A 56,482-nucleotide genomic window follows, 5' to 3' on the forward strand; every position below is an offset into this window, starting at 1 on the left:
TGATCGGTTACCAGGCAATCGATCAGGCTGATCGGCCCCAGGCGAATCATTGCGTTACGGCCGAACTTGCTGGAGTCCGCCGCCAGGATTACCTGACGTGCGTTGGCGATGATCGCCTGGGACACCCGCACTTCCTGATAATCGAAGTCGAGCAGGCTGCCGTCCTCGTCAATGCCGCTGATGCCAACCAAGGCAAAGTCGACCTTGAACTGATTGATGAAGTCCACACTCGCCTGACCCACCACGCCACCGTCGCGGCGCACGTTGCCGCCGGTCAGCAGCACATCGAAATCATCCTTGGCGCTGAGCATCGAGGCGACGTGCAGGTTGTTGGTGATGATTTTCAGATGGCTGTGATTGAGCAGGGCGCGGGCAATCGATTCGGTGGTGGTGCCGATGTTGATGAACAGCGAGGCGTGATCGGGAATCTGCGCGGCGATGGCTTCGCCGATGCGTTGCTTTTCATCGCGCATCTGATCGGCGCGCATCGCATAGGCAGTGTTTTCGACGCTGGAATCGTAAGCCGCGCCGCCATGGTAGCGGCGCAGCAGATTGGCTTCCGCAAGCTGATTGATATCGCGGCGGATGGTCTGCGGGGTAACAACGAACAGCGTGGCCATTTCCTCGATGCTGACGTAGCCGCGTTCGCGGACCAGCTCGAGGATTTGCTGCTGACGGGGAGGCAGATTCATGGGGCTTCCTTTGGGCTGCCGTGCAAAATTTGCCCATGATGCCGCAGGAATCACCTCCCGACCAGTTTCCGACCTTAGTCTGTCTTCAGTCTGGCTTATTCAGCGTCTTCGCGCGCCCAGTCACGGGTACGGCTGACGGCTTTTTTCCAGCCTTTGTAGAGCTTCTCCTTCTCGACTTCTTCCAGGCCTGGTTCGAACTCGCGCTCGATCACGGCCTTGTCGCGCAGTTCTTCCAGGCTGCCCCAGAAACCGCACGCCAGGCCGGCCAGGTAGGCGGCGCCGAGGGCGGTGGTTTCGCGCATTTTCGGACGCTCCACCTGAGTGCCGAGGATGTCGGCCTGGAACTGCATGAGGAAGTTGTTCGCCACCGCACCGCCGTCCACGCGCAGGGCCTTGAGGCGTTCGCCGGAATCCTGCTGCATGGCGTCGAGCACGTCGCGGGTCTGGTAGGCGATCGACTCCAGCGCGGCGCGAATGATGTGATCCACGCGCACGCCACGCGTCAGGCCGAACAGCGCGCCACGGGCGTACGGGTCCCAGTACGGAGCGCCCAGGCCGGTGAAGGCCGGCACCAGGTACACGCCGTTGCTGTCCTTGACCTTGTTGGCGAAGTATTCGGTGTCGTGGGCGTCGTTGATGATCTTCAGTTCATCACGCAGCCATTGCACGGTGGAGCCGCCGTTGAACACTGCGCCTTCCAGGGCGTAGGCCACTTCGCCGCGCGGGCCGCACGCGATGGTGGTGAGCATGCCGTGTCGGGATTTCACCGCTTTGTCGCCGGTGTTCATCAGCAGGAAGCAACCGGTGCCGTAGGTGTTTTTTGCCTGACCCGGCTCGACGCACATCTGGCCGAACAGCGCTGCCTGCTGGTCGCCGGCGATACCGCCGATGGCGATGCCGCTCTTGGTACGGCCGTAGATTTCCGAGGAGGCTTTGACTTCTGGAAGCATTTCGCGCGGGATGTCCAGCAGCTCCAGCATCTTCGCGTCCCACTCCAGCGTGTGGATGTTGAAGAGCATGGTGCGCGAGGCGTTGGTGTAGTCGGTGACGTGAACCTTGCCGCCGGTGAATTTCCAGATCAGCCAGCTATCCACGGTGCCGAACAGCAGTTCGCCGTTGCGTGCACGCTCGCGGCTGCCTTCGACGTTGTCCAGGATCCACTTCAGTTTGGTGCCGGAGAAGTACGGGTCGGTGACCAGGCCGGTGGTGTCGCTGATGTATTGCTCGTGGCCATCACGCTTGAGTTGCTGGCAGATCTCGGTGCTGCGGCGGCACTGCCAGACGATGGCGTTGTACACCGGGCGGCCGGTGGTCTTGTCCCAGACCACGGTGGTTTCGCGCTGGTTGGTGATGCCGATGGCGGCGACCTGATCGTGATGCAGGCCAGCCTGGGCCAGGGCTTCGACCATCACCGCGCTCTGGGTGGCGAAGATTTCCATCGGGTCGTGTTCGACCCAACCGGCCTGTGGGTAATGCTGGGCGAATTCGCGTTGTGCGGTGCAGACCACGTTCGCGTCGCGGTCGAAAATGATCGCGCGGGAGCTGGTCGTACCCTGATCGAGGGCAATGATGTAGTTCTTGTTCTGAGTGTCGGTCATGTCGATTGCCTTGGACGAAAAAAGGGAGAGTGGGCCGGGGCGCAGGCTCGATAAGGGCAGGAGCCAGCGCCGACTGTTTCAAGAGGTTCTTGGTTTGCCGTCAATGGCCGGTTCTGCATCCTTTGTAGCAGGTGTGGCGCCGGTCAGGTGACGGGCAATCAGCCCGCGATACCCGGCAGCGCCGAGGCAGGCACCGACAATCGGTGCAAAAATCGGAATCAGGAAGTAGGGAATGTCCCGTGCGCCAGTGAGGGAAATTTCACCCCAGCCGGCGAAGAAAGTCATCAGTTTCGGGCCGAAGTCCCGGGCCGGGTTCATCGCGAAACCGGTCAGCGGACCCATCGAGCTGCCGATCACCGCGATCAGCAGGCCGATCAGCAGCGGTGCCAGCGGGCCTTTCGGCAGACCGTTGTTGTCATCGGTCAGGGACATGATCACGCCCATCAGGATCGCGGTGATGATGACTTCAACCAGAAACGCTTGCTCGGTCGACAGCGCAGGGTTCGGGAAGGTGGAGAACACCGACGCCAGTTCGAGGCTGGCTTGGGTGCCGCGAATCATGTGGTGAGCCTGTTCGAAATCGAAGAACAGATTGCTGTACAGCGTGTAGACCAGCAGCGCGCCGCAGAAGGCGCCAGCCACCTGGGCGAGGATGTAGAACGGCAGTTTGCGCTTTTCGAAGTCGGCGAAAATGCTCAGGGCGATGCTGACGGCAGGGTTCAGGTGCGCGCCGGAAACTCCGGCGGTGAGGTAGATCGCCATGCTCACGCCGACACCCCAGATGATGCTGATTTCCCACAGACCGAAACTGGCCCCCGCGACCTTGAGCGCGGCGACGCAGCCAGTACCGAAAAAGATCAGGAGTGCAGTACCCAGAAACTCGGCCAGGCACTGGCTCGAGAGCGATGGTTGCTGTAACGCAGTTGTCATTGAAAACCTCGGTTTTTTTTCTTGTCTGGCGCATTTGCCGAGAGGGCAAGGCGCGATTTTCCCCGGGGCAGGATCCCCATCCTGTTCCCGGTCTGCTGCTGGGTGTTGCGGTGACGATGATTCTTGCATTATTCAGATTCGAAAAAATATAGACAAGAAACAAAGCTGTCAAAGGTCGAAAGTGAACCATTGGTCACAATTAAACTATCAGTCATGTGAATGATCGTGCCGGCCATCGGCGCCCGTGCCGCGCTTTTTGCCTGCAGGCCACGGGAAACGTGGCGCGCAGTAGAGCCTTTTGCTCGGCGATGACCTAGAATCCGGCGCAGGATTTTTCCGCCATTGCCGAGCCTGGAGCTGCCATGACCCCTGCGTTGGACTTGTTGAAAAAAGTTCGTGCCGAACATCGCGTGCACAGTTACGAACATGACCCGAAGGCCGCGTCGTATGGGCTGGAGGCGGCGGAGAAGCTCGGACTGGATCCGTCGCAGGTGTTCAAGACCCTGCTGGCGGCCAGTGAAAAAGGCGAGTTGCTGGTGGCGGTGGTGCCGGTCGTCGGAACGCTCGACCTCAAGGGGCTGGCCCACGCCGCCGGGGTGAAAAAAGTGGAAATGGCCGACCCGGCCGCCGCTCAGCGTTCTACCGGTTATCTGCTGGGCGGCATCAGCCCGTTGGGGCAGAAGAAGCGTCTGCGCACCTTCATCGACAATTCCGCGCAACCCTTTGCGACCATTTATGTCAGCGCCGGTCGCCGGGGGCTGGAGGTAGAGCTGGCGCCCGGGGTGCTGGCCGAACATACCCAGGCGAAGTTCGCCGACATCGGCCGGGTCTGAGATCCACCTGATCTGTATGAAGAAAATTGCCCGGCACTGTCACTGGCGCTGAGCCGGTCGGCGCTGCATGCTCTGTCGACTGACACAGGGAGATGTTTATGCAGCTCGAATTTCATCAGGTCGATGCTTTCAGCGATCGGCCGTTCAGTGGTAATCCGGCAATGGTTTATCGGCTCGACGCCTGGCTGGCGGATGAGCTGATGCAGAAAATCGCCGCCGAGCACAATCTGGCGGAAACCGCGTTTCTGGTGCGCGAAGGGCAGGCCTGGCATATCCGCTGGTTCACCCCGACCACCGAAGTGCCGTTGTGCGGTCACGCGACGCTGGCCAGCGCCTATGTGTTGTTCGAGGTCTACAAGGAAACCGCTGAGCGTCTGGACTTCACCTGCAAGTCCGGGCCGTTGAGCGTCACTCGTGAGGGCAATCTGTTGTGGCTGGACTTCCCGGCCATCGAAGCGGTGGAAAAAGGCGTCACCGTGGAAATCGAGCGGGCGTTGAACGTTCAGGCGGTGGACGTTCTCAGCTCCAACGAACTGTTCGTGGTGCTGGAGTCGGAGCAGGCCGTGCTCGATTGCCAGCCGGACATGGTTGCGCTGGCAAAATTGCCGTGGCTGGGCGCCATCGTCACCGCGCGCGGAAATCAGCATGATTTCGTCTCACGCTATTTCGCTCCGGCAATTGGCATCAATGAAGACCCGGTCACCGGCTCGACCCATTGCAGCCTGATCCCTTACTGGTCGAAGCGCCTGGATAAAACCACTCTGACCGCCTGCCAGCGTTCGGCGCGGGGCGGAGAGTTGTTCTGTCGGCTGGAGGGTGATCGGGTGAAGATCGGCGGTAACGCGACGCTCGTGGCGAGCGGCACGCTGAATCTGGCTTGAGGCAAACAAACCTGTGGGAGCGGGCCCGCTCCTACAGGTTGTATCTGTTTCAAAGGGCTGCGCTGTAGCGGCGCACGCCATTCTCCACCGCCGGGATCTGCGCCGCCGTGCTGCCGGATGCCTGGAACAGCACCAGATGTTCCGCCGCAACACGAATGCCTACATCTGCCCCGACCTGATGATCGGCATGGCTCGGGAAGATCGATTCCAGCTGTGCACCGGTCGGCAGTTGCAGGCGATACAGGGTCGATGCGCCGAGGAAGGTCTTGCCGACGATCCGCGCCTTGAGTGCACTGTCCGGCGCGTAGACGATGTCGTCCGGGCGCAGCAGCACATCCACCGCGCCACCGATGGGCCAGGTGTAGGCACGGTTGCCGCGCAGTTCGCCGAGCTCGGTCTGCACCGATTCCGGGCTGCCGAGCTGGCCGCGAATGAAATAACCCTGACCAATGAAACTGGCGACAAAAGGCGTCGCCGGTTCGTGATAGAGGTTGTACGGCGTATCCCACTGCTCCAGCCGACCCTCCTTGAACACGCCAACGTGATCGCTGACGGCGAAGGCTTCTTCCTGGTCGTGGGTCACCAGAATCGCACTGGTGCCACGGGCCTTGAGGATGTCGCGCACTTCATGGCTGAGCTTGCGCCGCAGTTCGCCATCGAGGTTGGAGAAAGGTTCGTCGAGCAGCAGCAATTGCGGCTCCGGCGCCAGGGCGCGGGCGAGGGCGACACGTTGCTGCTGGCCACCGGACAACTCGTGGGGGAAGCGCTTGCCGAGGTTTTTCAGGTTGACCAGTTCCAGCAGCTCTTCGGTGACGCGATCCTTGTCCGGATGCTTGCGAATGCCGAAGGCGATGTTGTCCGCGACGCTCAGGTGCGGGAACAGTGCGTAGTCCTGGAACACCATGCCGATCCGGCGTTTTTCCGGTGCCAGGGTGAAGCCGGCGCTGGAGATGGTTTCACCGCCGAGCTGGATTTCCCCTTCATGCACCGGTTCGAAACCGGCGATGGCGCGCAGGGTGGTGGTCTTGCCGCAACCGGATGAGCCGAGCAGGCAGCCGATGTCGCCGGCGTTGAGGTGCAGATTGAGGTTCTGCACCACACGTTGATCCTGATAGCCGCAAGCGAGGTTGCGCAGGTTAAGCAGTAATTCGTGACTCATGCGTGGTGATACGCCGGCTCGACGAGAAATTCGAGCAGGGCCTTTTGTGCGTGGAGACGGTTTTCTGCCTGATCCCAGGCGACGGAGCGCGGGTCATCGAGCAGGTCGAGGCTGATTTCTTCGCCACGGTGGGCGGGCAGGCAGTGCATGAACAGCACGTCCTCGGCGGCCAGGTCGAGCAGGGCGCGGTTGACCTGGAACGGGGCGAACAGCTTGAGACGCTTGGCGGTTTCCTCTTCCTGGCCCATGGAGGTCCAGACATCGGTGCTCACCAGATGCGCGCCGCGCACGGCGTCCTGCGGATCGCGGACGATGGTCACGCGATCGCCGGCCTTGGCGACGAATTCAGGGTTTGGCTCGTAGCCTTCCGGACAGGCGACGCGCAACTGGAAGTCGAACTGGATCGCCGCTTCTATATAGCTGTTGCACATGTTGTTGCCGTCGCCGATCCAGGCCACGGTCTTGCCCTGGATCGAGCCGCGATGCTCAAGGAATGTCTGCATGTCGGCCAGCAACTGGCACGGGTGCAGATCGTCGGACAGGCCGTTGATGACCGGCACGCGGGAGTTGGCGGCAAATTCGGTGAGGGTGCTGTGGGCAAAGGTACGGATCATCACCGCATCGAGCATGCTCGACATGACGATGGCGCAGTCGCCGATCGGCTCGCCACGGCCCAGTTGGGTGTCACGCGGCGAAAGGAAGATCGCCTGGCCGCCGAGCTGGATCATGCCCGCCTCGAAAGAAATCCGGGTACGGGTCGAGGATTTCTCGAAGATCATCCCCAGGACGCGGTTTTTCAGAGGCTCGAACAGTACGCCGCGGTTACGCAGGTCCTTGAGCTCAACGCCTCGACGGATCACGCTGACCAGCTCTTCGGGCGTGCAATCCATCAGGGAGAGAAAGTGCCTTGCGCTCATCATTGACTACCTTTTTGCTACAAACCGCAGATGCTCAAAGCCTTGTTTTTCGGAACAACGGGCGAGACCTGCGGCGTAAGCCGCACGGGGCGACGAAATAGGGGGAGGCGCGATATTGACACTAAATGTCGCGTTTTTCCAATAGGCTACGGTTCTTGCGGTATCCGGAGGGGTGACTGAAGATTGCAAACCCGCCTTTGAAGCCGGTTTTGCGGCAGTCGCGAACCATTTGTACACCGCTGTCGCGGGGCTTGGCAATCCGTGGCGACGGGTATGGAGCAGGGTGCGTCGGTTTGCGACCACCCGGACGTGAACCCGCTTGGTCGGATGTCCCGGCTGAAACATTTGCTAATGCAAAGTGCTGGGTTATAACTAACGCACGAGCGACGCAGGAAGCCTCCGCATGGAATCGAAAGAAAAACTACTCATGGAACTGCTGGGCCACACGGCACGCTCACTGACCCATCTCACCGCCTCGGTCACCTCGATGTCGTTCGAGCTGTTGCGCAGCAACGACGACGTGGTCAAGGCCGCGAGCCGCCAGATGATCGATCGCATGGCGACCATCAGCGCCGGGCTCGACGAGCACTGGCGACTGATCGGCGAGCTCACCGGTGTCGATATCGCCCATGAGCAGGTCGAAACCATCCAGGAAATCCAGTTGCAGGCACCCCCGCCACTGCTGCCGCCGAACTGATCGCGGCGGGTTATCGGCGTGCCTGATGGACGCCGATTCACAAGACGAACGTGGCTGGCGCGCTACCCGGACTCGGGCCATAGTTTTGTTCCCGCAGGCGTCATTGCCTGCCCAGAACAAGACAGAGACTGGCCATGACCAAGACTCTCCACCACCGTGCCTGCCACCTGTGTGAAGCCATCTGCGGCTTGACCATCGAAACCACCGACACCGACGGCGTTGTTGCGATCACCTCGATCAAGGGCGATGCCCAGGACAGTTTCAGTCGCGGGCACATTTGCCCCAAGGCCGTGGCCCTGCAAGACATCCAGAACGATCCGGATCGCCTGCGCCAGCCGATGCGCCGGGTCGGCGGCGAATGGTTGCCCATCGAGTGGGACGAAGCGTTTGCCCTGGTGGCCGAGCGGCTGGCGGCGATTCAGGAGCGGCATGGGCAGAACGCGGTCGCCGTGTATCAGGGCAACCCGAGCGTGCATAACTACGGGCTGATGACCCACAGCAACTACTTTCTCGGCCTGTTGAAAACCCGCAATCGCTACTCGGCGACGTCGGTCGATCAGTTGCCCCATCACCTGACCAGTCACTTGATGTACGGCCACGGCTTGCTGCTGCCGATCCCGGACATCGACCACACCGACTTCATGCTGATTCTCGGCGGCAATCCGCTGGCGTCCAACGGCAGCATCATGACCGTGCCGGATGTCGAGAAGCGCCTGAAGGCGATTCAGGCCCGGGGCGGCAAAGTGGTGGTGGTCGATCCACGACGCAGCGAGACGGCGGCGATGGCCGACCAGCATCTGTTCGTGCGCCCCGGTGGCGACGCCGCGTTGTTGTTCGGGGTGCTCAACACGTTGTTCAGCGAAGGCCTGACCCGTGACAGCCACCTGCCGGTGGATGGCCTGGACGAGGTGCGCGCAGCGGTGGCGAACTTCACCGCCGAGGCCATGAGCCCGTTGTGTGCGGTGCCCGCCGAGCAGATCCGCCAGCTGGCCCGGGACTTCGCCGCCGCGCCGAGCGCCGTGTGTTACGGACGTATGGGGGTTTCGACCCAGGCTTTCGGCACCTTGTGTCATTGGGTGGTGCAATTGATCAACCTGGTGACCGGCAACCTCGACCGCGTCGGCGGTGCGCTGTGTACCGAGCCTGCGGTGGATCTGGTGGCGACCACTTCCGGCGGCCATTTCAACAAATGGCAAAGCCGTGTCTCCGGGCGCCCTGAATACGGCGGCGAACTGCCGGTTTCGGCGCTGGCTGAAGAGATGCTCACCGAAGGCGAAGGGCAGATTCGCGCGCTGATCACCGTCGCCGGCAATCCGGTGCTGTCCACACCCAATGGCCGCCAGTTGGAGCAGGCGCTGGACGGTCTGGAGTTCATGGTCAGCATCGATCTGTACATCAATGAAACCACCCGTTATGCCGACCTGATCCTGCCGTCCACCTCGGCTTTGGAAAACGATCACTACGACACCACGTTCAATCTGTTCGCGGTGCGTAACGTCACCCGTTTCAACCGCGCGATTCTTGCCAAGCCGCAAGGCGCGCTGCATGACTGGGAGATTTTTGTCGGCCTGGCCAAGGCCTTTGCCGAAAAAACCGGCAAGGAGCTGAAACCGACCCTGCCGCCGGCCAAAATGATCGACATGGGGCTGCGCATGGGCCGCTATGGCGATGCATCCGAGCAGAAGTTGTCGCTGGCGACACTGTTCGATCATCCCCACGGGATCGATCTGGGCGCGCTCAAGCCTAATCTCGCACCACGCCTGAAGACCGACAATCAACGGGTGCAGGCGGCTCCCGCCGCGATTCTCGCTGACCTGGCGCGCTTTGCTGCGTTGCAGGCGCCGGCCGCCGATGAGCTGCTGATGATCGGTCGCCGGCATGTGCGCAGCAACAATTCGTGGATGCACAACTATCATCGGCTGGTGAAGGGCAAGCCGCGCCATCAGTTGCTGATGCACCCGGATGACCTTGCCAGTCGCGGGCTCAGCGATGGTCAGTTGGTGCGCGTCAGTTCGCGGGTCGGGCAGATTGAAGTGGAAGTGCTGGGCAGTGCGGACATGATGAAAGGCGTGGTCAGTCTGCCGCATGGTTGGGGCCACGCGCGGCCCGGGGTGCAGATGGCGATTGCCAGTGGCCAGCCCGGCTCCAGCGCCAACGATCTGACTGACGATTGTCAGCTCGATGAGCTGTCGGGCAACGCGGCGTTGAATGGCGTGCCGGTCACGGTGGCGGCGGCTTGAACAAGTCCGTCGGGGAGACCGAGCAGGGCGCTCGGGATTCCGTTACAATGCGCCACCGTGCCGACCCATGAGTCGGAAAGTTCAGCCGAGGTGCTCCATGGATATCATCGAAACGATTAAAGAGCAGATTGCCAACAACACCATTCTGCTTTACATGAAAGGCTCGCCGAATGCCCCGCAGTGTGGCTTCTCCGCGAAAGCTGCGCAGGCCGTGATGGGCTGTGGCGAGAAGTTCGCCTACGTCGACATCCTGCAGAACCCGGAAATCCGCGCCAACCTGCCGAAGTACGCCAACTGGCCGACTTTCCCGCAACTGTGGGTCGGCGGTGAACTGGTCGGTGGCAGCGACATCATGGCTGAAATGTTTGCCAACGGTGAGCTGCAGACCCTGGTCAAGGAAGCATCCGCCAAGGCTGCTGCGGCCAAGACCGACGCCTGATGCCAAAAGTGCGGAGCGGGCAAGCCCGTTCCCGCACTGGATTTCGCTGAATGCTGAAATCCGGGCAATAAAAAGCCCCGCCTCTCACAAGAGGGCGGGGCTTTTTAGTGTCTGGAGTCTCGGGCGCTAACTTACTCTTCGCCCATCTGCGATTGCAGATAATTCTCAAGACCGACTTTATCGATCAGGCCCAGCTGGGTTTCCAGCCAGTCGATATGTTCTTCTTCGGATTCGAGAATGTCTTCGAGCAGTTCACGGCTGCCGAAGTCGCCAACGGATTCGCAATGCGCGATCGCGGCTTTCAGGTCAGCGTGGCCGGTCTTCTCGATACGCAGGTCGCACTCCAGCATTTCCTTGGTGTGTTCGCCGATGTGCAGCTTGCCCAGATCCTGCACGTTCGGCAGGCCCTCGAGGAACAGGATGCGCTTGATCAGCTTGTCCGCGTGTTTCATCTCGTCGATGGACTCGTGGTACTCGTGCTTGCCCAGCTTGTTCAGGCCCCAGTCTTCATACATGCGCGCATGCAGGAAGTACTGATTGATCGCGACCAGCTCATTGGCAAGGATCTTGTTGAGATGCTGGATGACTGTAACGTCGCCTTTCATGATGGGAGTCCTGCCCTAAGTAGCCGTATATAAGGCAGAGTTTGAGCTTCGTATTTATAAGTGTCAAACCTAAGTTATTGAATAATATATGAAAATTAATCGGAATAAGAATGTTTGTGTTCTGCGTCTAGACGCTAAGCGATTGATTTAAAGGCATAAAAAAACCGGACATAAGTCCGGTTCTTTGAAATGGGGGCTAGTTACGCGGCAGTAAATTCTGCCGGGTAAGGGATCGCGGCCTGGGCGGTTTGCAGCTTGGTCAGGGTTTCGCGAACCACTTCCTTCGCCAGGCAGGCACATTTGCCGCATTGGCTGGCTACGCCGGTGGCCTGACGGACTTCTTTGTAGCTGCAGCAACCTTCATAGATCGCATCGCGGATTTGTCCGTCGGTGACGCCAGTGCAGAGGCAAACATACATAAGGAAGAACCGTCGCTGGTTGTGGCTCAATTGCGATGGATCTTAATGTTAACGAGAATGATTGTCAAAGTGCTTTCCCGGCCCTTTTTGAATGAGTGACCGGTGACTGACGAACGGTGATTAATGGCGATTTGCCCGGCCCCGTAAATGCAGGGGCATGATCCGGGTCGGGCAAAAAACCTTTGAGGACAGGCCAAACGCGCAGTGTATGATGGTCGCCCCTTGCGAAGAGGGTTCGTGTCACAGGGCTGTCGCCTGAGGGTGGCAGGCTGGCCCGAACCTTGAACTTCAAGTTTTTACACCAGGAGATATCAATGAGCGTACTCGTAGGCAAACAAGCCCCTGACTTCACCGTCCCGGCCGTACTCGGCAATGGCGAGATCGTTGACAGCTTCACCCTGTCCTCGGCCATCAAAGGCAAATACGGCCTGGTGTTCTTCTACCCGCTGGACTTCACCTTCGTCTGCCCGTCCGAGCTGATCGCTCTGGACAACCGCATGGCTGACTTCAAGGCTCGCAACGTTGAAGTGGTCGCTGTGTCGATCGACTCGCACTTCACCCACAACGCCTGGCGCAACACCCCGGTCAACAACGGCGGCATCGGCCAGGTGAAATACACCATGGCTGCTGACATGAAGCACGAAATCGCCAAGGCCTACGACGTTGAGTCCGAAGGCGGCGTGGCTTTCCGTGGCGCGTTCCTGATCGACGACAAGGGTGTTGTCCGCTCGCAGATCATCAACGACCTGCCGCTGGGCCGTAACATGGAAGAGCTGATCCGTCTGGTCGACGCTCTGCAATTCCACGAAGAGCACGGCGAAGTCTGCCCTGCCAACTGGAAAAAAGGCGACAAAGGCATGAACGCTTCGCCAGAAGGCGTTGCGGCTTACCTGACCGAGAACGCCGCTGCCCTGTAAGGCATGCGCTTCAAGGCATAAAAAAACCGGCCCATGTGGCCGGTTTTTTTATGCGCGCGGGAAATCAGTCGTCGAAATCTTCCCAGCCGCCCATCTGTTTCCAGCGGTTGACGATGCCGCAGAACAGCTCGGCGGTCTTTTCGGTGTCGTAACGCGCGGAGTGCGCTTCCCGACCGTCGAAATCGATGCCCGCTGCCTGACAGGCTTTCGCCAGTACCGTCTGGCCGTACGCCAGGCCGGCGAGGGTCGCGGTGTCGAAGCTGGAGAACGGATGGAACGGGTTGCGCTTCATGTCCAGCCGCGCGACGGCGGCATTGAGGAAGCCCAGATCGAAACTGCTGTTGTGCCCGACCAGGATCGCCCGCTTGCAGCCGTTGGCCTTCAGAGCCTTGCGCACGCCACGGAAGATGTCGGTCAGCGCCGTTTCTTCACTGACCGCCATGCGCAGCGGGTGATCGAGTTTGATCCCGGTGAACTCCAGCGCGGCGGCTTCGATGTTGGCGCCTTCGAACGGCTCGACACGGAAGAAGTAGGTGTGATCCGGGTAGACGAAACCCTTTTCATCCATGGCGATGGTGGTCGCGGCAATCTCCAGCAACGCGTCGGTGGCCGAATTGAAGCCACCGGTTTCTACGTCGACGACGACCGGCAGGTAACCGCGAAAGCGCGCTGCCATCGGGTGACGGGAACCGCCGCCACCCCCTTGACCGTCCAGTTCATCGTCGAAATGGTCTTCACTCACGCGTGTTCCTCCAGCAGGCGCCAGCGCAGTTTTTCACCGGCGCGCAGCGGGATGACGGTCAGCTCGCCGAAGGGCAGGCTGCTCGGGGCGGTCCATTCGTCACGAACCAGGGTGATGCGGTCGGTGTTGGCCGGCAGGCCGTAGAAACGCGGGCCGTTGAGGCTGGCGAACGCTTCGAGTTTGTCCAGCGCATTGCGCTGTTCGAACGCTTCGGCATATAGCTCGATGGCAGCGTACGCGGTGTAGCAGCCGGCACAGCCGCAGGCGGCTTCCTTGGCGTGCTGGGCGTGCGGTGCCGAATCGGTGCCCAGGAAGAACTTCGCGCTGCCACTGGTGGCGGCATCGAGCAGGGCTTCCTGATGGGTGTTGCGCTTGAGGATCGGCAGGCAATAGAAGTGCGGGCGGATCCCGCCAACCAGCATGTGGTTGCGGTTGTAGAGCAGATGATGCGCGGTGATGGTCGCGCCGACGTTGGCCGAAGCCTCGTTGACGAACTGCACGGCGTCGCCGGTGGTGATGTGTTCGAACACCACCTTGAGCGTCGGGAAGCGCTCGACGACACGGCGCATGTGTTCGTCGATGAAGATTTTCTCGCGGTCGAACACGTCGACGTCGCCACGGGTGACTTCACCGTGGATCAACAGCGGCATGCCGACTTCGGCCATGGCTTCCAGCGCCGGGAAAATCTTGTCGATGCTGGTGACCCCGGAATCGGAGTTGGTGGTGGCGCCGGCCGGATACAGCTTGGCCGCGTGGACAAAACCGCTGGCCTTGGCTTCACGAATTTCTTCGGGCTGGGTACGGTCGGTGAGGTACAGCACCATCAGCGGTTCGAAACGACTGCCGGCCGGGCGGGCAGCGAGAATCCGCTGGCGATAGCCGTCGGCTTCAGCGGCGTTGCGCACTGGCGGAACCAGGTTGGGCATGATGATTGCGCGACCAAAGGTGCGCGCGACATCCGCAACGGTATTGGTCAACACGGCACCATCGCGAAGATGAATGTGCCAGTCGTCGGGACGCAGCAGGGTCAGGCGGTCGGACATGAGGGGATTCCAGGCGGGTCAAACTGAGGCGAATCCTACCGGAAAAGACTCTTGCAGGCACTCGCTATCAAGTTTTGCGACGAGCGTCCGATATCCCATAGGTATGCCGTAAATGTATGTATCGGTCTTTTTGTTGTAGAAGCCAATGGAGCCTCCCGTGCGCCAGCGTTATTTAGCCTTGCTCAGTGTGTTTGCCAGCCTTCCCGCGATGGCACTGACCTACCAGACCCGTCTGGAGAACATTGAGTGGACGGTCGAAGGCGATAAGTTCGAATGCCGCCTGACGCAGCCGATCACTGATTTCGGCTCGGGCCAGTTCGTGCGTAAGGCCGGTGAACAGGCGACATTCCGCCTGAACGCTTACAACGCGATGCTCGGCGGCGGTTCGGCGACCTTGCTGGCGGCGGCCGCGCCGTGGCAGCCGGGACGCGGTGACCTCAATCTGGGCACGGTTCGGCTGGGTAGCGGCAATGTGCTGTTCAACAGCTCGCAAGCCCAGGCCGGCCAGCTTATCAGCGGTCTGATGGATGGTCGCAGCCCGGTGGTGCGTCACGCGGCGGGCGATGGCCGGGTGTCGGAAGTGCGCCTGTTGCCGGTCAAGTTCAGCAAGGCGTTCAACGACTATCAGACCTGCGTGGCGAAACTGTTGCCGCAGAATTTCGATCAGGTCAAACAGTCGCAGATCGGTTTCCCCGGCGAGGGCATCGAGCTGGATGCCGCCGCACGAGCCAAGTTGCAGGTGATGCTCGAATACATGAAGGCCGATCCGACGGTCAATCACATCGAACTCGACGGTCACTCGGACAACAGCGGCAATCGCCTGACCAACCGTGAGCTGTCGCGCCGTCGCGCGCTGGCGGTGGTCGACTTCTTCAAGGCCAACGGCATTCAGGAATCGCAGATCACCGTGCGTTTCCACGGTGAGCGCTATCCGCTGGTGCCGAACACCAATGCCGCGAACCGGGCGAAGAACCGCCGGGTCAACGTGCATCTGACGCGGGTGGCGCCGGCCGCGGCTCCGGCGCCTCAGGCCAGTACGCCGGCCACGGCGGCGACGACTTCCTGACCCGGCGGTCATCGTCGCGCCCTCGACAGATTCTGTCGCTTTGTCGTCTTAAGCTGTCGCCCCTCTGTAAATTATCGCGTCGGAGCGGTAGACTCCTCGGCTTTCCGTAGAACCCCGTGGAGTGATGGCATGGCGGACGTAAACAAGGTCGTTCTGGCGTATTCCGGCGGCCTGGACACTTCGGTGATCCTCAAGTGGCTGCAGGATACTTATAACTGTGAAGTGGTGACCTTCACCGCTGACCTGGGTCAGGGCGAAGAGGTCGAGCCGGCTCGCGCCAAGGCTCAGGCCATGGGCGTCAAAGAAATCTACATCGACGACCTGCGCGAAGAATTCGTGCGTGACTTCGTGTTCCCGATGTTTCGCGCCAACACCGTTTACGAAGGCGAGTACCTGCTGGGCACTTCCATCGCGCGTCCGCTGATCGCCAAGCGTCTGATCGAAATCGCCAACGAAACCGGCGCCGACGCCATTTCCCACGGCGCCACCGGCAAGGGCAACGACCAGGTGCGTTTCGAGCTGGGTGCCTACGCGCTCAAGCCAGGCGTGAAAGTGATTGCTCCATGGCGCGAGTGGGACCTGCTGTCCCGCGAGAAGCTGATGGACTACGCCGAGAAGCACGCGATCCCGATCGAGCGTCACGGCAAGAAAAAGTCCCCGTACTCGATGGATGCCAACCTGCTGCACATCTCCTATGAAGGCGGCGTGCTGGAAGACACCTGGACCGAGCACGAAGAAGACATGTGGCGCTGGACCGTCTCCCCGGAGAACGCTCCCGACACTGCGCAGTACCTGGAACTGACCTACCGCAACGGCGACATCGTTGCGCTGGACGGCGTCGAGATGACACCGGCCACCGTACTGGCGACCCTGAACAAGATCGGCGGCGCCCACGGTATCGGCCGTCTGGACATCGTTGAAAACCGTTACGTCGGCATGAAGTCCCGTGGCTGCTACGAAACCCCGGGCGGCACCATCATGCTGCGCGCTCACCGCGCCATCGAATCGATCACTCTGGACCGCGAAGTCGCTCACCTCAAAGACGAGTTGATGGCCAAGTACGCCAGCCTGATCTACACCGGCTACTGGTGGAGCCCTGAGCGTCTGATGCTGCAACAGATGATCGACGCTTCCCAGGTCAACGTGAACGGTGTCGTGCGCCTGAAGCTGTACAAGGGCAACGTGATCGTGACCGGCCGCAAGTCCGACGATTCGCTGTTCGACGCCAACATCGCGACCTTCGAAGAAGACGGCGGCGCCTACAACCAGGCCGACGCGGCGGGCTTCATCAAGCTCAACGCGCTGCGCATGCGCATTGCTGCCAACAAGGGCCGCAAGCTGTTCTGATTCCTCGGAACGGGTAGTGAAAAAACGGCCATGTCTTCGGACATGGCCGTTTTTTTATGAATGTCTGTCTGCCGCCGGTTTGGCCGCTCGTTATATCTGCCCGACAATCGTTACTCCGTATGAACGTGTGTTGTAAATAATACAGTGAGTTGTATTGTTGCTCTTCTTTGCGTCTTTGGCGTGTCGTATCAGGTTTTCCTTGAGTAAATTATCTGACATGTCATTGGAAATAATGACCACCAGTCGGGAGTTTCTCCTTGTCGGGTGTCGGATTTTTTCCAGAATGCTTGCAAGGTCGAATTTAAAGTCCAGTTGACGAATATCTATTATTTGCAGGTTGTGCATTGATTCAGGCAAATGAATATGGTGCTGGACGATCAGGTTGATTGCTGCTGCAAGTCTGTCCGGTGGATCCGTTGCAGTGTAAGTTTCATGCCCCATACGAGCGTTCGACGGTCCACTTCGTTTGTTGTCGCGTTCCTGGCGCTCTCTGGCCTTTAGAAAGTTCTTGTCCTTTTCAAAGTCGGAAGGTGAATACAGGGATCGATAGTTGAAATTCAGGGTGATAAAGAAAAGGAACAACAAATAGAACGGAAAGCTGATCAGGAACCAGACGTATATTTCCCTCTCCTTATTCTCCAGGAACGGCAGGGAAACGGCGGCCGAGGTTTCGGAGATGACGGCGAATATGGCGATGACAGTCATCGGGTTGGAAATTTTCTTTTTGATCTTCAGCATGGGCGTGGCTCATCGATAGGGTTATCTCGTTAGTTGTCGGCTGATGGTCGGGGAAGCGTCTATGCAGTTGGGTTCAGTGTTTATCGCAAATACTGTGTTCTGAATAGCGGTGCGTTGTTTCATATCGTTGTGGAAGGAGCGCGGGATTTACAGACAAGGCTTTTAGTTGCCGGGCTGGAAGTCTCATCGCAGACAAGGCGTTATTTCGTCGCTGACAGTTGCCCGAAGTATGGGTATGTCGGATGCGTATGGCGGAAAAAAGACCGGAAATTCTCGTCCAGACCGCAGACTTTTTTGTCGGTGTTATGCACAGGTGCGTTTTTTTGTAGGAATAGTCTTTGTTGGCTGTAGGGAATGTCTCTTGCTGCAAGTCGATCGAAGCAGCGGCATGCCATGGGCGAAATGACTACGTTATTGTGCTGGCTCTAAAAATTCGAACAGCGAAACTGGACTTGCCCATGAATAAAGTGCTGATCGTGGATGATCACCCCGTCATTCGTCTTGCGGTACGTATGCTGATGGAACGTCATGGCTATGAAGTCATTGCCGAAACCGATAACGGAGTGGATGCACTGCAACTTGCCCGGGAACAAATGCCGGATATCGTCATTCTGGATATCGGAATTCCGAAACTTGACGGTCTGGAAGTTATTGCGCGCCTGACCACGACGGCGATGCCATTGAAAGTGCTGGTGTTGACTTCCCAGGCGCCGGGGCATTTTTCCATGCGCTGCATGCAGTCGGGGGCGGCAGGCTATGTGTGCAAGCAACAGGACCTGACCGAGTTGCTCAGTGCGATCAAGGCCGTATTGTCGGGTTACAGCTATTTCCCGAACCAGGCGTTGCATACGGTGCGCACCAGTTTGGGGAATGCCAGTGAAGCGGATATGGTCGATCGGCTTTCCGGGCGCGAAATGATGGTGTTGCAGCAACTGGCCCGGGGCAAGACCAACAAGGAAATCGCCGATGGCATGTTTCTCAGCAACAAAACCGTCAGCACCTACAAGACCCGACTGCTGTTGAAGCTCAATGCACGGTCGCTGGTGGATCTGATCGAACTGGCGCAACGCAACGGGTTGGTCTGAGGGGGACGTGACAGGCACATGGGCTGATCGGATTCAGTTCACGCTGAAAAGTAAAAAGCCTCCGTTTCGGGAGGCTTTCAAATATCAAAGATCAAAATCGTAATCGGCCAATTGCTTTTGCAGTCGGCGCTCCTCCAGCAGGTTGTCGATGGTGCGGCGCTTGCTCAGGTTGGTCTTGGCGACTTCGACCACGGGTTCGGCGTCATCGGCATCCGTGGTGGTGAAGTCATCATCTGCTTCCAATTGCTCTTTGCTGGTACTCATAAAGTCAACTCCAGGCTGAGACTGCCTTTGGCGCTTCTTATATCGATATTCCAGCGAGTGGTAAAAAAGATTTTTTCAATCGAACAATCAATAAAGGTAATAACCGATCAATCGTCCGAGGTTTTGTGTTTGTACTCGCACAAGTCCTCGATCCGACAGCTACCGCAGCGTGGCTTGCGCGCCAGGCACACGTAGCGGCCGTGAAGAATCAGCCAGTGATGGGAATCGAGCAGGTATTCCTTGGGCACAAACTTCATCAGCTTGTTTTCCACCTCGACCACGTTTTTCCCCGGCGCGATGCCGGTGCGATTGCTGACCCGAAAAATATGCGTGTCGACCGCCATGGTCAGTTGTCGGAAAGCGGTGTTGAGCACCACGTTGGCGGTTTTTCGGCCGACGCCCGGCAGCGCTTCGAGTTCTTCGCGGGTCTGCGGGACTTCGCTGTCATGACGCTCGACCAGCAAGCGGCAAGTCTCGATGACATTCTTGGCTTTGCTGTTATAGAGGCCGATGGTCTTGATGTACTCCGACAAACCCTCGACACCCAATGCGTGAATCGCCGACGGCGTGTTGGCCACCGGAAACAGTTTGGCCGTCGCCTTGTTGACTCCGACGTCGGTCGATTGCGCCGAAAGAATCACCGCAATCAACAGTTCGAAAGGCGAGGAATACGCCAGCTCGGTCTTCGGTTCCGGGTTGTCTTCATGGAGCCTGCGGAAAATTTCCAGACGTTTTGCGGCATTCATGGGTGAGGCGATTCCTTGGAGGGAGCGGTAGGGCGAGTCCAGGCCTGGCAAGCGGCGAGCAGCAATCCCAGCAGAATGAAACCACCGGCAGTTATCGTCGCCAGCGGCAAGCCTGCGCTGAACAACACCAGGCCCTGCCAGTGTTCGGAGAGATGACGACCGATGCTGCCGTGACCGATCGATTCGCGCAACAAGGCCAGTAGCACCAGCAAGCCGGCAAATTGTACGCAGCGCTTCAGTCGTGTGCTCAGCGCTTGGCGGAAGAATCCGTTATGTTCCAGCACGACGCATTGCAACGCGAGCAGGCCGATATAGAGCTCGACGCTCTGCTGCCATGGCAAGGACCAGCGCTGCAAGAGGATAGCGAAGCAACTGCTCAGAGTGGCGGCCAAAATCACACTGGCCAGCAACAGGCTCTGAGGCGTCAGTCGCAAGCGTAACGGCCGCATGCTCACGCCGTAGGCGCCGATCACGGCGGTAAACATCAACAGCGTTGCCAATGCATCCCGCAGCGATCCCGTGGCACCGAGCAGCAAGACCAGCATCAGTGAGTTGACCAGCGTCGCCGGGTTTTTCATGTGCCGCTCCCCAGCAATATCGACCGGTGTTCGTCGAAATAGCGCAGCGCGTCGTGGATGGCATGGATGGCTGCTCGCGAAGTGATGGTCGCGCCAGCCATCTGATCGAATTGTCCTTGATCCTTTTTCAGCGCCCAGCCCGCATCGGCGGGATCTGTGCGCGACTTGCCGGTAAACCGTTGCAGCCAGGCATTCGGCCAGTCACCGAGATGACCGCCCAGCGCCGGCGTCTCGGATTGCGCGAGGGTTTTCACCCCAAGCAACCGGCCGTTGGGGTCGATGGCAATCAACAGCTCGATGGTGCCGGAGTAACCTTGCGTCTGGCTGCGCAACAAGACTGCGACGCTCTGCCCGTTGCGAGTCGCCCGATAGCCGCCCAGCAACCGGCTGTGGTCGAGATCGACAGCGGCCAGTGGCAGCGGTTGTTCCAGCGGCTGATTGTCATAGCTGTCGGAGGCCAGGACGTCGAGCAGCTTGCGGCTGTCGATCAGGCGTTGTTCGGCGGCTATCTGCGGTGCGCTGCTGCGTTGCACGAACCAGGTCAGACCAAGGCCTGCCGCCGCCAACAGCAAAATGGCCAGTGCGCTCGCCGTTCGGTTCATGGTGTCACCTGCTGCTGGCGACGGTTGGCGAAGCGCTCGAGGGCGGGTACGCAGAGGTTCATCAACAGCACCGCGAACGCCACACCGTCAGGGTAGCCGCCCCAGGTGCGAATCAGGTACGTCAGGCAACCCACGCCGACGCCGAACAACAGGCGCGCGAGGGGGCTTTTGGCGCCGGACACCGGTTCGGTGATGATGAAAAATGCACCGAGCATGGTCGCGCCGCTCAGCAGGTGAAACAGGGGTGAGCCGTGGGAGTCGGACCCCGAGCCGTTCCAGCACAGCAGACTGACGACGAACAGGCTGGCGAGCATGCCGACCGGTGCCTGCCAGCCGAACACCCGACGCTGCAGAAGCAGCAGCCCGCCGGCAAGAAAGGCGAGGTTCACCCATTCAACCCCGTGACCGCCGAAGCGGCCGAACGCCGGGTTGCCGGCAAACAACTCGTCGATGGTCAGGCTCTTGTTGATCCGCAGGCTGTCCAGCGCTGTGGCCTGAACCCAGGCATCCGGTGCCTGGCCCAGGTTGAAAACCTGCTGCACGGCGCTGGTCAAATCCATGCTGTGGGCCGGCCATTGAGTCATCGGCTGTGGGAACAACACCATCGCCAGGGCGAAGCCGAGCATCGCCGGATTGAACGGGTTTTTGCCGACGCCGCCATACAGATGCTTGCCGAGCAGCAAGCCCGAAGCGATCGCGGTGACCGTCAGCCACCACGGGCAATACGGTGGCAGGGCCACCGCCAGAAGCGTGGCGCTGACCACGGCACTGCCATCGGTCAGCGTCGGGCGCAGCGGCTGGCGACGCAGATGAATCACAGCGGCCTCGACCGCCAGCGCGGTGGCGACCGATAGCAACAAGTTGATCAACACTCCCCAGCCGTAAAACCAGAAAAGGGCCAGCAACCCCGGCAGCGTCGCCAGCAAAACCAGCTTCATTGCCTGTTGCAGACGCTCGTCCCGGCTTTCAAGGGGTGACATGAGCTTGTACCTGGCGTTCGGCCTCTTGCAGGCGTGCGCGGGCTTTTTCCAGTGCTTCGGTGGCCGAGTCGGCGTGTCGCTCGAGTTTGTTGAGGTCGGCGCGGGCGTAGGCCAATTCGGTTTTCAACTGACGAAGACGCGCGTCGATCGGGCGTTTTTCGACACGTACCAGGTCGGGTTGCGGTTGATCGCTGGCCGCCTCCGCGTCGTGCAGGGCTTGTTCAGCGTCGCGCAAGGCCTGTTCGAGGCCGGCGAGTTGCTCCGCTGGAGCTTGTGCCGTCTGCGCCTTTTTCAATTCGGCACGGCGCATCGCCAACTGGATTTTTGCCCGTTTCAGCTCGGCGTCTTTTATCGGCGCCGGAGCCGCCGCAGTGGGGCCGGGAACAGCCTGGCTTTCCAGTTTTTCCAGGGCCTGCTCGGCGGCGTCGAATTGCTGTTGCAGCACAATCAATTGCGCTTGCTGGTCGAACGTCGGCGGATGACCGAAGGCTTTCAGCGATTTGTGCAGCTGCGCGCGGCTCATCGCGACATCGATTTTGGCTTTTTTCAATGCCGCGTCGGCGGTCGCGGCTTTCTGTGCGCGCACCCGTTCCAGCGCGGCCTGTACCGGGTCGAGTGTGGCGGTTTCGACCTGTACGGTTTTCTTGGCTCGAGCCTCGCGCTCGGCCTGTTTCTGCTGTTCTTCCCGTTGCAGCCGGGTATTGCGCCGTTCGAAGCGTTGCCGGGCGTGATTGCGTTTGGCGGTGCGGGCCTGTTGGTCTTCGAGGCTGCCGAGCAGGCCGCCGATCACCGGCAATGTGCCCGGCGGCAGCGGGTGCATCTCGATGCAATCGACCGGGCAGGGCGCCACGCACAGATCGCAACCGGTGCATTCGTCGATGAGTACGGTGTGCATCAGTTTGGCCGCGCCCACAATGGCGTCGATCGGGCAGGCCTGGATGCACTTGGTACAGCCGATGCACTCGGCCTCGCGGATGTAGGCGACCTGGGGCGGTGCCGAACCGCGACTGATGTCCAGTTCCAGCACCGGAATTTTCAGCAGCTCGGCCAGAGCATCGATGGTTTCGTCACCACCCGGCGGGCATTTGTTGATCGGTTCCCCGGCAGCGATCCCTTCGGCGTACGGCTTGCACCCGGGATGGCCGCATTTGCCGCATTGGGTCTGCGGCAGCAGGGCGTCGATATGTTGAATCAGACTCATGTTTTGATCAGTCCACTGAATCCGAGAAAAGCCACGGCCAGCAATCCGGCGCCGATCAATTGGATCGGCAGGCCGCGAAAGGGCAGGGGAATATCGTTGTCGGCGGTGCGTTCACGCAAGTCGCTGAACAGACTCAACACCAGCCAGAAACCCAGGCCGGCACCAAGGCTCAGCGCCAGTGCGTGCGGCAGCCCCTTGTCAGCCTGCGCATTCATCAGCGTCAGCCCGAGCACGCCGGCATTGCCCAGCAACAGCGGCCACAAACCGTCGAAGGGCAGGTTCGGCAGCCAGCGCGCCAGCTGTTTCAGCAACGGCGCAATCAGCAGCACGCTGAGCGGCAGGAACACGAACAGACGCAACGCCTCCAGTTGCAGCGGCACCAGCAGCCAGTGCCAGAGCGCGTAGCCGATCACGCCGACGACCAGCATCAGGCAGGCAGTCGCCAGGCCCAGCGCATGCACTTTGCTTCGCTCGCCCGCCAGCAGCGGATCGACGCCCAGCGGCCAGTGCAACACGAAGTTGTTGATCAGTGCAGCACTGAACAGCGTTAGCACGAATTCGGTCATGGTTCTGCCGGCAGGAACGGGCGTGTGTCACTTAAGGTTAGGCATTATCCGGCACGCGCGGAGGGTCGGCCAGATATGAAAAATCCCACAGGCGCACGGGGCGCGCCTGTGGGATCGATCGGCAACCTGGCGTTACTTGATGCGCTGACCCGGCTTGGCGCCGCTGTCCGGGCTCAGCAGGTAGATTTCTTCACCGCCAGGGCCGGCCGCCATCACCATGCCTTCGGAAATGCCGAACTTCATTTTCCGTGGCTTGAGGTTGGCGATCATCATGGTCAGGCGACCATCGAGCTTGGACGGGTCCGGGTAAGCGCTCTTGATCCCGGAGAACACGTTGCGTTGCTCGTCACCGATATCGAGGGTCAGGCGCAGCAGCTTGTCGGCGCCCTCCACGGCTTCGGCCTTGACGATCAGCGCCACGCGCAGGTCGACGGCGGCGAAGGTGTCGAAGTCGATTTCCGGCGACAGCGGATCCTTGGCCAGTTCGCCGTTGCCCGCCGGTGCGGCGCCGGTGTCGGTCTGGCTGGCGGTCAGGTCTTCCTTCGAGGCGTCGGTCATGGCTTGCACTTTTACCGGGTCGATGCGGGTCATCAGTGGCTTGAACTCGTTCAGCTGATGATTGGCCAGCAGGGTGGTGTGGTCGTTCCAGGTCAGCGGGGCGACGTTGAGGAACGCCTCGGCATCGGCGGCCAGCAGCGGCAGCACCGGTTTGAGGAAGATCACCAGTTGGCGGAACAGGTTGATGCCGGTGGCGCAGATCGCCTGGACTTCATCCTGCTTGCCTTCCTGCTTGTTCAGCGACCACGGCGCCTTGTCGGCGATCCAGGCGTTGGCGCGGTCGGCCAGGGCCATGGTTTCGCGCATCGCGCGGGCAAAGTCACGGGCTTCATAGGCGTCGGCGATGCTCGGCGCGGCGGCCAGGAACGCTTCGGTCAGCTCGGGCGCGGCGTTGTTGTCGACCAGCAGGCCGGCGTTGCCCTTGTGGATGAACCCGGCGCAACGGCTGGCGATGTTGACCACTTTGCCGACCAGGTCGGAGTTGACCTTCTGCACGAAGTCTTCGAGGTTCAGGTCGAGGTCATCGACGCCACGGCCCAGCTTGGACGCGTAGTAATAGCGCAGGTATTCCGGCGACAGGTGATCCAGGTAGGTGCGCGCCTTGATGAAGGTGCCACGGGACTTGGACATCTTCTGGCCGTTGACGGTCAGGTAGCCGTGTACGTTGATCCCGGTCGGCTTGCGGTAGCCGGCGCCTTCGAGCATGGCTGGCCAGAACAGGGCGTGGAAGTTGACGATGTCCTTGCCGATGAAGTGGTACAGCTCGGCGGTGGAGTCCTTGCCCCAGAACGCGTCGAAGTCCAGTTCCGGCGTGCGGTTGCACAGGTTCTTGAAGCTGGCCATGTAGCCGATCGGCGCATCCAGCCACACGTAGAAGTACTTGCCCGGCTCGTCGGGGATCTCGAAGCCGAAGTACGGCGCATCGCGGGAGATGTCCCACTGTTGCAGGCCGGCGTCCAGCCACTCGGCGATCTTGTTGGCGACGGCGTCCTGCAAGGTGCCGCTGCGGGTCCAGGTCTGCAGCATCTGCTGGAAGTCCGGGAGCTTGAAGAAGAAGTGCTGGGAATCCTTGAGCACCGGGGTGGCGCCGGAGATTGCCGACTTCGGATCCTTCAGGTCGGTCGGCGCGTAGGTCGCGCCGCACTTTTCGCAGTTGTCGCCGTACTGGTCTTCGGTGCCACATTTCGGGCAGGTGCCCTTGATGAAGCGGTCGGCCAGGAACATTTTCTTTTCCGGGTCGAAATACTGGGTGATCGAGCGCGTGGCGATGTGCCCGGCGTCACGCAGCTTGAGGTAGATCTGGCTCGACAGCTCACGGTTTTCTTCGGCGTGAGTGGAGTGGAAGTTGTCGAAGTCCACCAGGAAGTCGGCGAAGTCGCCGCTGTGTTCGGCCTGGACGTTGGCGATCAGCTGTTCCGGGGTGATGCCTTCCTTTTCCGCGCGCAGCATGATCGCCGAACCATGGGCGTCGTCGGCGCAGACGTAGATGCATTGATTGCCGCGATGCTTCTGGAAGCGCACCCACATATCGGTCTGGATGTATTCCAGCATATGGCCAAGGTGGATCGAACCGTTGGCGTAGGGCAGGGCGCTGGTGACGAGGATCTTGCGTGGCTCGGACATGGGGCTTCGCTACTTGATGAAACGGAGGTCGGCCACTATAAAGCGCCGGGAAAGATATTTCACCCCTGCAAATCGTTGCCGGACATGCCGTCCGCCGGGCAGAAGGGGTAGGATAGCCGCCATCTTTTCCCAGTCTTGTTATCGGAGTTGCCCATGAGCGCCGTCACTCGCGCAGCGGTGGAAGCCGTCCTCAGCCAATACACCGACCCTTACCTGAACCAGGATCCGGTCAGCGCCGGTTGCGTGCGCCAGATCGAGATCCAGGGCGACCGCGTCAGCGTGCAACTGGAAATCGGCTATGCCGCCGGTCTGTTCAAGAGCGGTTGGGCGCAACTGCTGCAACTGGCGATCGAAAATCTCGAGGGCGTGGTCAGCGCCAAAGTTGAAGTCAACAGCGTGATCGCCGCGCACAAGGCCCAGGCGCAGATTCCGGGCCTGGCAAACGTCAAGAACGTCGTGGCCGTGGCCTCCGGCAAGGGCGGCGTGGGCAAATCGACCACCGCCGCCAACCTCGCTCTGGCACTGGCTCGCGAGGGCGCCAGGGTGGGGATTCTCGATGCCGACATCTATGGCCCGAGCCAGGGCATCATGTTCGGCATTCCCGAGCGCACCCGCCCCGAGGTCAAGGACCAGAAGTGGTTCGTGCCGATCAAGGCCCACGGCGTGGAAGTCATGTCGATGGCGTTCCTGACCGACGACAACACGCCGATGGTCTGGCGCGGGCCGATGGTCTCCGGCGCACTGTTGCAACTGGTCACGCAGACGGCCTGGGGCGACCTGGACTATCTGGTGATCGACATGCCGCCAGGCACTGGCGACATCCAGTTGACCCTGGCGCAGAAAGTCCCGGTGGCCGGTGCGGTGATCGTCACCACGCCGCAGGACCTGGCGCTGCTCGATGCCCGCAAAGGCGTGGAAATGTTCCGCAAGGTCAACATTCCGGTGCTGGGCGTGGTGGAGAACATGGCCGTGCACATCTGCTCGAACTGCGGGCATGCCGAGCATCTGTTCGGTGAGGGCGGCGGTGAGAAACTGGCGACCCAGTACGGCGTCGAACTGCTGGCCTCGCTGCCGCTGTCGATGCTGATCCGCGAGCAGGCCGATGGTGGCAAGCCGACGGTGATTTCCGAGCCGGATAGCCAGATTGCGATGGTCTACCAGGAACTGGCCCGCCACGTCGGCGCGCGCATCGTGTTGCAGGAAGCGGCGAGCCCGGCGATGCCGAACATCACCATCAGCGACGATTGATGCCTGTGGTTTAAACAAAAACGCCCCGGTGCCTGTGCACCGGGGCGTTTTTCATTGCGCGACAGAAGTCAGATCCGCAACCCGCCATCCATCTCCAGAATCCGGCCGGTGTAGTAGTCATTCTCGAAGATGTACGCCGCCGAATGGGCGATCTCTTCCGGTTTGCCCATGCGCTTGAGCGGGATGCCGGAGGTCATCTTCTCCAGCGCTTCCGGTTTCATGCCCAGGGTCATTTCGGTTTCGATGAAGCCTGGCGCGATGCCGGCCACGCGAATCCCGTAGCGCGCCAGTTCCTTGGCCCAGGTCACGGTCGCTGCGGCGACGCCGGCCTTGGCGGCGGAGTAGTTGGTCTGGCCGACGTTGCCCGCACGGGAAATCGACGAGATATTGATGATCGCGCCGCTGTTCTTCAGCTCGACCATTTTTGCCGCCACCTCACGGGTGCAGAGGAACACGCCAGTCAGGTTGACGTCGATCACCGCCTGCCACTGGGCCAGGCTCATCTTGGTCATTTCGCCGTCCTTGACCTTGAGCAGCAGGCCATCGCGCAGAATCCCGGCGTTGTTGATCAGGCCGTGGATCGCGCCGAAGTCTTCGGCGACCTGGGCGACCATGTGGGTCACCTGCTCTTCATTGGCGACGTTGCACAGATAGCTGCGTGCCTCGACACCCTTGGCCTTGCAGGCGGCCACGGCGGCGTCGAGCTTTTCCTGATTCAGATCGACCAGCGCCAGCTTCGCGCCCTTGCCGGCGAAATACTCCGCCATGGAGCGGCCCAAACCCTGGCAACCGCCGGTGATAATGATTACTTTGTCGTTGAGTTGCATTCGCATGCCCCGATAGCAGGTCAGAGTGGTGTCCTTCGCGGAGCCTCTCGATCTGCGCCTGGCCTGGCCGGTTGCACATGAGAATTGCCCCGATGGCGTGATCGGTACTTATCCCGGGCGCCTGTCCGTTTTTTCGACGGATTCTATTCAAGGAGTCATAAATTGAGCGTTGAAGCGGCTAAGCATGCACGAGAATTGCTCCTCAAGGAATACCGTGGAGTGCTCTCGACCCACTCCAAATCGATGCCCGGTTTTCCGTTCGGCTCCGTGGTTCCGTACTGCCTGGATGACCTGGGCCGACCGCTGATCCTGATCAGCCGCATCGCCCAGCACACCCACAACCTGCAAAAGGATCCCAAGTGCTCGCTGCTGGTCGGCGAGCGCGAGGCTGAAGACGTGCAGGCCGTGGGTCGCCTCACCTATCTGGCCGAGGCGCAGAAGCTCGAAGATGCCGCCGCCATCGAAGCCGCCGCCGAGCGCTACTACCGTTATTTCCCCGATTCGCAGAATTATCACAAGGCCCACGATTTCGATTTCTGGGTGCTCAACCCGGTACGCCACCGCTACATCGGCGGCTTCGGGGCGATCCACTGGATCGAACACCTGACCCTGGCCAACCCGTTCGCCGGCAAGGCCGAGATCAGCATGGTCGAACACATGAACAGCGATCACGCCAAGGCCATCGCCCATTACGTCGACCTCGCCGGGTTGCCGAAGACCGTGCCGGCACAACTGGCCGGAATCGACACCGAAGGCATGCATCTGCGCATCGGCCAGGGGTTGTACTGGTTGCCGTTTCAAACGCCTTGTAATACGCCGACACAAGTCCGGGAGGCCTTGGTTTCTCTGGCTCACGCCGAACATTGGCCAAAAAATGAGGTGGCCGGCGCTTGAATTCACGAAAGGGCGACGTCATCTAAGGCTTACTGCAAGGCATTTCTTGCGTTGAGGAAATTTTGATGCGCCCTTTTTTGTTGCTCTTTCTGCTGTTTCCAGTGCTGGAGCTGTTCGTATTCGTCAAAGTCGCAGGTTCCATCGGGTTTTTCCCGGCCCTGCTGCTGATCATTCTCGGCTCGATGTTCGGTGTCTTCGTACTCCGCGTCGCCGGACTGGCAACCGCGCTGCGTGCCCGTGAAAGCCTGAACCGTGGCGAGTTGCCCGCGCAGACCATGCTCGAAGGTCTGATGCTGGCGTTGGCCGGCGGTCTGTTGATCCTGCCGGGTTTCATCAGCGATGTGGTCGGCCTGGTGATGCTGTTGCCGTTCAGCCGTCGTTTGCTGGCGAACAAAATGCGTCAGCGTGCCGAGGAACAAGCCATGCGTCAGCGCGCATTCGCCGACGACCTGCAACCCCGTGGCGGACCTGCACCGCGCGAGCCGCTGGGCCGCGAACCGACGGTGATCGAAGGCGAGTTCGAACACCGCGACAACAAATGACACTGGCATCGACACGGCACCTTCGGGTGCCGTGATCGTTTCCGGCTGGTGCTTGTGAAACGTCGCGATGAAATTTTTTCTGCCCCGCCCTTGTAATAAGCTTATGCGCCCTTATGTATCGGTCACCGAAAGGTTTCCGGTATTCAGACCGGACAGACTTCCGCGTCTCGCTCGACGAGGCGCAACCGGCGAAGGCCGGATTCGATAAACCCGCCGGGACTACACCGGCCGATGAAAACCACAATTAGGAGAGATCGACAATGAAGCTTCGTCCTCTGCATGACCGCGTCGTCATCCGTCGCAGCGAAGAAGAAAAGAAAACCGCTGGCGGTATCGTCCTGCCAGGTTCGGCTGCCGAAAAAGCCAACCACGGTGAAATTCTCGCTGTAGGCCCGGGCAAGACCCTGGAAAACGGTGAAGTGCGTGCACTGTCCGTGAAGGTCGGCGACAAGGTTGTGTTCGGTCCTTACTCCGGCAGCAACACTGTGAAAGTCGACGGCGAAGACCTGCTGGTAATGGGCGAGAACGAAATCCTCGCTGTTATCGAAGGCTGATACCCCGTTCAGTTTCCCGCTACTACAAAGTATTCAAGGAATATCGATCATGGCTGCTAAAGAAGTTAAATTCGGCGATTCCGCCCGCAAGAAAATGCTCGTTGGTGTCAACGTCCTGGCTGACGCGGTAAAAGCGACCCTCGGCCCGAAAGGCCGTAACGTGATCCTCGAGAAGAGCTTCGGCGCTCCGACCATCACCAAGGACGGCGTTTCCGTCGCCAAAGAAATCGAACTGGAAGACCGTTTCGAAAACATGGGCGCGCAGCTGGTCAAAGACGTTGCCTCCCGTGCCAACGACGACGCCGGTGACGGCACCACCACCGCGACCGTTCTGGCTCAGGCCATCGTCAACGAAGGCCTGAAAGCCGTCGCTGCCGGCATGAACCCGATGGACCTCAAGCGCGGCATCGACAAGGCGACCATCGCTGTCGTCAAAGAGCTGAAAGCGCTGTCCAAGCCATGCGCTGACACCAAGGCTATCGCTCAGGTAGGCACCATCTCCGCCAACTCCGACAACTCCATCGGCGATATCATTGCCGAAGCCATGGAAAAAGTCGGTAAAGAAGGCGTGATCACCGTTGAAGAAGGCTCGGGCCTGGAAAACGAACTGTCGGTTGTAGAAGGCATGCAGTTCGACCGTGGCTACCTGTCCCCGTACTTCGTCAACAAGCCGGACACCATGGTTGCCGAGCTCGACGGCCCGCTGATCCTGCTGGTCGACAAGAAGATCTCGAACATCCGCGAAATGCTGCCAGTGCTGGAAGCCGTTGCCAAAGCCGGCCGCCCACTGCTGATCGTGGCCGAAGACGTTGAAGGCGAAGCCCTGGCGACTCTGGTTGTGAACAACATGCGTGGCATCGTCAAAGTCGCAGCCGTCAAGGCTCCGGGCTTCGGCGACCGTCGCAAGGCCATGCTGCAGGACATCGCCGTTCTGACCGGCGGTACCGTAATCTCCGAAGAGATCGGCCTGAGCCTGGAAAGCACCACCCTGGAGCACCTGGGCAACGCCAAGCGCGTCACCCTGTCCAAGGAAAACACCATCATCGTTGACGGCGCTGGCGTTCAGGCTGACATCGAAGCGCGTATCGCTCAGATCCGTGCCCAGGTTGCCGAGACTTCCTCGGACTACGACCGTGAAAAACTGCAAGAGCGTCTGGCCAAGCTGTCCGGCGGCGTTGCAGTGATCAAGGTTGGCGCTGGTTCCGAAGTTGAAATGAAAGAGAAGAAAGCCCGCGTTGAAGACGCCCTGCACGCTACCCGTGCAGCCGTTGAAGAAGGCGTGGTGCCTGGCGGTGGCGTTGCACTGATCCGTGCTTTGCAAACCCTGTCGGATCTGAAAGGCGACAACGCCGATCAGAACGTCGGTATCGCTGTACTGCGTCGCGCTATCGAAGCGCCGCTGCGCCAGATCGTTGCCAACTCCGGCGACGAGCCAAGCGTGGTTGTCGACAAGGTCAAGAACGGCCAGGGCAGCTTCGGCTACAACGCCGCCACCGGCGAATACGGCGACATGATCGAAATGGGCATCCTGGACCCAACCAAGGTCACCCGTTCGGCTCTGCAAGCTGCATCGTCGATCGGCGGTCTGATCCTGACCACCGAAGCTGCTGTTGCTGATGCACCGAAGAAAGAAGGTGCAGCTGGCGGCGGCATGCCAGACATGGGCGGCATGGGTGGCATGGGCGGCATGATGTAAGCCAGCCTTACCCCTGTACGAAAAACCCCGCCTGCGTTAGCAGGCGGGGTTTTTTATTGCCCGCATTTCAGGTTTGTATCCACCCCTTTGGGAGCAAGCCTGCTCCCAAAGGTTTCCAGTGTTCAGGCATTGACCGGTTGTGCATTGACCGCCGCTTCAGCCCTGGTCGCCGGTCGATACAGAACCCAGTAATACGACCCCAGGCAAATCAGCCAGCAGAAGATCGCCGTCCACACGTTGTGCGAAAAGAAGTGCGCGCCCTGCATCATCCGGCTGATCGAAAATATCGAACCCAAAGCGAAGGCGAAGATAAACGCCTGTCGTGCCAGCCGAGGGCGACGGTCGCGCAGTACGAAGAACAGCGCGAACAGGGTGAAACCGGTTGCCGCATGGCCGCCGGGCCAGCAACGGCCGGGCTTGTCGGTCGGCGGGCGATGATCCAGCAGTTTGCTGTAGGTTTCATGGCCGCCGAATTGCTCCAGGCTCCACGGACATTGCACGGCGGTCACGGCTTTCATCGGCGTCACAAATGACGTGGCCAGGCCCAGCGACAGCACCAGGCAGCCCAGTTCACGCTTGAACGGTTTCACCCGCTGGATGAAAAACGCAGCGATGAAACCGATGACCGCGAAGGCCGAAAAGCCGATCACCACCTGTTTGGCGCGGTCGTGAAGGATGTTTTCCAGGAAGTAACTGTGACGGCCGATGAAGTCTCCGGCGGCCGGGTCATAGAACAACCGGGCCAGGTCCATATCCAGATCGGTCAGTTCGAGCAAGACCAGAATCAACGCCGCCACGGCGGGTATTCCCAGGCACAACCAGAAGTTCAACGGGCGAGGGGCAGGACGTACAACGCTTGATGACATGAGGTTTCCACTGCAAATGAAAACGCCCCGGGGCATCAGCCCGGGGCGGTTCGATTAACGGTCGCTGACTTGGTCGACGCCCTCCTTGGGCGGTCTCCAGCCAAGCAGCTGTTGCTTGAAGCCATAACTGGCGGATTGGTAATAGGTGATGGCGCGACGGATCAGCGGGTCGTCGCTGTTGACCCGGGATTCGCGGCTTTCGGTCAGCGCGTCGTCATGCCGGCGCAGGCCCTGACGGGGGCTGAGGATCGCCAGATCCTTACCGTCGAACAGTCCCAGGTGCTGATAGTTGCCGACCACGACCCGTGGCGGCAGCGGATTGTCCTGGAGCAGATTGCGGCCGAAAAACGTCGATTGGTAATCCAGGTTCAGCAGCCCCAGCAGGGTTGGCGCCAGGTCGATCTGGCTGGCCAGTTGTGCGTTTTCACGCGGCTCGATCAGCTTCGGCGCGTAGACGAACAGCGGGATCTGATAGTTGGTGATCGGCAGGTCTTCCTTGCCCGCGCTGCCGGCGGTGTGGTCGGCGACGAAGATGAAGATCGTATTATCGAACCACGGTTTCTGCCGCGCCTGCTCCAGGAACTGGCCGATGGCGTAATCGGTGTACTTCACCGCGCCGTCACGCCCGTTGCCGGACTTGATGTCGATCCGGTTGTCCGGGTAGGTGTAAGGACGATGGTTGGAGGTGGTCATCAGTTGCAGCAGGAACGGCTGGTTTTTCGCGTAATCGGCATCCGCCAGTTTCAGGGTCTGTTTGTACAGATCCTCGTCGGCCATGCCCCAGGCGTTCTTGAAGTGAATTTCCGACTCATCGACGCTGCTCTGGTCGACGACGCGATAGCCGTTGCCGCTGAAGAACGCGTTCATGTTGTCGAAGTAACCACGCCCGCCGTAGACGAACACGCTGTCATAACCCACGGCACTGAGCTGCTGGCCGAGGCTGGCGAAGCCGCTTTCACGGCCGATGCGCTTGACGATCGAGCGGCCCGGCGTCGGCGGAATGGCCAGGGTAATGGCTTCCAGGCCACGGTCGGTGCGGGTGCCGGTGGCGTAGAAGTTGTTGAAGTACAGGCTCTGTTTGCGCAAGACGTCCAGGTTGGGCGTCAGGTTGCGTTGGTCGCCGTTGCTGCCCATGTATTTGGCGCTGAAACTTTCGATGGTCACCAGCACGATGTTCGGTTTGCGTAGCGTGCCGGGGTTGTCGATCATCCGGCGGATGTCCTCCGGGTCCTGGCCGACGAAGCGCGCATTGGGCTCGTTGAGTTCGGCACGAATCTGACTGGCGACCTTTTCCGGCGCCAGGGTGCTGTAGAACTGGCTGTAGTCCAGTTCATTGTTGCGGAACGCGGCGAAGAATTGATAAGGACCATTGCTCGCCAGTTCGTTCTGATAGGCATTGCCGCCCTGGGCGCGCGGGGCGTCCTGGCTGAGCAGTTGCAGGCTCAGGCTGGCGACGACCAGCAGCGCGAGGGCATTGAGCAGGCGTCGGCGCAGTGGCGGCAGCGGGGCGTTCAGCGCTGCATTGAAGGGTTTGCCCAGCGCCAGGCTGAGCACCACGGCCAGCACCGCGAGGATGCTGAGCAAGGTGCCGATCGGGTACGACTCCAGCACGTTGTTCAGCACTTCATCGGAATACACCAGATAGTCGACGGCGATGAAGTTGAAGCGCACGCCGAACTCATCCCAGAACAGCCATTCGGCGGTTGCGGTAAACAGCATGGCGAACAGGCTGACGGTCAACAGGCCACGGAGGAACCAGCGATGACCGCGACGGCGCCACAGTCCCGGCGGGCACAGCAGCAGATACAGCCCCAGTGGCAGGGCGGCATAGGCGAGGAAACCCAGGTCATACAGCAGGCCGATACCGAATACGGAAAACGCTCCGCCGCCGGCCTCATCCAGATGAGTCAGCAACAGCACGGTTCGCGTCAGGAGAAACACCACCAGCCAGGCACCGGTGACCAGCAACAGAAAGCGCATGGGCGCCGTCTTGAGAAAATCCATTGTCTACATTCCTTATATCTAATGGCGCGAGAGTTTCGCGTTGGCACTGTAGTCAGGTTGTGAACCGATAGTGAAAAACTTGTTAAGGATTAAATTTGCCTGAAAGACCTGTTCCAAGCGGCTTGCAGCCCTAGCCCTGAGGCGGCGTTGGCCTTAAGCTGCGCGGGCCATGACGGACGTTACCCTGTACGGAGGAGATGCCCATGCGAATTCTATTGGTCGAAGACAACCGCGATATCCTGGCCAATCTGGCCGATTACCTGGGCCTCAAGGGCTATACCGTCGATTGCGCCCAGGACGGTCTGTCAGGCCTGCATCTGGCGGCCACCGAGCATTACGACCTGATCGTGCTCGACATCATGCTGCCGGGGATCGACGGCTATACCCTGTGCAAACGCCTGCGCGAGGATGCCCGGCGCGACACGCCGGTGATCATGCTCACCGCCCGCGATCAACTGGATGATCGCTTGCAAGGCTTCAAGTCCGGGGCTGACGACTATCTGGTCAAACCGTTCGCGCTGTCCGAGCTGGCGGCGCGGGTCGAGGCGGTGATGCGCCGTACCCAGGGTGGTGGCCGGCGTGCGTTGCAGGTCGCCGACCTGAGCTACGACCTCGACACCCTGGAGGTGACCCGTGAAGGCAAGCTGCTCAAGCTCAACCCGGTCGGCCTCAAGCTGCTGGCGGTGTTGATGCAGAAGAGCCCGCACGTCTTGCGCCGGGAAATCCTCGAAGAGGCCTTGTGGGGCGATGACTGCCCGGACAGCGACAGTCTGCGCAGTCATGTCCATCAGTTGCGCCAGGTGATCGACAAACCGTTCGCCAAACCGCTGCTGCATACCGTGCATGGCGTGGGCTATCGCCTGGCCGAGGGGCGTGATGGAGTTTAAGCAAAGCCTTGCCCAGCGGATCATCATCGCCTTTGCGCTGATGAGCGCACTGGTGGCCGGGGCTTTTGCCATGGGCATCGTCGCGACCGTGCATCTGGTGGAAGAAAAACTGATTTCCGCCGGGCTGGGGGGCGACTTGCAGCGACTGCTGCTGATGGACAATGTGTCCGACTGGAGTCACCGCCCGGAGCCGGATCAACTGTTCTACTTCAGCGGCGGGCCGGGGGATTTCGAGCTGCCCAAGGACCTGCGGCACCTGGATTCGGGTTTCCACGAAGTCTTCCGCGAGCAGTTGTCGTATCACGCGATGGTCGAGATCGTCGACGGCCGTCGCTATGTGCTGCTGCAGGACCAAAGCGATTTCGAAGAGCGTGAGCGCGTGCTGTTCGCCGTGGTGCTGGTGGGTTTCGTGCTCAGCCTGGCGCTGGCGGTGTTCCTCGGCTGGGTGCTTGCGCGCAAGGTGATGGCACCGGTGGTGAGACTGGCGCGCCAGGTGCGTCACCGCGATCAATTGCTCGGGCTGGCGCCGCCGCTGGCGCCGGATTATGCGGCTGACGAAGTGGGCGAGCTGGCGGTGGCGTTTGACGCGACCCTGGGGCGTCTGCGCCAGGCCCTCACCCGTGAGCGCTTGTTCACCAGTGACGTCAGTCACGAGTTGCGTACACCGTTGATGGTGCTGGCCAGCTCCTGCGAACTGCTGCTGGAAAACCCCGGCATCGATCAGCGCGGACGCGCTCAGGTGCAACGAATCGCCCGCGCCAGCGAAGAAATGCGCGAGCTGGTGCAGACGTTCCTGATGCTCGCTCGCGCCCAGCGTGAAGATGCCGGTGTCGCGCCGCAGCAAAGCCTCGGTCAGGTCGCTGACAGCTTGTTGTGCCTGTGGCGCGGGCCGATCGAAACGAAGGGCTTGCAGCTGATTTTCGAGCCGGGCAATCCACCGGATACCCGCTATAACGCGACCCTGCTCACCGCCGTGATGGGCAACCTGCTGCGCAACGCCCTGCACTACACCGAAGAAGGCTTCATCCGCCTGACGCTCAACGCCAACGGGTTCGTGGTCGAGGACTCCGGCGTAGGCATCCCCGAGGAAAAACGCGAAGCCATGTTCCAGCCTTTCGTGCGCGGCACGGAAAAGCGCGGCGAGGGCCTGGGGCTCGGATTGTCGCTGGTCCAGCGCATCTGCGAGAACCAGGGATGGAGCGTTACGCTGAGCACCATGGAGCCCAACGGTTGCCACTTCGAGGTGGATCTGGGCAACGCCTGAATCTGCCGCCTAGCACAGTAAAGTGACGCTGGCCTGAATAAATCCTGTATAACCTTGAAATAGTTTGCGGGTTTACGTGACGTTTTTTTCACAAAGGGATGACCTGACGCTGACACGCCCGATTCTAAGGTGGGGCCATCAGCAATTCAGGAGCCCTGATGATGGCCGGCCCGATCAAACTCGATTTTTCCGAAAAATATGACGACAACCATGCACAGAAATACCTGCGCAAACATCAGGACGGTCTCGGCCGTCGGTTGTCCAACTGGCGCGATCAGCAGCTGGCCCGCAAGGCGCTCGAGCTGGTGGGCGAGCCGGGGCTGGTGCTGGACCTGCCCTGCGGCGCCGGGCGATTCTGGCCATTGCTGGCGGAAAAACCCAACCGGGTGATCATCGGCGCGGACAATTCCGAGTCGATGATCAAGACCGCCATGCAGTCGCAACCGGCTGATGTGGTGAAACGGGTACAACCCTTGCACACATCTGCGTTCGACATCGCCTTGCCAGATAACGCCGTCGACAGCATTTTCTGCATGCGTCTGCTGCATCACATCGGTGAAGCCGAGCATCGGCGGACGATTCTGCGGGAATTCGAGCGTGTCACCCGCGACAGCGTGATCGTTTCGCTCTGGGTGGATGGCAATTTCAAGGCCTGGAAACGCAAGCGCGCCGAGCAAAAACGTGGTCAGAAGGGTTACCAGAACCGTTTTGTGTTACCGGCTGCAACAGTTGAAAAGGAATTCGAGGACGCCGGGTTCCGCATTCAGGAACAACTGGACTTTATTCCGCTCTATGCCATGTGGCGGGTTTACGTATTACGCAAGAGGTAAAGGAATGGCAGTGCAATTTGCAGCAGAAACGGAAGTCGCTCCCCAGGATCGCTTCGACTACTACTGGAACCAGCGCGGTGAATGGGTAGAAGAACCCAATGTCCGGCGCGGTGGCGAAAGTGGTGTGCAACGGGTGACGGGGCGCGACGGCCAGCTGCTGTATGCCAAGCGCCAGACCGGGCATATCTATCGCAGTTGGCTGCACCCGTTCGGACGCCCGACCGTGCTGCGTGAACTGGATGCGCTGACCGGCGTGAGCCGTCTCGGCGTGCGGGTTCCGGAAATCGTTTTCTGCGGTGCCCAGCCTGACCCTCAGCATAAGTGGCGTGCCCTGCTGGTTACCAAATCACTGGATGGTTTTCAGGAACTGGAGCAGTGGGAGGCCGGTGGCGGTCGCGAACGCCACGGTGAAGCCGTGTATGAGCGGGTGCTCAAGGACCTCGCCGAAAACCTGGCGCGCATGCACAAGGGCCGTTGGCAGCACAGCTGCATCTACATCAAGCACGTCTTTGTCCGCGTGACCGGCGAGGGCGAAGCGGCCACTGTCGAAGTCGCCCTGATCGATCTGGAAAAATGCCGTCAACGCCTGACCGCTCATCGCGCGGCAGCCCATGACATGAAGCAATTGCGTCGCCACTCGTCGTTCAGGGATACGGACTGGAAAAAACTCGTCTATTTTTACGAGACGGCGTTTGGCAGCGCTATCAAAGGGTTATAGCGATGAAACTCGAAATTGCACGAGGTGTTTTCCTGGTGGGAGCCTTGGCAGTTGCGTCATTGGCGGTGGCGGCCTGGGAGCAGCCCCGCATGCAGGTCCTCAGTGCAGGGAGCGGCGACGCTCACTGCCCGATGCCCCGTGTGGCGAAAGCCAGCGTGGAGATGAAACCCGATCATGACCTGCTGTTGTTCATGTTCGGACTGTCCCAAAGGATGAGGCCGCAAAGTTGAACCGATTGAAGCCCAAATGAAAGGCCTCGCTGATGCGAGGCCTTTTTTCTGCCTGCGATTGCGGAATGTATGGCCCTTGTAGGAACGGGCCAGAGCATTGATTCCACGCCCGGCGTCATGGGTGTGGTTTGGCATCCGGTTTGGCCAGCATCGTGTAGATGCACGGCAGGACAAACAGCGTGAACAACGTCCCGATGGACATCCCCGTGGCGATCACCGTGCCGATGTCGAAGCGGCTGACCGCGCCGGCCCCCGTCGCCAGAATCAGCGGCACCATGCCGAACACCATCGCCGCCGTGGTCATCAGCACCGGGCGCAGACGAATGGCTGCTGCTTCCTCGACCGCTTCCCGTGGTGTCAGGCCCTTGTCCTTGCGCAACTGGTTGGCGAATTCGACGATCAGGATCCCGTGCTTGCTGATCAGCCCGATCAGCGTCACCAGCCCGACCTGGGTGTAGATGTTCATGCTCGACCAGCCGAGGAACAGCGGGATCAGCGCCCCGCAGATCGACAGTGGCACAGTCACCAGAATCACCAGCGGATCGCGGAAACTCTCGAACTGTGCCGCCAGCACCAGGAAAATGATCGCCAGTGCCAGGCCAAAGGTCACCCACAGCGCGCTGCCTTCCTGGACGAACTGCCGTGACGCGCCGCCGTAGTCGAAGGCAAACCCGGCAGGCGCTTCTTCCTGGGCGATCTGGCGCACGGTGTCGATGGCTTCGCCCATGCTCACCAGCGGGAATCCGGACAGTTTCGCCGCGTTCAGTTGCTGGAACTGCTTGAGTTCCCGGGGGCGTGCGCGGTCGCTGACGGTGATCAGGGTCGACAGCGGCAACAGCTCGCCCTGGTTGTTCTTCACGTAGTAGTTGTTCAGCCAGTCCGGGTTGTCGCGGTAGGCCCGCTCGACCTGGGCGATGACCTTGTAGCTGCGGCCCTCGATGGTGAAACGGTTGATTTCCGCCTCGCCCAGCAGGGTCGCCAGCGTGCCGCCCAGATCCTGCATCGACACGCCCATCTGCGCAGCCTTGGCGCGGTCGATATCGACCACCACTTCCGGTTTGTCGAAGGCGAGGTCAAGGTCGACGAACGCGAACTTGCCTGACTCTGCGGCGCGCTTCTTGATCCGGTCGGCCACTTGCAGCAACAACTCGTAATCGTTGGCGGTGTTGATCACGAACTCGAAGGGCAGGCCTTCACCGGTGCCGGGCAGGGAGGGCAGGTTGAAACCGAAGATCTGCAGGCCCGGAATGCCCTCGAGCCGGCCCTGCACTTCGGGGAGGATTTGCATCTGGGTACGGCTGCGCTCGTTCCACGGCTTGAGCAGGAACCCGCCGATGCCGGTCTGCACACCGTTGTAGCCATTGATCTGGAACGACGAGTAGTACTCCGGGAATTCCTTGAAGATCTTGATGAATTCGTCGGTGTAGGTGTTCAGGTAATCGAGGTTGGTCGGCTGCGGCGCGTTGGCCATCATGAAAATGATGCCCTGGTCTTCATCGGGTGCCAGTTCCGATTTGGTGAACTTGAGCAGCACCGGAATCAGGCACAACACGATCACCGCGAACACCAGCACCACCGGGCGGGTATTGAGGGTGCCGTGCAGCATGCTTTGATAACGACGTTTGAGGCTTTCGAAGATCACGTCGAGGCGGTGGGCCAGGCCACTGGGGTTTTCGTCGTGCCGCAGCAGGACGGCGCACATCATCGGCGACAGGGTCAGGGCGACGATCCCGGAAATCACCACCGCCCCGGCCAGGGTCAGGGCGAACTCCTTGAACAAGGCCCCGGTCAGCCCGGTCAGGAAGCCGATGGGCGCATAGACCGCCGCCAGGGTGATGGTCATCGACACCACTGGCATGGCGATTTCCCGCGCGCCTTCCAGCGCCGCGTCGAACGGTGATTTGCCTTCCTCGATATGCCGGTGGATGTTTTCCACCACGACGATCGCGTCATCCACCACCAGACCGATAGCCAGCACCATCGCCAGCAGGGTCAGCAGGTTGATCGAGTAGCCCATCATCTGCATGAAGAACATCACGCCGATCATCGACAGCGGGATGGTCACCACCGGGATCACCACCGAGCTCAAGGCTCCGAGGAACAGGAACACCACGACGATCACGATCAGCACCGCCTCGAACAGCGTCTTTATCACTTCGTCGATGGAGGCCTGAATGAACAGGGTAGCGTCGTAGGCGATTTCGCTCTTGAGGTTGGGCGGCAGCTGGGCTTCCAGCTCCGGCATGATCTTGCGCACTTCCTTGATCACCTCCAGCGGGTTCGCCGCCGGGGTCGCCTTGATGCCGATATACACCGACGGCGTGCCGCCGAACGAGCTGATGGAGTTGTAGTTCTCCGCGCCCATTTCGACCCGCGCCACGTCGCTGAGCAGGACGCGGCTGTCACCGCTGACCTTGAGCGGGATCTTGCCGAAAGCCTCGGCGGATTTCAGTTCGGTGTTGGCGTTGATGCTGGTGACCACGTATTCGCCTTTCACTTCGCCGGCGGCGGAGAGGAAGTTGTACTGGCGCACCGCGTTGGTCACATCGGCGGCGCTGAGGCCGAAACCGGCGAGTTTCACCGGGTCGAGCCACAGGCGCATGGCGAACACCTGGTTACCGAGAATCTCGGCCTCGGCCATTCCCGGCAGGGTCGCGAGTTTCGGCTGGATTACCCGGGACAGGTAGTCGGTGATCTGCGGGTTGTTCAGTTCCTTGCTGAAAAAGCTGATGTACATCAGCGCCGAAGCGTCGGCGGCTTCCTTGCTCAGCACCGGGTCCTCGGCGTCCTGGGGCAGCTTGTTCTTCACCTCGTTGGCCTTGGCCAGAAGCTCGGTGAACAGCCGGTCGCTGTTGGAGCCGATGCGGGCGTAGATCGAAATCACCGAGAAGTTCTGGCGACTGACCGAGGTCATGTAATCGATGCCTTCGGCACTTGCCAGGCTCTGTTGCATCGGCTGGGTGATGTAGCCCTGGATGGTTTCGGCGTTGGCCCCGGGGTAGGCGGTGGTGACCGTGATCAGGGCGTTTTCCATTTGCGGATACTGGCGCAGCGGCAGCTTGCTCCAGGCCTGGAAGCCCAGCAGCACGATCAGCAGGCTGACCACGGTGGCGAGCACCGGGCGACGGATGAACGGATCGGTAAAGGCCATGGGGATTCCTTGATCAGTCGGCGCGGCGCGGACTGTTCTGGTCGACGAGGGTCTTGTCGTCGCTGATGGCGATGTGCGCGCCGTTGTCCAGTTTGATCTGGCCGGCCGTCACCACTTGTTCGCCGCTCTGCACGCCCTTGTTGATCATCACCAGGCCGTCGCGGCGCTCACCGGTCTCGACGAAGCGGCGTTCGGCGATCAGTACCGGCTGGCCCTTGTCGTCTTTCTCGACGCTGCCGTCCTCGGCTTTCTTCTGCTCGACCACATACAGCGAGTTACCGTAGAGGGTGTAGGTGATCGCGCTTTCCGGAACCACCACATGCTGCTGCGGATCCGGCAGCAGTACGCTGACGTCGGCGAACATTCCCGGCAGCAGTTTGCCGTCGGGGTTGGCCAGGGTCGCGCGTACCAGAATGTTGCGGGTGGTGCTTTCGATGATCGGGTTGATGGCGCTGATCTTGCCGGTGAAATGCTGCCCGGGCCAGGCAACGACCGAGATCTGTACCGGTTGGCCGAGGGCCAGTTTCGGCACCGATTGCTCGGGCACGTAGAAGTCGGCGTAGAGGCTGCTCAGGTCCTGCAGGGTGGCGATTTTGGTGCCGCTGGCGAGGTAGTCGCCGATGTCGACCAGGCGGATGCCGATGGTCCCGCTGAAGGGCGCGAGGATGCGTTTTTTCGCCAGCGCCGCATTGAGCTGGTTGACCGTGGCCTTGTTCTTTTGCAACTGCGCCGAGAGCCGGTCGAATTCACCCTTGGAGATGGCGCTGCTGCCCACCAGCTGGCTGCCACGGCCGTAATCGAGTTGCGACAGGTTCAGGTCGGCCTTGGCGGTTTCTAGGAAGGCGGCTTCGACGGCGTTGTCCAGTTGCAGCAGGAACTGGCCGGCCTTGACCTGTTGTCCCGATTCGAATTTCAGCTCGGTCACGGTGCCGGCGTTTTCCAGGCTCAGATCGACGCCCTGCAGCGCCTTGAGGCTGCCGACGGTAGGCAGGCGCATCTGCCACGGGCGCTCGGCGGCGGTGGCGACGGCGACGCTGATCGGTGGTTTCGGTTTGGAGAAGCCCTGAATCATGGTGTAGATCGAGAAGGCTTTGTAACCGGCCAGAAGCAGAACGATCAGCAGTACAACACCCAACATGATCAGCATGCGGCGACGCAGCATATTTCCAGTTCCTTGGATAAATCAGGCGAGACACGCGGGCACATTACCCCGAGTCCGATGAGTAATCCAACTGGCAGTTTTTATAGGGGATTAACGGGCACAAAAAAGATCGCCGCCTGCGCCAGCCAGGAGAAGCTGTCGAAGACGGCGATCATTGAATGGCGTCTTTACGCCATCAGATGCAGATGGTTGTCCCAGAGCCCCGCCGGCAATTCCAGCGGCTTGGCGACCAGTTCATCCTGGCGGCAATCGTAGTAGCGGCAGCGCCCCTGGCCCGAGGTCACCACGAAGCCATCCTTCACCGCGCCGACGCCGGCGCAATCGGGCAACGGCGCGTCGAGGCGCACTTCGCCGCTGTCCAGATCCCAGATGAAGAACCGGTTGCCGCGCGGCGCGGTCAGGGCGACCAGGCGCAGGTCGCTGTGGACGGCGACGCTGGCGGTGTAATGACCCATCGACTGCAACTGATGCTCCGGCACCGGGAACGCCACGAACGGCTGGCCCGGACGCTTGATCGCGAGCAATTCGGAGCGTTCGTGGGACGCGCCCATGAATTGCTGGCCAGCGACGATGGTGCCGTCGCTGGCGATCCCCAGGTGACGCACGCTGTTCATCTGCTGGGCCAGGGTTTCCTTGCTCAGCAGGGTGCCGTCGCGTTGCATCAGCACCAGGCTCGGTTCCATGGCGTCGAGATTCATGTCGACCCGGCTTTCGGCCTCGGTGCGAATTCCGCCGTTGGCCACCACCAGCGTCTCGCCGTCGGGCATCCACGACACCTGATGCGGGCCGAGGCCGTGGGTGGAAATCTCGCCGCTGTGTACCAGCCGCTCGCCTTCGAACCTGTACACCCCGAGCAGGCCACGGCCCGGATCGGATGTGTCGTTTTCGGTGGCGTAGAGGTAATCACCGCTGTGGTGAATCACCGCGTGGCCGTAGAAGTGCCGGTTGGCCTGCGAGGTCACGGTTTGCAGGAGCGCACCGTCGCGCAGGTCGATCAGGTAGCTTTCGGTGCCGGGACGTCGGGCGACGAACAAGGCAATCGGCAGCGTCGGGTGATTGATGATGTCGTGGCAGCGCTGGCCGACCTCGGTGGCGAACACCCGGGTGCCGTCCAGCCGATAGCCGACGGCGTAGTGTTTGCCGTCGGTGTCGTCCCGCGCCGACAGCAGCAGCGGGCTTTGATCCTTGCGTTTGAACAGCGTCCAGCCGCCCAGCGTCACTGCTCCCAGCAGCAAACTACCTAAAGTCAGAGCCTGGCGTCGCAGCATGGCACTTGCCCTCATCAGTCACCGTCGTTGGCGTTGAAGCCCAGTTGAATGCCCAGGGCCTTGGCCAGATCGCCTTCGTGCAGGCGATGGACGACGTTGAGGCTGTCATAGATGTCGTTGAGCTGTTGGCGACCGGCGTCGTCTTCGAGCATCTCGCCGAGCGAGCGTTGTGTGCTGCCGAACAGTTTCAGCGAGGCCGCGTAGGCCGCGTCGATCTTGTCCGCCAGAGGTTTCTGTTCAGCCGGCAGCAGACCGCGCAGGCCTTTGTTGTCGACGCCTTCCCAGACGGTCTTGGCGGCGGCGAGGCTGGCTTCCAGTGCCGTCAGCGACGACTGGCTGCGCCAGGCATCGGCCTGGAACGGTTGCGGCACGCCCTTGCTCTGGCGGCCCATCGGCGTGCCGAGCTTTTTCTTCAGGGTGTCGAGGGCGGTGACCTGAACCCGCAGCAGATCGGCGATCGCTTCGTGGGAATCGGCGTAGCGCTGGTTCGGGAACTTGCTCATTTGCGCGAGCATGCCGTCGGTGTTGTTCCAGCTGCTGAGGATTTCCTCGGCCAGTTGTTTCTGGCGCTCGCCGATGGCGACCAGCAGCGGGCAGTACTTGGCTTTTTGCTCGGCGTTGGCGACGTCAGGCTTGCTGTCGAACAGGATGTATTCGTAAGCCGACAGGCCCTGGACCACGACGCTGGATTTGGCCAGCGCGGCGGCATCGATCTGCGGCTGGGCGATGACCAGTTGCTCGACCTGACGGCCGACGAGGTTTTTCTTGTCCGGCCAGAACTGCACCTGCCACGAACGGTTGCCCTCGGCCAGCGGGCCGATCAGCAGCGGTTGCAGCTCGGCCCAGGCTTTCTGCGCGTGCAGGAAGTCGGCGCGGGCGGTTTCCAGTGTCTCTTTACCCTGGCAGTAGGCGAGGGCGCTGATGGCCAGTTGGCGGTCGGCTTCGACCCAACGGGTGTAGGTCGGCAGGATCACCGATTTGGCGATGGCCGCCGAGGTGACCGCTTGCGGGTCCTGCGGCGAGCAGGCGCCGAGGGCTAGCGCGGCAAGGCTGGTGAACAACAGTTTGGGACGGAACATGTCGGGCTCCCGCTATGGAATACGTTGTTAAAGGGAATTCAGGAACGCCAGCAGCGCGGCACGCTGTTCGGCATTGAAAGACAAAACCTGTTGCTGCGCGGCTTTTGCTTCGCCGCCATGCCAGAGCACGGCCTCGAGCAAGTTGCGCGCGCGGCCGTCATGCAGGAACTGGGTATGGCCGCTGACCGTCTGCGTCAGGCCGATGCCCCACAACGGCGGGGTGCGCCAGTCGCGGCCGGAGGCCTGGAATTCAGTGCGGTGGTCGGCCAGGCCTTCGCCCATGTCATGCAGCAGCAAATCGCTGTACGGGCGAATCACTTGATTGGCCAGTTCAGGTTCGGCCGCATTGGCGGCGGTGGTGTATTTGGGGGTGTGACAGGACTGGCAGCCGGCCTGGAAAAACAGGTTCTTGCCGGCCAGCACCTGGGCATCGTTGACGCCACGGCGCGCCGGCACCGCCAGGTTGCGGCTGTAGAACAGCACCAGACGCAGGATGTTGTCGCTGACTTCCGGCTCGCCATCCGGCCCGTTGCCGTTCGGCGCCTGTTTGCAGGCAGTTTGTGCGTCGGTGCAGTCATCGAAGGGTCGCAGGCTGGTGGTGAGGCCCATATCACCAGAAAACGCGTGAACATTCTGTTGATTGAGGTTGGGTTGCCCGGCCTTCCAGCCGAACCGGCCCATCACGGTTTTTTGCAGGGCGTCATCCCAGACCCGGTTCGGCCGGCCGTTGATGCCATTGTTGTCTTTGGCCTGGGCGGCGGCGTTGGCGAGGATCGCTTCTTCGGGGATCGCCTCGAGCAGGCCGAGGCCGATCATCGGCGGCGCGACCCGTGCCGAGAAGCGCGTGTCCGGGTGCATCGGGCCGTAGCCGAGCTGGGTGATCTGCAAGCTCGGCTGGCGCAACTCGACTTCGGTGCCGTCCTTGAAACGGACCGGCACCGGGGTGTACCCGACCCGCACCTTGCCTTCTGGAACGACGCCGGGCACGGCCATGTCCTGGAACTGCCCGCCATACACCGGCTCGGGCACCACGCCGACCTGCTCGATGAGCCTGGCGTAGGCCGGCGCATCGGGGATCGACAGACGCACCAGCATCGACACCGCGTTGGCCGCATCCGGCGTTGGCGGATGACCGCGACCGTCCTTGATGTGGCAGTTCTGGCAGGCGTTGGTGTTGAACAACGGGCCGAGGCCGTCGCGGGCGGTGGTGGTCGACGGCGCGATCACCCAGGGGCTGCGGAAGAAACTGTTGCCGACGCTGAAGTCCACCCGACGCGAGGGCGGCAGGTTGGCCGAGGGCAGGGAAAACGCGTTCTGATCGCTCTTGCGTACGGTCGCCGCCCCGCCGGAACGCGCTTCACCCGGCTCGGCCTTGGTGAAACGCGGGGCGTCATCGCAGGCACTCAGGCCCAGGGCCAGAAACAGTGCGGACAAGCGAAGAGGCAGCGAGGGCATCAGACATCCTGCAAGAGGGGCAAAAATTCGAGGCGCAAAGTCTAACAGGGCGGGGGGGATTGAATAAGAGGAATTATCGTTTGCTTGATCGAGAGCAAAAACCGGATCGCCGGACGGCGCCCGATCATGGCCTATAACTATGTACCGCACGGGGGCAAGGACACGGGCGCAGCATGCCGGTTGTCTTTCATCCGGAGTTTGCCCCCATGCAGCATCCCGTTCGGTCGTCAGCGCGTGCCGTGTTGTCGAGCGCCAGAATCAACCCTGCCCAGACCACCCTGAAAGAGCAGATGTCGGCGCTCGATCTGCAGATCGTCGAGCATTTTGCGAGCCGGCCGCATTTTCATGAGTTCGTCAGGCAGGCCTTCGAGAAACACTTCCCCGACCTTGCGCCGGCGCCTGACCTGCTGCGCTGCTTCATCAGCCACGGTGAGACGACGCCGCTCTCGGCGCAGCTTTCCGAGCGCGCCGACGCCAGCGAACCCGCTACCCGGTCCGACGCTGCTGCCGACAGTGCCGCCGCTCTGCCGGGGTTACCCCCCAGCCTGATGGACGCCGTTGTGCGGCGGATCGTCAGCGGTCAATCAGCCGCTTACGCGAAATACAAAGCGCTGTTCCATCGTGCTTCCGACAGCGGCGGCGAACCGGCCCTGTACAGCGCCTTGAAACCCGAAGCGTTCGATACCTTTCTCGATCAACTGGCCGACGCGGTACACACGCAATACACGCAGTACCTTCAGCGCTACTGGGCCAAAACCTTCAGTCCGACCGATGTGCGCAGCCACAAACAGTGGCTGGTGCAGATGCGAATCGAGCAGTTGCAGACCGAAGTCGCGCTGTTGAAAAGTGACGACCTGCTCAGCGCCGCCGCCGTGACTCTGTTCGAAACCGTGCTGCGTTACCCGCACGCGTCGGCCCGGCAAGCGCTGGAGGGCTATCGCCCGTGCGTGTACGCCGTGGCCCTGCAAGACGCCGCTGCCGAGGTGATGACGCTGCACGGCACGTTCGTCCTGACGGCGCGGGATCCGCAGGATGCCGAGGTGGGTTGGGAAAGTGCGGTGAAAACCCCAGTGGCCCGGCCCGTCGAGCCGAGCGCCAACGTCGGCCGGGTGCTGCTGTTCACGCCGAACAACGGGCTGGAAGAGTTCGATTCCCTGGCCAGTCTGGATCGCGAACTGCATCGACGCTTGAGTCATGCGGTCGAGTTCGCCGCGTTGAGCGTGCTGGTGGCGGACAAGGATCAGGCTCGGGTCATCGCGCTTCAGGGCACGGCAGCCGCGCGCGATCAACTGAAATACCTCGAACGTCTGGACTCTCCCTTCGACTACGCCATCGACTCGCAATGCCGGTTGCTCCAGACCAACCTTGAATCGACCTTCGCGCGTTATGTGAGGCAGGGTATCCACGCCGACATGGCGAATTTGCCGGCTGCGATTGATCGGGTGACCGACCTGCGACACGCCTTTGCCGTCGAGCCGATTCTGCAGGCCCGGCTGCGTAAACAATGCCAGGCGCGGCTGACTGCGTTCCTGAAGGATGCTTCCTCTGAGGATCGAGAAGCCTGGGCCGTTGCCCTGGAGAACTACACCGAGGCGCTCGCCAGCCTGCCGGAGTACGAAGGCCTGCCGTCGCTGGAGCAGTTCAGCGACCGGCGCGAATTGCTGGCCTACAGCAATCGGCAATTGCGTGCGGCGCTCGAAGCGGAACATGGCCTGAAGGTGAATCCGGACCACATCATCGTACACACCAGGGAGCCGGTGGTTCCGGTCAACCCGGTGCCGTCCGCCGCGCCCGGCACCAGCATTCGTGATCCCGGCGAGTTCCGCTTCGTGCATCGCCAAAAGACGTTGACTGAAGCGGGGCTGGACAACGTCGCCAGCCATGACCTCAATTTCACCCGTTTCTCCAGACTCAGCCTGAAGACCGCCGTCGACGACAAGCATGGGCAGACCGTGCTGCCGGATACGCCGGAGAAAGCCAAGGCGTTTGCACCCTACGACGGTTTGACCCTGGAGCAGGTCAAGGCATTGATCCGAACGACCAACGTCGGTCAGAGCTATCAGGACTTTCTGCGCAAGAACCTGATCACCTCAGCGGCAGCGCTGGCCCGCAAGCAGTCATACGCCGACCTTGTCGAACGGCTGATGCGTCTTGAGGCCATCGAAGCCAGGATCAATGGCGACTTCATGCCCGACCGCCTGGAGCGTGGTTTCCATTGGGTGCAAGCGGTGCTGGATGCACCCGAGGACAGCGATCAGCGCAAAACCGTCGAGGGGCACCGGATACTCGTCGAGTACCTGCAACTGCGCGGGCAACGGGTGCGTGGCGTGCTGTTGTTCGCCACCGCGTCGGTCGCTGTCGGCTCGGTCGTGGTGTATACGCCGGGCGCGTCGGGCGGTCGGGTGTTTCACGAGTTTCGCAAAGACCAGTTCATCGCGGATTTTGTCCAGAGCAGTTCCTGGCGTGACTATTTGCTCGGCCGCATCGGGCTGGCCTCCCGGGCTCGAGTGCTGGCGATCCTGAAGGGGCAGGGTGATGTCTCGCAGGTCAACCGGATGCGCATCGCTGGCAATCTGTTCGAAAATGCCTACGAGCACGAGGCCAGTTTCGTCTTGAATGACGCCACTGCCCAGGTCACCACCACTCAGCAGACCAACGTCGAAACCGGGATGCTCATCGCCACCACGGCGATCGATGTGTTGAGCATGGTGTTGCCGGTTCACGTGACACTGCCCATCGGTATTGCCAGGGGACTGTCATCGGTGTTCAGCGCGGTGGATCTGGCGCAGATCAATGATCGGGCCGGTGCTGCGCATCACATCGTCCGGGCGCTGGCCGAGTTTACCGGGGGGCTGGTCGACAGCGTGATGGGGGCGACACGGGTGCGGCCCCGCGCTCCTGCAACGACCAATCCGCGTGCGTTGAATCCGAAACTGGCGCTGAGACACAAGCCGGATGGCCTGCTGGCGTTGCCGGGATGGGAAGGCAAGGGCATCCACTATAAAAAACCTGCGGACGGCGTCGGCAAACTGTACTTCCTCAATGAGGGCAAGCGCTGGTATTCGATCATCGATGAAGGTTTTGAACAGGCCTGGCGCATCAGGGATGCGCGCAAACCGTTCCAGGGGTACTACCCGCCGATCCGCCTCGATGGACAGGGGCATTGGGAGGTGGGCACCTCTGCGCACGCCGGGTTGCTGGGCGGCAATTCACCGCAGGAAGCGCTGAAGCATCTGTATCCGTTCCTCGACGATGTACAGGTCAATCATGTGTTCGAAGCGTTCGCGTTTCCCCGTGGTCGTGAGATCGAGTTGGGCCTGAGTTTTGTCGAACACCTGCGTTCGGGCATGGCGCTCGCATCGTTCGTTCAGTATCTGCGGGTGGGTGAGCAGGTCTTGCGCAGACGTCTTCAGGGGCTGCCTGTGGCGGGTTTTTCCGGCGGTGGAGTGGTGAGCGAGGCGCCTGTGGCGAAGCGCCCGAGAGGCCAGCCGCCGCGCGTGCGCCCATCCGAGTCCCTGCCGGCAGCCCCCGCTCGGCCGCTCAACCAAAAGTTTCTCGATTGGGGGCAGCTTATCGATCCCGCTGAGTTTCAACTGCAAAACGCCGCGTTCGGGATCTATCGGCGCACAGGCGGGGAGCAAGTCCTGCGAGGTCGCGACTACATCAAAATGGGCGAGCGCTATTACTCGATCCTGCCTGCGCACGACTCGTCGGCGCCTCACCTGGCCTATGTGTTCGACGAGGGCCTGGAGCTCAACCATTTTGCCCAGTTTGAATACCTGCTCTGGTCGGATCTGTTCAGTCAGCCGCGCCTGTTTCGTTCCAACGATGGGCTGTGGAGTACATCGATTGATCTGCCATTCGAAAAAACCATCACGTCTTACGTGGCCGATGCGTTTCCGGTGTTCCGCCTGAGCAGCCGCCACATCGCGCAAAAAATGTTTGAACTGAGCAATCCCGATGGTCTGAACGCTTCGGGACTGGCAATGATCTACCGCACACTGAGAGCCTGGCGTGCCACCCTGGCGCCGGCCGACGCGTTGTGGGATCCGCTGTCGCTGTTGCCTGTGACGCCGAAAAACCTGGCGGGGCAGTGGCTGCTTGAGGGGTATTTCGGTCTCTACAAGCGGTTGCGGTTGAGCGCCGAAGGGGTCGATATCCTGCTGGACGCAGCCATCCGGACCGGAACCGATGAGTCACTTCGGGCATTGATGTCCGAGCGGCTGGTCGCCAGCGGCTATGAAATCTTCATGGGCTACCGTCTCGGTTCCGAACTGTTGTTCAAGCGGCCGGGACGTCCGCAAATGTTCTGGCTATCGTTGCGCCGGGTCGTCGGCAATGTGATCGAAGGCAGCCATTACGTTGCCCCACGGGTTGAACTGATGGATGCGCCCACCCAGGTGCTGCTCAACAAATCTCGGGAGACTCATGAGCTGGTGTCGTTGGTGGGGGGCATGCGAACGCCGGCGGCGGGTTCGTCGACCGAGATCTTCATCATCCGGGTTTGAGCCCGGCCTGAAATGAACAAGCCCCGAATGATCGGGGCTTTTTCATGAGGCGCGGTTGACGCTGTTGATCAGAACTCGTGATCGGCGTTGTCCGGGTTCAGGTCGGTGATCCCCAGTTTGCCGGCAGCCGCCTCGATCGAACCGGTCTGCTTGACCAGGGAGGCGATGGCGTCGCGCACGATCTGGTTGCCGGCGGTGTTGCCGGCGGCGATCAGCTGGTCGTAGTGCTCACCCTTGTTGGCGTGATCGACCATGACCTGGATCTTGGCTTCGGTGGCGGCCAGATCATCCTTCAGTGCCTTGTCGGCAGCCGGGTCAGCCTTGGCCACCAGCGACGACAGGCTGGCGCCGGTCAGCTTGGTGCCATCGACACGGGTGTATTCGCCCAGGTACACGTTGCGGATGCCTTTGGCATCGTAGAAGTGCGAGTTGTGGGTGTTGTCGCTGAAGCAATCCTGTTCGTCTTCCGGCGAGTTGGCTTCCAGGGAAACCTTCATGCGCTCGCCCGCCAGTTCGCCCAGGGACAGACTGCCCATGCCGAACAGCATCTTGCGCAGGCCGGCTTCGGCAGGCTCGGCTTCCAGAGTGGCGCGGTAGTTGTCGGCCACGTTCGGCTTCCAGTTGCCGACCATTTCTTCCAGGTCGCTGACCAGCAGTTGGGTCACGGCTTTCAGGTAGGCACGACGACGGTCATTGTGACCACCGGTAGCGCCGGCGCCTTCCAGGTAATCCGACGCCGGACGGTTGCCGGCGCCAGGGCCGGTGCCGTTCAGGTCCTGGCCCCAGAGCAGGAATTCGATGGCGTGGTAGCCGGTGGCAACGTTGGCTTCGGAACCGCCCAGCTCGTTGAGGCTGGCGAGTTTTTCCGGGGTGATGTCCTTGACGTCGACCTTGTCTTCGCCGACCTGCACTTCAGTGTTGGCGATGATATTGGCGGTGGCGCCCGGGTTGCCCAGCGCATGTTCGTAGGACTTGTCGACGTAGTCGATCAGGCCTTCGTCCAGAGGCCAGGCGTTCACCTGACCTTCCCAGTCGTCGATGATGGTGTTGCCGAAGCGGAACGCCTCGCTCTGCAGGTAAGGAACGCGAGCGGCGACCCAGGCAGCCTTGGCGGCTTTCAGGGTGTCGGCGTTCGGCTTGGCGAGGAACGCGTCGATGGCGGTTTGCAGGGTTTTCGCGGTGGATTCGGCATCGCTGTAGACGGCGTAGACCATGTCGGCGTAGTGCGACACAACGGCCTTGCCGGCGGCCTCGTCGACTTTACCGGCAGCGGTGGACGCAGGCGCGGCGGCCGGAGCGGTGCTGGCGGCTGGAGTCGGCGCCGGGGCGGCGGCCTTGTCTTTGTCTTTACCTTCGCCGCAACCGGCGAGGGAAATAGCGATGGCCAGCAGACTGGCGGTAGCCAGAGGCATACGAATCATGGCGAACATCCTGCTTCGGTAATTGAATGGACTCGCGCGGGGGTGCGCAAAACTGCGACATAATGCAAATCTTTCGCATTATGTGTAAAGGGATGTGCTTGGAAATATTTCCTATTCATTTGTTGAAGATCAAAAGCCTCTCACCCTGAGGGCCTGGGTATGACTCACCCACATAGTTAACAAAACAGTTCAAGCACATAGGTAACAGTTTTTAACTGGCACTAGGTCGGCCCGAAGGCGGCCTTCACGGGCAAGCCACTCTCACAGAAAAGCAAAAACAAAAGCCGTCCGCACCCGTTTCTCCCCACTCAACACAATGAGCGTTAGCTCGAGTACCGCTTTTGATCTTGCCGTGCCGGCCCCTTCGGCAGGCTGAGTGGAGGGATTTATCCGGGGGTGGGAGCGCAGCGACCGTTTGGCGCAGCCAAACACATCGAGAGGAGGTGCAGCGAAGCAAACCGTAGGCGATGCCCCCCGGATGAATCCCGCAACGAAGGAACTCCGAGCCTCAGCGAGGAGCCGAACGCCGGGGCCAAGCCTTTTGGGTTACCTTTTTGGCGTCTGAAAAAGGTGACTCGCCGTAAGGGCGAAACCGCCAGCCGCCACACCCGAAGCAACGGATATTCACCCAAAACCCCAAAGAACCTGGCCGGCCCAGAGGCCGCCAAGGTTACAACCTATAAAATCGCCGCATTACTCCGCTGCGCCTGCTTGAGATAAACACTCAACTCCCGCGCCGGCAACGGCTTGCTGTAGTGATACCCCTGACCTTCGTGGCACCCCTCGGAGATGATGTAAGTCTCCTGCTCGGCAGTCTCCACGCCCTCGGCAATCACCTGCATGCCCAGGCTCTTGCCCAACTGGATGATCGCGCGAACGATGGTCGCATCATCGTCGTCATCCAGCAGATCCTGCACGAAACTCTTGTCGATCTTGATCTTGTCCAGCGGCAGGCTCTTCAGATAGCTCAGCGACGAATAGCCGGTGCCGAAGTCGTCGATGGCGATCAGCGCGCCGGAGCGGCGCAGGCTCAACAGGTGCTGGGCGGCGGTGCTGATGTCTTCCATCAGGCCGGTTTCGGTGACTTCCAGCTCCAGGCTGCGCGGCGGCAGGCGATACATCTGCAACAGGTTGTTGACCACGCGCGGAAGCTCCGCGTGGTGCAGTTGCACCGTGGACAGGTTGACCGCCATGCGCAGGTCGATGAAACCCTGGTCGTGCCATTCGCGCAGTTGCTTGCAGGCCTGATCCAGCACCCACTCGCCGATGGCGATGATGGTGCCGTTCTGTTCGGCCAGTGGAATGAACAGGTCCGGCGGCACCAGGCCGTGTTCCGGATGCTGCCAGCGAATCAGCGCCTCGACGCCCACTACGCGGTGATCGCGGTAACTGATCTGCGGTTGATAGACGAGGTAGAACTGATCGCGCAGCAAGGCATCGCGCAGGTCTTTTTCCAGCTCGCGGCGGCGACGCATTTCACTGTCGACGCTGGCGATATAGAACTGATAACGGTTGCGCGAGCGGGTCTTGGCCAGGGTCATGGTCTGTTCGGCTTTCTGCAACAGCTTCTCGGTGCTGTCGCCATCCTCCGGGAACAGGGTGATGCCGATGGTCGCGCGCAGGCGGATTTCCTGATGGTCGAGGGCGAATGGCGCCTCGAGATCATCGAGGATGCTTTGCGCCAGTTCCGCCGCTTCGTAAGGCTGTTCGATATCGGCCTGCACCAGGGCGAACTGGTCGCCGCCGAGACGGGCGAGGGCGCCGAGACGACCGCTGTGGGCGCGCAACCGGTCGGCGAGGGCCAGCAGCAACTGGTCGCCGGTCTGGTAGCTGAACTGTTCGTTGATCCCCTTGAAATCATCCAGCCCTACGCACAACACCGCGACCCGGCGTTGCAACTTGCCGGCGTCCACCAGGATCTTGTCCAGTTGCTGCTGCAATTGCTGACGGTTCGGCAGGCCGGTGAGGAAGTCGTACTGGGCCATGCGCAGCAGGCTGTTTTCCGCTTCGTGGCGCAGGTGGGTGTTGCGTTCGATGGACTCGAGCAACTGGTTGGCGGTGTTGATCCAGATCCCCAGCTCGTTTTTCTCGTGGCCCTTGAGCTGCGGAATTTTGTGTTCGCTGGGGCGGTCCGGGTTGATCTCGGTGAGGTGTTCGATGATCCGCGACAGCGGCTTGGTCAGTAGCCAGTGATAGACCAGATACAGCACCAGACCCATGGCCAGGGCGCGCAGCACGCCGGAAATGAAGATGATGACCGAACTGACAATGAAGCTCTCGCCGTACGTGGCGGTGTCGAGGGTGATGCTGAGGTCGCCGTAATACTCGCTGTACGGGCCGCGTCCGACCAGTTGAGTGGTGAACGTGCGTTCCTGGCCGAGGATCAGGTCGGTCAGCCAGCGGCTGTTGGAATGCTGCAGGTCGCGGGATTTCTGCGCGAGCATGGCTTCGTTGGGATGGCCGATGGAGGCCTGGCGCACGGCATCGTCCTGGAACAGGCCTTCGATCACCTGCATGCCCATCTCCCGATCCAGGCTGTAGACCGCCTGTGTCGAGGGATCGCGAAACATGTCGAGGATGCGTTCGGCATCGCCGGCGACGGCCTGGCGTGTTTTATAGGCATCGAAAACAATCTGCGCGCAGCTCAAGACCACGCCGACGATCAATGCCGACAGGAGCACGACCCGGAGCAACTTCACCGACAAGCTGTTCTTGAGTTCCAGCTTCAAAGGGTTATTCCTTGTTCCGTGCGGGTAGCGTCAAGTTGCCATGAGTATTGGCAATCCCGTGTTGGCAGTCAAAGGGACAATCAAGCCTTGGGCGAATCGCCTGAAACTTGGCCAATATGCGGCTGACTGGAGTATTTGCCCTATTCGTACTGTTTCGGTTGTTTACGCCTCCAACTTGAGGGGAACGAGCGAAATTTTCCTCTGTTTGATGTTAGTCCGCCGTGGCTCGGGAGCAAGCGCCCCGGGGCGTTATTCGCTGTGGGAAATCTCTGATGCCGACGCGGATGTTTTTTCGGCATAAAAAAACCCGGCAACAGCCGGGTTTTTGTCTGGCGCAGCTTAAGCGGTGAAGGTCTTGCCTTCGAACTGCTCGGCCACGAACTTCCAGTTGACCAGGTTCCAGAACGCTTCAACGTACTTCGGACGCAGGTTGCGGTAGTCGATGTAGTAGGCGTGTTCCCAGACGTCGCAGGTCAGCAGCGGGGTGTCGCCGCTGGTCAGCGGGTTGCCGGCGCCGATAGTGCTGGCCAGGGCCAGGGAACCGTCAGCCTTTTTCACCAGCCAGCCCCAGCCGGAACCGAAGGTGCCGATGGAAGTCTTGCTGAACTCTTCCTTGAACTTGTCGAACGAACCGAAAGCCGCGTTGATGGCTTCAGCCAGTGCGCCGGTTGGTTGACCGCCGGCGTTTGGCGCCAGGCAGTTCCAGTAGAAGGTGTGGTTCCAGACCTGAGCGGCGTTGTTGAAGATGCCGCCCGAGGAAGTCTTGACGATTTCTTCCAGGGTCTTGCCTTCGAACTCGGTGCCTGGCACCAGGTTGTTCAGGTTCACGACATAGGTGTTGTGGTGCTTGTCGTGGTGGAACTCCAGGGTTTCCTTGGAAATGTGCGGCTGCAGGGCATCGTGTGCGTAAGGCAGCGGCGGCAATTCGAAAGCCATGATGATTCTCCTAATCAGGTCTGTTGCGGTGAGCGCAAGGCCGATCACGGGCGGCCGGAAATACGCCGGCGAGTTTTTACTCTTTGCGGCGCAGGGTTCGGATCATAGCACCGGGGTAGCGGCATAACCACGCAACAACTGTGTGGGATAGAGGTTCCAGAGCTGTTTGGAATAAATCACGAAGCCAATATCAATTGTCCGGCCACGGTGAACATCATCACCGCCACCAGCAGATCGAGAATCCGCCAGGTGCTCGGCCGCGCCAGCCACGGTGCCAGCCACGCCGCGCCGAGGGCCAGGGTGAAGAACCACAGCAGCGACGCACTCGCCGCACCGATCACGTAAGCGCCCGGCACTGATTGTTGGGCGCCGAGGGAGCCGATCAGCAATACGGTGTCGAGGTACACATGCGGGTTGAGCAGGGTCACCGCGAGCGCGCTGAGCATCACCGCGCGCAGGGAGCGCACGGTCTGGTTTTCGCCCTGATCCAGGCTCTGTTTCGAGAACGCCCGGCGCAATGCCTGGCTGCCATACCAGATCAGGAACGTGGCGCCACCCCAGCGGGCGATCGCCAGCAGCGTCGGGTTCTGCGCCAGAATCGTGGCGAGGCCGAATACTCCGGCCGCCACCAGAATCGCGTCGCAGACCACGCACAGTGCGGCCACTGGCAGGTGATGCTCGCGGCGCAGACTTTGCGCCAGCACAAAGGCGTTCTGGGTGCCGATCGCCATGATCAGCCCGAACGCC

Annotated in this window: 50 protein-coding genes (2 of these 50 cut by a window edge); 20 read left to right on the top strand and 30 right to left on the bottom strand. The window is 60.9% G+C overall.

The window, feature by feature from the left end; translation table 11 throughout:
* The 3 genes from N8H74_RS10525 to N8H74_RS10535 all read right to left on the bottom strand — a co-directional run.
* Nucleotides 1-692, bottom strand: the 5' portion of a protein-coding gene (locus N8H74_RS10525) for a DeoR/GlpR family transcriptional regulator (protein WP_007953179.1). The gene continues 64 nt to the left of window position 1, outside the view; the window shows 692 of its 756 coding nt (coding positions 1-692); the start codon lies at nucleotides 690-692; the stop codon falls past the left edge of the window.
* A gap of 95 nt (nucleotides 693-787) precedes the next feature.
* Nucleotides 788-2,290: a glycerol kinase GlpK gene (gene glpK, locus N8H74_RS10530; protein WP_217833758.1), complete on the bottom strand. Its 1,503-nt coding sequence runs from the start codon at nucleotides 2,288-2,290 to the stop codon at nucleotides 788-790.
* Nucleotides 2,291-2,368: 78 nt separating this feature from the next.
* Nucleotides 2,369-3,220: an MIP/aquaporin family protein gene (locus N8H74_RS10535; protein WP_262147410.1), complete on the bottom strand. Its 852-nt coding sequence runs from the start codon at nucleotides 3,218-3,220 to the stop codon at nucleotides 2,369-2,371.
* A gap of 362 nt (nucleotides 3,221-3,582) precedes the next feature.
* On the opposite strand from N8H74_RS10535, the gene ybaK reads away from it, so the two are divergent.
* Together ybaK and N8H74_RS10545 are read left to right on the top strand one after the other, a co-directional pair.
* Entirely contained in the window at nucleotides 3,583-4,053 is a 471-nt protein-coding gene (gene ybaK, locus N8H74_RS10540) for a Cys-tRNA(Pro) deacylase (protein WP_217833760.1), read from the top strand.
* 98 nt (nucleotides 4,054-4,151) lie between these two features.
* Entirely contained in the window at nucleotides 4,152-4,934 is a 783-nt protein-coding gene (locus N8H74_RS10545; RefSeq protein WP_262147412.1) for a PhzF family phenazine biosynthesis protein, read from the top strand.
* Nucleotides 4,935-4,983: 49 nt separating this feature from the next.
* Here N8H74_RS10545 and N8H74_RS10550 read toward each other — a convergent pair whose 3' ends face one another.
* Both N8H74_RS10550 and argF read right to left on the bottom strand, forming a co-directional pair.
* Nucleotides 4,984-6,093: an ABC transporter ATP-binding protein gene (locus N8H74_RS10550; RefSeq protein ID WP_217833762.1), complete on the bottom strand. Its 1,110-nt coding sequence runs from the start codon at nucleotides 6,091-6,093 to the stop codon at nucleotides 4,984-4,986.
* Entirely contained in the window at nucleotides 6,090-7,010 is a 921-nt protein-coding gene (gene argF / locus N8H74_RS10555) for an ornithine carbamoyltransferase (protein ID WP_045123046.1), read from the bottom strand. The genes N8H74_RS10550 and argF overlap by 4 nt, the downstream gene beginning before the upstream one ends.
* Before the next feature lie 403 nt (nucleotides 7,011-7,413).
* On the opposite strand from argF, the gene N8H74_RS10560 reads away from it, so the two are divergent.
* From N8H74_RS10560 to grxD, 3 genes are all read left to right on the top strand, one after another.
* Nucleotides 7,414-7,707 carry a hypothetical protein gene (locus tag N8H74_RS10560; RefSeq protein ID WP_217833763.1) on the top strand — a complete coding sequence of 98 codons (294 nt, stop codon included), beginning with the start codon at nucleotides 7,414-7,416 and terminating at the stop codon, nucleotides 7,705-7,707.
* A 134-nt stretch (nucleotides 7,708-7,841) separates the two neighbouring features.
* Complete coding sequence (locus N8H74_RS10565; protein ID WP_262147416.1) at nucleotides 7,842-9,947, top strand: molybdopterin oxidoreductase family protein; 2,106 nt, start codon at nucleotides 7,842-7,844, stop codon at nucleotides 9,945-9,947.
* 97 nt (nucleotides 9,948-10,044) lie between these two features.
* Complete coding sequence (gene grxD, locus N8H74_RS10570; protein WP_217833765.1) at nucleotides 10,045-10,386, top strand: Grx4 family monothiol glutaredoxin; 342 nt, start codon at nucleotides 10,045-10,047, stop codon at nucleotides 10,384-10,386.
* A gap of 131 nt (nucleotides 10,387-10,517) precedes the next feature.
* Here the strand turns inward: grxD and bfr are convergent, their stop codons facing one another.
* Nucleotides 10,518-10,991 carry a bacterioferritin gene (bfr, locus tag N8H74_RS10575; RefSeq protein ID WP_217833766.1) on the bottom strand — a complete coding sequence of 158 codons (474 nt, stop codon included), beginning with the start codon at nucleotides 10,989-10,991 and terminating at the stop codon, nucleotides 10,518-10,520.
* Nucleotides 10,992-11,191: 200 nt separating this feature from the next.
* Nucleotides 11,192-11,410, bottom strand: coding sequence for a bacterioferritin-associated ferredoxin (locus tag N8H74_RS10580; RefSeq protein WP_093226494.1), 219 nt, complete (start codon nucleotides 11,408-11,410; stop codon nucleotides 11,192-11,194).
* A gap of 314 nt (nucleotides 11,411-11,724) precedes the next feature.
* On the opposite strand from N8H74_RS10580, the gene N8H74_RS10585 reads away from it, so the two are divergent.
* Complete coding sequence (locus N8H74_RS10585) at nucleotides 11,725-12,327, top strand: peroxiredoxin (protein WP_007963972.1); 603 nt, start codon at nucleotides 11,725-11,727, stop codon at nucleotides 12,325-12,327.
* 64 nt (nucleotides 12,328-12,391) lie between these two features.
* Here N8H74_RS10585 and rnt read toward each other — a convergent pair whose 3' ends face one another.
* Nucleotides 12,392-13,069, bottom strand: a complete 678-nt coding sequence (gene rnt, locus N8H74_RS10590) for a ribonuclease T (protein WP_262147421.1) — start codon at nucleotides 13,067-13,069, stop codon at nucleotides 12,392-12,394.
* On the bottom strand, nucleotides 13,066-14,112 hold the full coding sequence (gene pyrC, locus N8H74_RS10595) for a dihydroorotase (protein WP_217833768.1): 1,047 nt from the start codon (nucleotides 14,110-14,112) through the stop codon (nucleotides 13,066-13,068). Before pyrC ends, rnt begins: the two co-directional genes overlap by 4 nt.
* 157 nt (nucleotides 14,113-14,269) lie before the next feature.
* Here pyrC and N8H74_RS10600 point away from each other — a divergent pair, with 157 nt between their 5' ends.
* Together N8H74_RS10600 and N8H74_RS10605 are read left to right on the top strand one after the other, a co-directional pair.
* A complete protein-coding gene (locus N8H74_RS10600; protein ID WP_217833769.1) occupies nucleotides 14,270-15,178 on the top strand; it encodes an OmpA family protein in 909 nt (302 codons plus the stop codon).
* 129 nt (nucleotides 15,179-15,307) lie between these two features.
* Nucleotides 15,308-16,525 (top strand): argininosuccinate synthase, encoded by a 1,218-nt coding sequence (locus N8H74_RS10605; RefSeq protein WP_262147423.1) that lies wholly within the window; start codon nucleotides 15,308-15,310, stop codon nucleotides 16,523-16,525.
* Nucleotides 16,526-16,615: 90 nt separating this feature from the next.
* On the opposite strand, the gene N8H74_RS10610 is transcribed toward N8H74_RS10605, so the two are convergent.
* A complete protein-coding gene (locus N8H74_RS10610) occupies nucleotides 16,616-17,263 on the bottom strand; it encodes a hypothetical protein (protein ID WP_217833771.1) in 648 nt (215 codons plus the stop codon).
* A 458-nt stretch (nucleotides 17,264-17,721) separates the two neighbouring features.
* On the opposite strand from N8H74_RS10610, the gene N8H74_RS10615 reads away from it, so the two are divergent.
* A complete protein-coding gene (locus N8H74_RS10615) occupies nucleotides 17,722-18,348 on the top strand; it encodes a response regulator transcription factor (protein WP_217833772.1) in 627 nt (208 codons plus the stop codon).
* An 84-nt stretch (nucleotides 18,349-18,432) separates the two neighbouring features.
* On the opposite strand, the gene N8H74_RS10620 is transcribed toward N8H74_RS10615, so the two are convergent.
* From N8H74_RS10620 to metG, 8 genes are all read right to left on the bottom strand, one after another.
* The gene (locus N8H74_RS10620; RefSeq protein WP_217833773.1) at nucleotides 18,433-18,612 is read right to left on the bottom strand and encodes a hypothetical protein; all 180 of its coding nucleotides are present in this window, start codon (nucleotides 18,610-18,612) and stop codon (nucleotides 18,433-18,435) included.
* A 107-nt stretch (nucleotides 18,613-18,719) separates the two neighbouring features.
* Nucleotides 18,720-19,358, bottom strand: a complete 639-nt coding sequence (gene nth / locus N8H74_RS10625; protein WP_217833774.1) for an endonuclease III — start codon at nucleotides 19,356-19,358, stop codon at nucleotides 18,720-18,722.
* Nucleotides 19,355-19,936: an Rnf-Nqr domain containing protein gene (locus N8H74_RS10630; RefSeq protein ID WP_262147426.1), complete on the bottom strand. Its 582-nt coding sequence runs from the start codon at nucleotides 19,934-19,936 to the stop codon at nucleotides 19,355-19,357. Before N8H74_RS10630 ends, nth begins: the two co-directional genes overlap by 4 nt.
* Nucleotides 19,933-20,538, bottom strand: a complete 606-nt coding sequence (locus tag N8H74_RS10635) for an RnfABCDGE type electron transport complex subunit G (RefSeq protein ID WP_262147428.1) — start codon at nucleotides 20,536-20,538, stop codon at nucleotides 19,933-19,935. The genes N8H74_RS10630 and N8H74_RS10635 overlap by 4 nt, the downstream gene beginning before the upstream one ends.
* Nucleotides 20,535-21,518: an RnfABCDGE type electron transport complex subunit D gene (locus tag N8H74_RS10640; protein WP_262147430.1), complete on the bottom strand. Its 984-nt coding sequence runs from the start codon at nucleotides 21,516-21,518 to the stop codon at nucleotides 20,535-20,537. The genes N8H74_RS10635 and N8H74_RS10640 overlap by 4 nt, the downstream gene beginning before the upstream one ends.
* A complete protein-coding gene (gene rsxB, locus N8H74_RS10645) occupies nucleotides 21,505-22,719 on the bottom strand; it encodes an electron transport complex subunit RsxB (protein ID WP_262147432.1) in 1,215 nt (404 codons plus the stop codon). The genes N8H74_RS10640 and rsxB overlap by 14 nt, the downstream gene beginning before the upstream one ends.
* The gene (locus N8H74_RS10650) at nucleotides 22,716-23,285 is read right to left on the bottom strand and encodes an Rnf-Nqr domain containing protein (protein WP_262147433.1); all 570 of its coding nucleotides are present in this window, start codon (nucleotides 23,283-23,285) and stop codon (nucleotides 22,716-22,718) included. Before N8H74_RS10650 ends, rsxB begins: the two co-directional genes overlap by 4 nt.
* A 132-nt stretch (nucleotides 23,286-23,417) precedes the next feature.
* A complete protein-coding gene (gene metG / locus N8H74_RS10655; protein ID WP_262147435.1) occupies nucleotides 23,418-25,466 on the bottom strand; it encodes a methionine--tRNA ligase in 2,049 nt (682 codons plus the stop codon).
* Between the two features lie 153 nt (nucleotides 25,467-25,619).
* Between metG and apbC the strand changes: the two genes are divergently transcribed.
* A complete protein-coding gene (gene apbC / locus N8H74_RS10660; protein WP_217833781.1) occupies nucleotides 25,620-26,714 on the top strand; it encodes an iron-sulfur cluster carrier protein ApbC in 1,095 nt (364 codons plus the stop codon).
* Nucleotides 26,715-26,782: 68 nt separating this feature from the next.
* On the opposite strand, the gene N8H74_RS10665 is transcribed toward apbC, so the two are convergent.
* Nucleotides 26,783-27,541 (bottom strand): SDR family oxidoreductase, encoded by a 759-nt coding sequence (locus N8H74_RS10665; protein ID WP_217833782.1) that lies wholly within the window; start codon nucleotides 27,539-27,541, stop codon nucleotides 26,783-26,785.
* Nucleotides 27,542-27,703: 162 nt separating this feature from the next.
* On the opposite strand from N8H74_RS10665, the gene N8H74_RS10670 reads away from it, so the two are divergent.
* The 4 genes from N8H74_RS10670 (at nucleotide 27,704) to groL (ending at nucleotide 31,227) form a co-directional block, all read left to right on the top strand.
* Nucleotides 27,704-28,435: a HugZ family protein gene (locus tag N8H74_RS10670; RefSeq protein ID WP_262147438.1), complete on the top strand. Its 732-nt coding sequence runs from the start codon at nucleotides 27,704-27,706 to the stop codon at nucleotides 28,433-28,435.
* 65 nt (nucleotides 28,436-28,500) lie between these two features.
* Nucleotides 28,501-28,977 carry an FxsA family protein gene (locus N8H74_RS10675; RefSeq protein ID WP_262147439.1) on the top strand — a complete coding sequence of 159 codons (477 nt, stop codon included), beginning with the start codon at nucleotides 28,501-28,503 and terminating at the stop codon, nucleotides 28,975-28,977.
* A gap of 260 nt (nucleotides 28,978-29,237) precedes the next feature.
* Nucleotides 29,238-29,531: a co-chaperone GroES gene (locus N8H74_RS10680; protein WP_217833785.1), complete on the top strand. Its 294-nt coding sequence runs from the start codon at nucleotides 29,238-29,240 to the stop codon at nucleotides 29,529-29,531.
* A gap of 49 nt (nucleotides 29,532-29,580) precedes the next feature.
* Nucleotides 29,581-31,227 (top strand): chaperonin GroEL, encoded by a 1,647-nt coding sequence (gene groL, locus N8H74_RS10685; RefSeq protein WP_217833786.1) that lies wholly within the window; start codon nucleotides 29,581-29,583, stop codon nucleotides 31,225-31,227.
* A gap of 122 nt (nucleotides 31,228-31,349) precedes the next feature.
* On the opposite strand, the gene N8H74_RS10690 is transcribed toward groL, so the two are convergent.
* Nucleotides 31,350-32,093, bottom strand: coding sequence for a phosphatase PAP2 family protein (locus tag N8H74_RS10690; protein WP_262147441.1), 744 nt, complete (start codon nucleotides 32,091-32,093; stop codon nucleotides 31,350-31,352).
* A 54-nt stretch (nucleotides 32,094-32,147) separates the two neighbouring features.
* Complete coding sequence (locus N8H74_RS10695) at nucleotides 32,148-34,097, bottom strand: LTA synthase family protein (protein WP_262147443.1); 1,950 nt, start codon at nucleotides 34,095-34,097, stop codon at nucleotides 32,148-32,150.
* A 203-nt stretch (nucleotides 34,098-34,300) separates the two neighbouring features.
* On the opposite strand from N8H74_RS10695, the gene colR reads away from it, so the two are divergent.
* The 5 genes from colR (at nucleotide 34,301) to N8H74_RS10720 (ending at nucleotide 38,026) form a co-directional block, all read left to right on the top strand.
* Nucleotides 34,301-34,984 carry a two-component system response regulator ColR gene (gene colR / locus N8H74_RS10700; RefSeq protein WP_217833789.1) on the top strand — a complete coding sequence of 228 codons (684 nt, stop codon included), beginning with the start codon at nucleotides 34,301-34,303 and terminating at the stop codon, nucleotides 34,982-34,984.
* Entirely contained in the window at nucleotides 34,974-36,248 is a 1,275-nt protein-coding gene (locus tag N8H74_RS10705) for a HAMP domain-containing sensor histidine kinase (RefSeq protein WP_262147445.1), read from the top strand. Before colR ends, N8H74_RS10705 begins: the two co-directional genes overlap by 11 nt.
* Before the next feature lie 161 nt (nucleotides 36,249-36,409).
* The gene (locus N8H74_RS10710; RefSeq protein ID WP_217833791.1) at nucleotides 36,410-37,078 is read left to right on the top strand and encodes a class I SAM-dependent methyltransferase; all 669 of its coding nucleotides are present in this window, start codon (nucleotides 36,410-36,412) and stop codon (nucleotides 37,076-37,078) included.
* A gap of 4 nt (nucleotides 37,079-37,082) precedes the next feature.
* A complete protein-coding gene (locus tag N8H74_RS10715; protein ID WP_262147447.1) occupies nucleotides 37,083-37,796 on the top strand; it encodes a lipopolysaccharide kinase InaA family protein in 714 nt (237 codons plus the stop codon).
* A gap of 2 nt (nucleotides 37,797-37,798) precedes the next feature.
* The gene (locus N8H74_RS10720) at nucleotides 37,799-38,026 is read left to right on the top strand and encodes a hypothetical protein (RefSeq protein ID WP_217833793.1); all 228 of its coding nucleotides are present in this window, start codon (nucleotides 37,799-37,801) and stop codon (nucleotides 38,024-38,026) included.
* Between the two features lie 115 nt (nucleotides 38,027-38,141).
* Here N8H74_RS10720 and N8H74_RS10725 read toward each other — a convergent pair whose 3' ends face one another.
* From N8H74_RS10725 to N8H74_RS10745, 5 genes are all read right to left on the bottom strand, one after another.
* Entirely contained in the window at nucleotides 38,142-41,177 is a 3,036-nt protein-coding gene (locus N8H74_RS10725; RefSeq protein WP_262147450.1) for a multidrug efflux RND transporter permease subunit, read from the bottom strand.
* Between the two features lie 13 nt (nucleotides 41,178-41,190).
* Nucleotides 41,191-42,339 (bottom strand): efflux RND transporter periplasmic adaptor subunit, encoded by a 1,149-nt coding sequence (locus N8H74_RS10730; RefSeq protein WP_262147451.1) that lies wholly within the window; start codon nucleotides 42,337-42,339, stop codon nucleotides 41,191-41,193.
* Between the two features lie 167 nt (nucleotides 42,340-42,506).
* On the bottom strand, nucleotides 42,507-43,607 hold the full coding sequence (locus N8H74_RS10735; protein ID WP_262147452.1) for a DUF1513 domain-containing protein: 1,101 nt from the start codon (nucleotides 43,605-43,607) through the stop codon (nucleotides 42,507-42,509).
* 14 nt (nucleotides 43,608-43,621) lie between these two features.
* Entirely contained in the window at nucleotides 43,622-44,686 is a 1,065-nt protein-coding gene (locus N8H74_RS10740; RefSeq protein WP_262147453.1) for an imelysin family protein, read from the bottom strand.
* A gap of 27 nt (nucleotides 44,687-44,713) precedes the next feature.
* The gene (locus N8H74_RS10745) at nucleotides 44,714-46,141 is read right to left on the bottom strand and encodes a di-heme oxidoredictase family protein (protein ID WP_262147454.1); all 1,428 of its coding nucleotides are present in this window, start codon (nucleotides 46,139-46,141) and stop codon (nucleotides 44,714-44,716) included.
* 206 nt (nucleotides 46,142-46,347) lie between these two features.
* Here N8H74_RS10745 and N8H74_RS10750 point away from each other — a divergent pair, with 206 nt between their 5' ends.
* Nucleotides 46,348-50,649 carry a hypothetical protein gene (locus tag N8H74_RS10750; RefSeq protein ID WP_262147456.1) on the top strand — a complete coding sequence of 1,434 codons (4,302 nt, stop codon included), beginning with the start codon at nucleotides 46,348-46,350 and terminating at the stop codon, nucleotides 50,647-50,649.
* A 68-nt stretch (nucleotides 50,650-50,717) separates the two neighbouring features.
* Here the strand turns inward: N8H74_RS10750 and N8H74_RS10755 are convergent, their stop codons facing one another.
* The 4 genes from N8H74_RS10755 to N8H74_RS10770 form a co-directional block, all read right to left on the bottom strand.
* Nucleotides 50,718-52,070, bottom strand: coding sequence for an imelysin family protein (locus tag N8H74_RS10755; protein WP_217833799.1), 1,353 nt, complete (start codon nucleotides 52,068-52,070; stop codon nucleotides 50,718-50,720).
* Nucleotides 52,071-52,747: 677 nt separating this feature from the next.
* Entirely contained in the window at nucleotides 52,748-54,799 is a 2,052-nt protein-coding gene (locus N8H74_RS10760; RefSeq protein ID WP_217832763.1) for a GGDEF domain-containing phosphodiesterase, read from the bottom strand.
* 339 nt (nucleotides 54,800-55,138) lie between these two features.
* A complete protein-coding gene (locus tag N8H74_RS10765) occupies nucleotides 55,139-55,735 on the bottom strand; it encodes a Fe-Mn family superoxide dismutase (RefSeq protein ID WP_003227660.1) in 597 nt (198 codons plus the stop codon).
* A gap of 176 nt (nucleotides 55,736-55,911) precedes the next feature.
* Nucleotides 55,912-56,482 carry the 3' portion of a LysE/ArgO family amino acid transporter gene (locus tag N8H74_RS10770; RefSeq protein ID WP_217832765.1) on the bottom strand. The gene runs 32 nt beyond the window's last position, so 571 of the gene's 603 nt are visible here — the last part of the coding sequence; its start codon lies beyond the right edge, outside the window — the gene reads right to left on this strand; it ends in the stop codon at nucleotides 55,912-55,914.

Source organism: Pseudomonas sp. B2M1-30, from assembly GCF_025447575.1.
Classification (GTDB): domain Bacteria; phylum Pseudomonadota; class Gammaproteobacteria; order Pseudomonadales; family Pseudomonadaceae; genus Aquipseudomonas; species Aquipseudomonas botevensis.

Bases quoted from the DNA above. Each gene is read 5' to 3' on its own strand.
- glpK (WP_217833758.1), bottom strand. From the start codon at position 2,290: ATGACCGACACTCAGAACAAGAACTACATCATTGCCCTCGATCAGGGT.
- N8H74_RS10535 (WP_262147410.1), bottom strand. From the start codon at position 3,220: ATGACAACTGCGTTACAGCAACCATCGCTCTCGAGCCAGTGCCTGGCC.
- ybaK (WP_217833760.1), top strand. From the start codon at position 3,583: ATGACCCCTGCGTTGGACTTGTTGAAAAAAGTTCGTGCCGAACATCGC.
- N8H74_RS10545 (WP_262147412.1), top strand. From the start codon at position 4,152: ATGCAGCTCGAATTTCATCAGGTCGATGCTTTCAGCGATCGGCCGTTC.
- N8H74_RS10550 (WP_217833762.1), bottom strand. From the start codon at position 6,093: ATGAGTCACGAATTACTGCTTAACCTGCGCAACCTCGCTTGCGGCTAT.
- argF (WP_045123046.1), bottom strand. From the start codon at position 7,010: ATGAGCGCAAGGCACTTTCTCTCCCTGATGGATTGCACGCCCGAAGAG.
- N8H74_RS10560 (WP_217833763.1), top strand. From the start codon at position 7,414: ATGGAATCGAAAGAAAAACTACTCATGGAACTGCTGGGCCACACGGCA.
- N8H74_RS10565 (WP_262147416.1), top strand. From the start codon at position 7,842: ATGACCAAGACTCTCCACCACCGTGCCTGCCACCTGTGTGAAGCCATC.
- grxD (WP_217833765.1), top strand. From the start codon at position 10,045: ATGGATATCATCGAAACGATTAAAGAGCAGATTGCCAACAACACCATT.
- bfr (WP_217833766.1), bottom strand. From the start codon at position 10,991: ATGAAAGGCGACGTTACAGTCATCCAGCATCTCAACAAGATCCTTGCC.
- N8H74_RS10580 (WP_093226494.1), bottom strand. From the start codon at position 11,410: ATGTATGTTTGCCTCTGCACTGGCGTCACCGACGGACAAATCCGCGAT.
- N8H74_RS10585 (WP_007963972.1), top strand. From the start codon at position 11,725: ATGAGCGTACTCGTAGGCAAACAAGCCCCTGACTTCACCGTCCCGGCC.
- pyrC (WP_217833768.1), bottom strand. From the start codon at position 14,112: ATGTCCGACCGCCTGACCCTGCTGCGTCCCGACGACTGGCACATTCAT.
- N8H74_RS10605 (WP_262147423.1), top strand. From the start codon at position 15,308: ATGGCGGACGTAAACAAGGTCGTTCTGGCGTATTCCGGCGGCCTGGAC.
- N8H74_RS10610 (WP_217833771.1), bottom strand. From the start codon at position 17,263: ATGCTGAAGATCAAAAAGAAAATTTCCAACCCGATGACTGTCATCGCC.
- N8H74_RS10615 (WP_217833772.1), top strand. From the start codon at position 17,722: ATGAATAAAGTGCTGATCGTGGATGATCACCCCGTCATTCGTCTTGCG.
- N8H74_RS10620 (WP_217833773.1), bottom strand. From the start codon at position 18,612: ATGAGTACCAGCAAAGAGCAATTGGAAGCAGATGATGACTTCACCACC.
- nth (WP_217833774.1), bottom strand. From the start codon at position 19,358: ATGAATGCCGCAAAACGTCTGGAAATTTTCCGCAGGCTCCATGAAGAC.
- N8H74_RS10630 (WP_262147426.1), bottom strand. From the start codon at position 19,936: ATGAAAAACCCGGCGACGCTGGTCAACTCACTGATGCTGGTCTTGCTG.
- N8H74_RS10635 (WP_262147428.1), bottom strand. From the start codon at position 20,538: ATGAACCGAACGGCGAGCGCACTGGCCATTTTGCTGTTGGCGGCGGCA.
- N8H74_RS10640 (WP_262147430.1), bottom strand. From the start codon at position 21,518: ATGTCACCCCTTGAAAGCCGGGACGAGCGTCTGCAACAGGCAATGAAG.
- rsxB (WP_262147432.1), bottom strand. From the start codon at position 22,719: ATGAGTCTGATTCAACATATCGACGCCCTGCTGCCGCAGACCCAATGC.
- N8H74_RS10650 (WP_262147433.1), bottom strand. From the start codon at position 23,285: ATGACCGAATTCGTGCTAACGCTGTTCAGTGCTGCACTGATCAACAAC.
- metG (WP_262147435.1), bottom strand. From the start codon at position 25,466: ATGTCCGAGCCACGCAAGATCCTCGTCACCAGCGCCCTGCCCTACGCC.
- apbC (WP_217833781.1), top strand. From the start codon at position 25,620: ATGAGCGCCGTCACTCGCGCAGCGGTGGAAGCCGTCCTCAGCCAATAC.
- N8H74_RS10665 (WP_217833782.1), bottom strand. From the start codon at position 27,541: ATGCAACTCAACGACAAAGTAATCATTATCACCGGCGGTTGCCAGGGT.
- N8H74_RS10675 (WP_262147439.1), top strand. From the start codon at position 28,501: ATGCGCCCTTTTTTGTTGCTCTTTCTGCTGTTTCCAGTGCTGGAGCTG.
- N8H74_RS10680 (WP_217833785.1), top strand. From the start codon at position 29,238: ATGAAGCTTCGTCCTCTGCATGACCGCGTCGTCATCCGTCGCAGCGAA.
- groL (WP_217833786.1), top strand. From the start codon at position 29,581: ATGGCTGCTAAAGAAGTTAAATTCGGCGATTCCGCCCGCAAGAAAATG.
- N8H74_RS10690 (WP_262147441.1), bottom strand. From the start codon at position 32,093: ATGTCATCAAGCGTTGTACGTCCTGCCCCTCGCCCGTTGAACTTCTGG.
- N8H74_RS10695 (WP_262147443.1), bottom strand. From the start codon at position 34,097: ATGGATTTTCTCAAGACGGCGCCCATGCGCTTTCTGTTGCTGGTCACC.
- colR (WP_217833789.1), top strand. From the start codon at position 34,301: ATGCGAATTCTATTGGTCGAAGACAACCGCGATATCCTGGCCAATCTG.
- N8H74_RS10705 (WP_262147445.1), top strand. From the start codon at position 34,974: ATGGAGTTTAAGCAAAGCCTTGCCCAGCGGATCATCATCGCCTTTGCG.
- N8H74_RS10710 (WP_217833791.1), top strand. From the start codon at position 36,410: ATGGCCGGCCCGATCAAACTCGATTTTTCCGAAAAATATGACGACAAC.
- N8H74_RS10715 (WP_262147447.1), top strand. From the start codon at position 37,083: ATGGCAGTGCAATTTGCAGCAGAAACGGAAGTCGCTCCCCAGGATCGC.
- N8H74_RS10720 (WP_217833793.1), top strand. From the start codon at position 37,799: ATGAAACTCGAAATTGCACGAGGTGTTTTCCTGGTGGGAGCCTTGGCA.
- N8H74_RS10725 (WP_262147450.1), bottom strand. From the start codon at position 41,177: ATGGCCTTTACCGATCCGTTCATCCGTCGCCCGGTGCTCGCCACCGTG.
- N8H74_RS10730 (WP_262147451.1), bottom strand. From the start codon at position 42,339: ATGCTGCGTCGCCGCATGCTGATCATGTTGGGTGTTGTACTGCTGATC.
- N8H74_RS10735 (WP_262147452.1), bottom strand. From the start codon at position 43,607: ATGCTGCGACGCCAGGCTCTGACTTTAGGTAGTTTGCTGCTGGGAGCA.
- N8H74_RS10740 (WP_262147453.1), bottom strand. From the start codon at position 44,686: ATGTTCCGTCCCAAACTGTTGTTCACCAGCCTTGCCGCGCTAGCCCTC.
- N8H74_RS10745 (WP_262147454.1), bottom strand. From the start codon at position 46,141: ATGCCCTCGCTGCCTCTTCGCTTGTCCGCACTGTTTCTGGCCCTGGGC.
- N8H74_RS10750 (WP_262147456.1), top strand. From the start codon at position 46,348: ATGCAGCATCCCGTTCGGTCGTCAGCGCGTGCCGTGTTGTCGAGCGCC.
- N8H74_RS10755 (WP_217833799.1), bottom strand. From the start codon at position 52,070: ATGATTCGTATGCCTCTGGCTACCGCCAGTCTGCTGGCCATCGCTATT.
- N8H74_RS10765 (WP_003227660.1), bottom strand. From the start codon at position 55,735: ATGGCTTTCGAATTGCCGCCGCTGCCTTACGCACACGATGCCCTGCAG.